Below are 55,838 nucleotides of genomic sequence, written 5' to 3'. Positions count from 1 at the left end.
TCCCGCGATCCGTTCCACGATCATCGTGATGCTGATCCTGGCCATCGGGCAGATGCTCAACACCGGGTTCGAACAGATTTACCTGATGACCAACGCGCTGAACCGTGAGGTGGCGGATGTCTTTGACACGTACGTCTACTTCGTAGGCATCACGCAGGGCGCCTACAGCTACTCCACCGCCGTGGGCCTGTTCAAATCGCTGGTGGGCATCGTGCTGATCTTCGGCACCAACTGGCTGGCCAAGCGATTCAACCAGAGCGGACTGTTCTAGCCATGAAAATCCACAACACCCGCGGCGGCCGGATCTTTGACGCCGCCAACTACGTCTTCCTGTCCCTGATCGGCCTCATTACCCTGTTGCCGTTCGTGTACGTCTTCGCCGGATCGTTTGCCACCGAAGCCGAAATTACGCGCCGGGCATTCTTCGTCTGGCCCGAGCAGTTCACCCTGGGCTCCTACGAATACATCTTCGCCACCCCGGCGTTCGTCCGCGCCCTGGTGACCACCATCCTGGTCACCGCGGTGGGCACCCTGGTCCAGCTGGCCTTCACCGTGACCATGGCCTATCCGCTGGCCAAGAAAACCCTGCGGGGCAGGAACGCCATCCTGTCCCTGGTGGTCTTTGCCATGGTCTTCTCCGGCGGCATGATCCCCACGTTCCTGCTGGTCAAGGACCTGGGCCTGCTCAACTCCTATTGGGCCCTGATCCTGCCGGCGGCCATCAACCCGTTCAGCCTGATCATCATCAAGAACTTCTTCCAGGAACTCCCTGCCGAACTGGAGGAATCGGCCAAGATGGACGGCGCCACCGAGATCGGGATCCTGTGGCGGATCCTGCTGCCGCTGTCCAAGCCGGTCCTGGCCACTTTCGCGCTGTTCTACGCCGTGGGCATCTGGAACGACTTCATGTCGCCCCTGCTCTACCTGAGCGACAACTCCAAGTGGACCCTCCAGATGTACCTGCGCCAGGTTACGGCGGCGTCGGACCTGTTGGGCACGGGCAACGTTGATCCCAACTACATCCCGCCCGAACAGGGCATCAAGTTCGCCGTGATCGTGGTGGCCACGCTGCCCATCCTCATCTTCTACCCGTTCCTGCAAAAGCATTTCGCCAAGGGTATGCTCATCGGCTCCGTCAAAGGCTGACTCTGCCCGCGGGCATCAAAGGAAAGAACCACCATGAAAATCCTGCTGGCCGGAGATTCCACCGTTGCCAACTGTCCCACGCACGAGTTCCCCATGAGCGGCTGGGGAGCGCAGCTGGCACCCTTCACCTGCACGTGGGGCACGGTACACAACTTCGCCAAGGGCGGCGCCGACACCGAATCCTTCCGCACTGAGGGGCTCTGGGCGGAGCTGCTCACCGAAGCAGGCCCGGACGATGCCGTGCTCATCCAGTTCGGCCACAACGACCAGAAGAAGCCGCACCTGGCCGCCCGCACCGGCTACGCGGCCAACCTGCGAACCATGGTGGGGGAGGTGCGCGCCCGGGGCTCGGCAGTGGTGCTGTGCACCTCCGTGGAGCGCCGGCACTTCCTGGACGGCAGGCACCCGGGGGAGGGGCCGTCGTCGGACGTCCTCGCAGAGAGCCTGGAGGACTATCCGGAGGTGGTCCGCGAACTGGGGCAGGAGCTCGGGGTCCCCGTGGTGGACCTCAACGCGTGGACCCGCCACCTGTATCTCCGGCTGGGCCGGGACGGATCCAGGGAGATCTTCTGCCACTTCGCCCCGGGGGAGCATGCCCATTGGCCGGGCGGCCTGGTGGACAATACGCATTTCTCCCGGCACGGTGCCTCGCTGGTGGCCGGGGAGGTGGCACGGCAGCTGCGCCGGCTGGGGTACGGGCCGGCTGGAGAGGCGGAGCCGGCCGACACCAGGGGGATGCGTACGACGGCGGGACGCGCCTAGTGGGGGCGGCAGCGGTTAGGGAGCGGATCCTCTACAGCAACCCGCTGGCGGGGCCCGATGACGTGGCTGGATGGGTAGCGGAAGGGCCGTTGAGCGGCGGCAGCCACGAGGGTGCCCTGGAGCTGTCCGGTGCGCTGGACGACCAGGAATTCGGCGACCACGCGCACTGGACGTTGTGGTGCCCGGAGAACTTCCCGGACGGCATCCGCATCAGCTGGGAATTCCGCCCGCTCGCCGAGCCGGGCCTGGCCATGCTGTTCTTCGCGGCCACCGGACACCGCGGGCAGGACCTCTTCAGCCCGGCCCTCGCGCCCAGGACGGGCTACTACCCCCAGTACCATTCGGGTGATATCGATGCCCTGCACGTCTCCTATTTCCGCCACAAGTTCCCGTCCGAGCGCACGTTCCGCACCTGCAACCTGCGCAAAAGTGCCGGCTTCGAGTTGGTGGCGCAGGGCGCGGACCCGTTGCCGCCCGCGGAGGATGCCACGGACTTCTACCGCCTGGAACTGGTGAAGGACGGGCCCCTGGCGGCGTTTTCCATCAATGGGCTGCTGCTCTTCGAGTGGCAGGATCCGTCGTCGAAGGTGCTCGGCGGCGGCCGGATTGGTTTCCGGCAGATGGCCCCGCTCCGGGCGGCCTACCGCAACCTGGTGGTGGCGAAGATTTAGGCGAACACGACGATGGGCAGTCCCGGGGGACTGCCCATCGTGCTGCCTTGTGGACTGCCGGGAACTAGAGCCCCAGCAGCCGGTTGAGCAGGTTGGCCAGGCCGCTGAGGCCATTGCCGCCGTCAAGGAGCCCGGTGACCGCGCAGAGCAGGTTGCCGACAAGTTTGCCCGCCCCCGACTGCGCAACAATGTCCAGGACCACCTGGTTCAGGTCGACATTGAGCCCCAGGACGTCCAGGTGCAGCGGCCCGAGGACCAGGTTCACGATGTCGCAACCGCCTCCTGTGGCCGTCGCGGCGTTGGTGGTGGGGGCCGCAGCAGCCGTGGTGGTCACGGTCTGGCTCACCGGAGTGGCCACGCCGGCAAGATCGGTGAAGGTACCCTGCACCAAGCCGGTGACGGTCAGCTGGCCGTTCTGGACGCTGAAGTTGGATGGCGTAAACGAGCCCACGAAGGTGCCCACGCCGTCAATGGTCTGGTTGATGGTTCCAGTGACGTTGGCTGTCTGGGATGACTGGGAAGCGGCAGAAGGAGCCGCGGGTGCTGCTGCCGTCGCCGGGCCTGCCATGCCGAAGAGCATGGCGCCGGAGAGGGCAATGGCAGTGACTGAAGCTGAGACCTTTGTTCGCATTTTCGGTAAATCCTTTCAGCGCCGGGTTGCGGCGCTCTGAACCCCCCGAGGCTCCGCCCCCATGGAGAACCCCGGCGGAACTGGTTATTTCAAATGCACTTGTTTCAGATGCAGCCCTGTCGGGCCGCGACACGCAGCTCCGGATGGTGATCCAGGCCACGGGCACGTCGATCAACCTATTAGTAAGCATGCTGAGTAGTCAAGTCGGGGTTGCGGCGCTGTTTGTCGGGCGCCAGGATGCCTGGGCCGGGCGGCCTGGTGCAAGATAGAGGGGTTCAGGAACTGCCCACTGGAGGGAGGCGGGGTATGGAGCCCATAATGGTCGACGGCGGCAAGGGAACCGTGGAACTGAGCGCTGACGGCGTCATCCACCTCATGTGGGAGCCCAAAGTCCGCATAGAAGTCGAGGACGCACAGGCGGCGATGGCTGCGGTGAACCGCATAGCAGGAGACGGCAACTATCCAATGCTGGTGGACATGGCCACCACGGAGAACGTCAGTATCCAGGCCCGCTCGGTGTTCTCCATCCCCTGCGCCGCCAACCGGATTGCCCTGCTTGGATCGAGCCCGGTGGACCGGATCATCGCGAATTTCTTCCTGGGAGTCCATAATCCGCCCTGCCCTACCCGCTTCTTCACGTCCCGGGACGAGTCCATGAAGTGGCTGCAGCAGACGGGAAAGTAGAGCGCCCGGCTGATCAGCCGGCGGCCGGCGCGGCCGTGCTCTGGCGGACCACCAGCTCCGGCGTGAACACTACGGACCGGTGGACGGGATTTTGGGACTCCACCTCTTCGGACAGCAGTTCGATGGCTGTCCGGCCCAGCAGTTCGGTGGGCTGGCGGATGGAGGACAGGGGAACCACCGCGGAGATGGCAAAGTCGATGTCGTCATAGCCAATCAGCGCCACGTCCTCCGGGATCCGGAACGTGTGCGTCATAGTGAGCGACTGCATGACGCCCAGGGCCAGGAGGTCGTTGGCGCAGAAAATCCCCTCGGGCAGTTCAGCCCGCCCGCGCTCCACCAGCATGTCGCCCACGCTGCGCCCAGCCAGGACGGTCTGCCCTTCAGCATCCAACACCTCGAGGCTGGCGTCCGGCTCCTCCTTCACGGCCCGCTGGGCCCCCTGGAGCCGGTCCGCGACCTGCCGGATGGACATGGGGCCGCCAACAAAAGCCAGCCGACGGCGGCCGGTGTCCAGCAGGTGCCGGGCAGCCAGGTAGCCTCCGGCGTCGTCATCCACGGCTACCGAGCTGAACTTGGACTCGTCAGCCAGCCGGTCCACCAGGACCGTTGGCACGCCGCGCTCGCGGAGGAGGTCCAGCCTTTCCGTTACATCGCCCACCGGCGAGATCAGCAGGCCCTGCACGCGCTGCTCCTGGAAGAGGTCAATGTAATTCGCCTCGCGGCCGGCATTGTGGCCGCTGTCGCCCAGCAGGACGGCGCTTCCCTGCAGCGCTGCGGCGTCCTCCGCCGCGCGGACCACGGAGGTGAAGAACGGGTTGCCTACGTCCAGGACGATGAGCCCGATGGTGCGGCTGTGGCCAACACGGAGTTGGCGGGCGGCATCGTTGCGGACAAACCCCAGTTCGTCGATGGAGCGCAGGACCCGTTCCTTGGTCCGGTCGGACACCCTGTCGGGATAGTTGAGGACATTGGACACCGTCCCCACGGCCACGCCCGCGTGGGTGGCCACGTCCTTGATACTGGCTGTGCGGTTCATCGATTCTCCGTGCCGACCTGCCCGCCGCGGGAGCTTCCGCGCGGGAAATCAAAAGTTTCTGCCATTGCTTGACACCTGCTCAACTCCAAGAGTACTTTGAATCGTACCAATGAAACGATTCAAAACTTTGGGAAGTTTGAGGAGGAGTCCGCATGAGGGTGTGTTTCCGTTCCTCGGTCCAGCCGGCGCTGATCGACGAATACCGGCGCAGGCATGCCGCAGTGTGGCCGGAAATGCTGAACGCCCTCAAGGAGGCGGGCTGGCACAACTACTCCCTGTTCCTTGGTGGAGACGGGCTCCTGGTGGGGTACGTGGAGTGCGACGACTTTGACGCCGTCCGTGCCCGCATGGCCCTGACGGATGTGAACGCCCGCTGGCAGGCCGAGATGGCAACCCTGTTCGAGGACTCCGGCCAGGCGCCCGACGAAGGGTTCCAGGTGCTGGAAGAAGTCTTCAATCTCAACAGCCAGCTGGCGGCACAGCCCCCCGCAGGCTGACCGGCAGGACGCGGGACGCAGGACCACCGGCGCACCGGAACAGCAGGCAACTGCCAGCAGGCACGCTCCAGCAGCGGGGCACCAACCAAAAGCATCAGACAGACGCTCAACACCGGAAAGAACCAACATGAACGACGTAGCAACGGCGCTGGGCAGGCTCGGGGAGCTTGCCATCGAGGTCCCTTCGTGGGCCTATGGAAATTCAGGTACGCGGTTCAAGGTGTTCGGCACGCCCGGCACGCCGCGGACGGTCCAGGAGAAGCTGGCGGACGCCGCCAAGGTCCACGAGCTGACCGGCCTGGCCCCCACTGTGGCGCTGCACATCCCGTGGGACAAGGTGGACGACTACTCCGCCCTCCGGGAGTATGCGGCGGGACTGGGCGTGGGCCTGGGCACCATCAACTCCAACACCTTCCAGGATGATGAGTACAAGTGCGGCTCCCTCACCTCCTCCAACCAGGCCGTCCGGCGCCGGGCCATCGACCACCACCTCGAGTGCATCGACATCATGCACGCCACGGGTTCGCAGGACCTGAAGATCTGGCTGGCGGACGGCACCAACTACCCGGGCCAGGATGACATCCGCGGCCGCCAGGACCGGCTGGCCGAGTCCCTGCAGGAGATCTATGCGGCCCTGGGGGATGGGCAGCGCCTGGTGCTGGAGTACAAATTCTTTGAGCCGGCGTTCTATCACACGGACGTGCCGGACTGGGGCACCTCCTACGCCCAGACCCTGGCCTTGGGGGAGAAGGCGTTCGTCTGCCTGGACACCGGCCACCATGCGCCGGGCACCAACATCGAGTTCATCGTGATGCAGCTGCTGCGCCTGGGCAAGCTGGGTTCCTTCGACTTCAACTCCCGCTTCTACGCGGACGATGACCTGATCGTGGGTGCCGCCGACCCGTTCCAGCTGTTCCGCATCATGCACGAAGTGATACGGGGCGGCGGTTACGGCAAGGACTCCGGCGTGGCCCTGATGCTGGACCAGTGCCACAACCTGGAAGAGAAGATCCCCGGCCAGATCCGCTCCGTGCTCAATGTCCAGGAAATGACGCTGCGCGCCCTGCTGGTGGACACCGCCGCCCTGGGCGAAGCGCAGCGTGCCGGCGATGTCCTGGCCGCCAACGGCATCTTCAACGATGCCTTCTACACCGACGTCCGGCCCATCCTGGCCGAGTGGCGTGAATCCCGCGGCCTGCCCGCGGACCCAATGGCCGCCTTCAAGGCGAGCGGTTACCAGAAACAGATCAACGAGGACCGCGTGGGCGGCCAGCAAGCCGGATGGGGCGCCTGATTCAGCTATGACGAACAAAACTGTGGAAGACCTGATCTCCCGTTCCAACCGCCTTGGCGCGGACAAGCGGAACACGAACTACGCCGGCGGCAACACCTCCGCCAAGGGCACCGAAAAGGACCCCGTCACGGGCGACGACGTCCAGCTGCTCTGGGTCAAGGGTTCCGGTGGTGACCTGGGCACCCTGAAGGAGCAGAACCTTGCGGTGCTGCGCCTGGACCGGCTGAATGCTTTGAAGAATGTCTACCCGGGCGTGGAACGGGAAGACGAGATGGTGGCCGCGTTCGATTACTGCCTGCACGGCAAAGGCGGGGCCGCCCCATCGATCGACACTGCCATGCACGGCCTGGTGGACGCCGCGCACGTTGACCACCTGCACCCGGACTCCGGCATCGCCATTGCGACGGCTGTGAACGGGGAGGCGCTGACCACCAAGATCTTCGGTGACAAGGTGGTCTGGGTTCCCTGGCGCCGTCCCGGTTTCCAGCTGGGCCTGGACATCGCCGCGATCAAGGACGCCAACCCGCAGGCCATCGGCACCGTCCTGGGCGGCCACGGCATCACCGCCTGGGGCGCCACCAGCGAAGAAGCAGAGCAGAATTCGCTCTGGATCATCGACCAGGCCGAAAAGTACATCGCAGAGAACGGGAAGGCCGAGCCCTTCGGTGCCAGGCTTCCCGGCTATGCCGCCCTGACCGAAGCCGAACGCCGTGCCAAGGCCGCAGCCCTGGCACCGGTGATCCGCGGCCTGGCCTCCACGGACAGGCCGCAGTTGGGGCACTTCAGTGATGACGCCGTCGTCCTGGACTTCCTCGAGGCAGCCGAACACCCGCGTCTCGGCGCGCTCGGCACCTCCTGCCCGGACCACTTCCTGCGCACCAAGGTCAAGCCGCTCATCCTGGACCTGCCCGCCGACGCCAGCGCGGAGGACTCGATCGCCCGGCTGCACGAACTGCACGCCGACTACCGCGAGGACTACCAGGCCTACTACGACCGCCACAAGGACGCGGACAGCCCGGCCCTGCGCGGCGCGGATCCGGCCATCGTGCTGGTCCCCGGCGTGGGCATGTTCTCCTTTGGGGCGAACAAGCAGACCGCCCGGGTGGCCGGCGAGTTCTATATCAACGCAATCAACGTCATGCGCGGCGCGGAGGCCATCTCCACCTACGCCCCGATCGAGGAATCCGAAAAGTTCCGCATCGAGTACTGGGCGCTGGAGGAAGCCAAACTGGCCCGGATGCCCAAGCCGAAGTCCCACGCCACCCGGGTTGCCCTGGTGACCGGTGCCGCGTCCGGCATCGGCAAGGCCATCGCCACACGGTTGGCGTCCGACGGCGCGTGCGTCGTCATTGCCGACCTCAACCTTGAAAACGCACAAAAGGTCGCCGAGGAGCTGGGCGGTGCCGACGTCGCCATCGGCGTCCAGGCAGATGTCACCGACGAGGCGCAGGTGTCCGCGGCCATCGACGCTGCTGTCCTGGCGTTCGGCGGCGTGGACCTGGTGGTCAACAACGCCGGCCTGTCCATCTCCAAGCCGCTGCTGGAAACCACCGAAAAGGACTGGGACCTCCAGCACAACGTCATGGCAAAAGGCTCGTTCCTGGTGGCCAAGGCCGCGGCGAAGGTCATGATCGCGCAGGGCATGGGCGGGGACATCATCTACATCTCCTCCAAAAACTCCGTGTTCGCCGGCCCCAACAACATCGCCTACTCCGCCACCAAGGCCGACCAGGCCCACCAGGTGCGCCTGCTCGCCGCCGAGCTGGGTGAGCACGGCATCCGCGTGAACGGCATCAACCCCGACGGTGTGGTCCGCGGCTCCGGGATCTTCGCCGGCGGCTGGGGCGCCAAACGTGCCGCGGTCTACGGCGTGGACGAGGAAAAGCTGGGCGAGTACTACGCGCAGCGCACCCTGCTCAAGCGCGAAGTCCTGCCCGAACACGTGGCCAACGCGGCCGCCGTCCTCACCAGCAACGAACTGTCCCACACCACCGGCCTGCACATTCCCGTGGACGCCGGAGTGGCGGCAGCCTTCCTGCGGTGAGTACGGGGGCAGGGGCGGCCGAGGGCGGGGTGTTCGCCGCCGTCGACATCGGCGCCTCATCCGGGCGGGTGATCCTGGGCCGCGTTACCTCCGCCGGGGTGGCGCTGGAAACCGTCCACCGGTTCCCCAACGGCGTGGTGGAGCGCGACGGCGGCCTCCGCTGGGACTTCGATGCACTGTTCGCGGAGGTGCTGGCGGGACTCCGTGCGGCCGCCGCGGCGGCGGCAGCCCGGGGCGAAAAGATCGCCAGCGTTGGCATCGACACCTGGGCCGTGGACTACGGGCTGGTGGACAGCGCGGGGAACCTCGTGGCGCAGCCGTACAGCTACCGCGACGACCGCAGCAGGACCGCCGTCGCGCCCGTCCACGCCAAGCTGGACCCCGCCCGCCTGTACCAAACCACGGGGCTGCAGTTCCTGCAGTTCAACACCATCTACCAGCTGGCCACCGAGAAGGACCTGGACGGGCTGCAGGCCCTCCTGATCCCGGACCTGATTGCGTTCCTGCTCACCGGGGTGCGGCGGACCGAGGCCACCAACGCCTCCACCACCGGCCTGTTTGACGCCGTGGCGGGGGAATGGGCCACCGAATTCTTCGCGGCGCTGGGACTGCGGAAGGACCTGTTCCCGCCGCTGATCCAGCCCGGCGAAACCGTCGGAACACTCCTGCCGGACATCGCCGGGCAAGTGGACCTCCCGCCGGAGACCCCTGTGGTGGCGGTGGGCTCGCACGACACTGCCTCCGCCGTCGCGGCCGTTCCCGCCGTGGCAGACGGTGGCCGCGGGGAGAACTTCGCGTACATCTCCTCCGGCACGTGGTCCCTGGTGGGGCTGGAACTGAAGCATCCGGTCCTCACCGGGGCCAGCCGGGAAGCCAACTTCACAAATGAACGCGGCGTGGACGGCACCATCCGCTACCTGCGGAACGTGGGCGGACTGTGGCTGCTGAGCGAATGCCAGCGCACCTGGGCCGGTGAAGGCTTCCAGCCCGACCTCGCCGCCCTGCTCACCGCCGCTGCGGCCCTCCCCGTCGGCGGGCCGCGGATTAATGCCGACGACCCGTACTTCATCGCCCCGGACAACATGCCAGGGCGCATCCGCGCGGCGGTCCGCCGTACCGGCGAGGTCCTGGCCGATGATCCCGCGGCCATCACCCGCTGCATCATGGACAGCCTCGCGGCCGGCTACGCCAGGACCATCACCACTGCGGAACGCCTCGCCAACCGTGAAGTGGACGTGGTGCATGTGGTGGGCGGCGGCTCCCAGAACACCCTGCTCTGCCAGCTCACCGCCAACGCCACCGGGCGCCCGGTGGTGGCCGGACCCGTCGAAGCCACCGCCCTGGGCAACGTGCTGGTCCAGGCACGGGCCGCCGGAGCCGTCGACGGCGGGCTGGCCGAGCTCCGCCGGATAGTCGCCACCGGGACCAGCCTGGACCGGTACCAGCCACTTGTCGCTGCGCGCCAAGGATGCGTGAATTAGGAATGCCCCTCTTCGACCTTCCCCTGTCCCAGCTCCGCAGCTATACCTCCGAGGTCACACCGCCGGGTGACCTCAAGGCGTTCTGGGATGCCACCCTGGACGAAGCGCGGGCCTTTCCGCTCGACGCAACCTTCGAACCGGTGGACAACTACCTCACGGTGATCGATACGTTCGACGTCTCCTTCTCCGGCTTCGGCGGCGCGCCCGTCAAAGGCTGGCTGCACCTGCCGGCCAACCGGGAGGCAGGCGTCAGGCTGCCGGTGGTGGTGAACTACATTGGCTATTCCGGCGGCCGCGGCCTGGCCAACCAGGACACACGGTGGGCACAGGCCGGGTACGCACACTTGATCATGGACACCCGGGGCCAGGGGTACGGCGGCACGCTGGGGGACACCGCGGATCCCCACCCCTCCGCGGGGGATGTGGCGCACGCGGGCCTCATGACCAGGGGCATCGCCAGCCGGGAGGACTACTACTACCGCCGTGTCTACGTGGACGCCTTCCGCGCGGTGGAGGCTGCCCAGGCCCACCCCGCCGTCGATCCCGCCAAAGTGGTGCTGGCCGGTGTCAGCCAGGGCGGTGGCCTGGTGGTGGCCACGGCGGGGCTCACCGCGGGACGGCTCGACGGCGTCATCGCCGCGCTGCCCGACGTCCCCTTCCTGCAGGACTTTCCCCGTGCCATCGACATCACTCCGCGGGGGCCCTATCCGGAGATCGCCCAGTTCCTGGCGCGGCACCGGGACCGCTACGACGCCGCACTTGGCGTCCTGAACTATTTCGACGGCGTCAACCTGGCCCGCTGGGCCACCGTTCCGGCGCTGTACTCGGCTGCGCAAATGGATGACATCTGCCCGCCGTCCACGGTGTTCGCCAGCTACAACGCCTACGGGACCGGCACCCACGCCTCATCGGCCACCGGTGCCGTGAAGGACATTGAGGTGTACCGGTTTAACAACCATGAGGGCGGCCAGGAACACCACTGGATCCGCCAGCTGCAGTTCCTGCGGAAGCTCCTGGGGTAGGCTGCGGCGCCGGAATGTGACGCAACCGATTTTGCGGCCGCCGTGTGCCGGGTTTATGGTCTCTTCCATGACTAACCGTTGGTATGCGTATTTTTCGTTGGCTCTGGAGGGGCCCGCGTCTAACTGACACGCATCCAACTTCCTTCAGAGCCAACAGGGCAGAGATCATTCTCTGCCCTTCGCCGTTTCTCCGGCGGGTTCTGAAATCCGGGCCCGCTTCCCATCTGGAACAGGACCCCGAACATGAGCACCGCAACAGCAGCCGCCCCCGCCAGCGCCACCAAATCCACGTCCAACCTGCGCGTCAGCGAATTCACTGCGCTGCCCGCCCCGTCGGCGCTTCTCACCAAACTGCCGCTGGGTGACCGGGAGGCCGCCGTCGTCCAACGCGGACGCGACGAAGTGCGCGCCATCATGGACGGCGTGGACGACCGCCTGCTGGTCATCGTGGGCCCCTGCTCCATCCACGACCCCAAGGCCGGGCTGGAGTACGCCCGCCGGCTGGTCAGCCAGGCCGAGAAGCACAAGGAAGACCTGCTGATCGTCATGCGGACCTACTTCGAGAAGCCGCGCACCACCGTGGGTTGGAAGGGCCTGATCAACGATCCCCGGCTGGACGGCAGCCATGACATGGTGACCGGCCTGCGCACCGCCAGGCAGTTCCTGCAGCAGGTCACGGCGCTGGGCCTGCCCACCGCCACCGAATTCCTGGAGCCGATCAGCCCGCAGTACATGGCGGACCTGATCTCCTGGGGAGCCATCGGTGCCCGCACCACCGAGAGCCAGATCCACCGCCAGCTGGCTTCCGGGCTCTCCATGCCCATTGGCTTCAAGAACGGCACCGACGGCGGCCTGCAGGTTGCCATCGATGCCTGCGGTGCCGCCGCGGCGGCCCAGGCCTTCCTGGGGATCGACGGCGAAGGCCGGGCCGCGCTGGTGGCAACGGCAGGAAACCCCGACACGCACGTCATCCTCCGCGGCGGCCGAAAGGGCCCCAACTACTCGGCGGGCGATGTGGAACGCGCCTCCACCGAACTGGCGGGCAAGGGGCTCAACCCCCGCCTGATCGTTGATGCGAGCCACGCCAACAGCGGCAAGAGCCACCACCGGCAGGCTGAGGTGGCGCTGGAGATCGGTGCCCAGCTTGAGGAAGGCGGCGCAGCGGCCCGGGCAGTGGCCGGTGTGATGCTGGAAAGCTTCCTGGTGGGCGGCGCCCAGAACCTTGACGTTGCGGAACACGCCGCGGGACGGGCGGAACTGGTCTACGGCCAGAGCGTTACCGACGCCTGCATGGACTGGGATGTTTCCGCGTCAGTCCTGGAGCAGCTGGCGGCGTCGGCACGGAAGCGCCGGGCCTCGAATTAGGGGGCGAAATAGGGGAAACGCTACTTTCACATCTGCCACATGAACATCTAGAGTATCTGTTTAGGTGGTTGGTGGATGGCTCAGCATCGGAACACCGCATTGGCACGTACCTGGGGTCACTGTTGTCCATCCGTCAGCAAAGGAAAATAGGGAAATGTCGGCAGAACAGAACTTCTCCAACGCGAAGTTCCTGACCGTGGCTGAAGTGGCCGAGGTCATGCGCGTCTCCAAAATGACTGTTTACCGCCTGGTTCACTCCGGCGAAATGCCCGCGGTGCGCTTCGGCCGCTCCTACCGTGTCCCCGAAAACGCCGTCGAACAGTACCTCAAAGGTGCTGTTGTGGACGGCCACACCGAGACCGCCTGAGGCGGCCTGTCCCGAGCCGCCCCCGATAAGCGGTACCCTGTTAAGGAACGTTTTACGTCATTGTAAGAATCTGTCAGTTGTTCAGTTCGTAGCTTTGTCCGCGGACATTCCCCATCAGGCAGGTACTGCATCTAGTTTGTAAGGAACTTTCGTGGGTTCAGTTATCAAGAAGCGTCGCAAGCGTATGGCCAAGAAGAAGCACCGCAAGTTGCTTCGCAAGACCCGTCACCAGCGCCGCAACAAGAAGTAGAGATACTTCGAACAGCGTGGAAATGCCCGTCGCCTTCCAAAGGCGGCGGGCATTTTTTTGTCTTCAGGGTTTAGACTGCAGGCTTTTGGCTGCGGCAGGGTGGTTTATGCCCGGGGACCGCGGATGCGGGCGAAGCCCTTCCAGAGGCCGTAGACAGCGCCGCCGAAGGTTGCTGCCTTAAGGCCCAGCGTGGCAGCGCGGCGGCCCGCGCGGAAGTCATAAACGGGCCAGTTCCGGTCCCGGGCGTGCCGGCGAAGCTTGGCGTCCGGGTTGATGGCCACGGGGTGTCCCACCAGTGACAGCAGCGGCACGTCGTTGTAGGAATCGCTGTACGCCCAGCAGCGTTTGAGGTCCAGGCCCTCCTGGTCCGCAATTCCCTGGACCGCTACGGCTTTGGCCGAGCCGTGCAGGATGTCCCCCACCAGGCGCCCGGTGTACATGCCGTCCGACACCTCACCTACTGTCCCGAGCGCTCCGGTCAGCCCCAGCCGGGTGGAGATGACTGTTGCCACTTCGATGGGGGTGGCCGTCACCAGCCAGACGCGGCGGCCCACCCGCAGGTGCTGTTCCGCCAACGCCTTGGCGCCGGGCCAGATCCGCGATGCGATCATCTCGTCGTAGACTTCTTCGCCGAGGGCCTTGATGTCGTCAACAGTGATGCCGGCGGCCAGCGTCAGGGCCGAATCACGGACCGCATGGACGTCGTCGATATTCTCACCGCGCGCCACGAACTTGAACTGCTTCCACGCGAATCCGGCCGCCTGGGCCAGGGTGAACGCGCCGCGCTGGTGCATCTTCCGCGCCACGTGGAAGAGGCTGGCCCCGCGCATCAAAGTATTGTCCACATCGAAAAACGCCGCTTCACCGGGCTGCGGCGCAGCAACCGGCCGGGTGACGACGGCGACGTATTTCTCCTCGGGCATGGACTTGAGTCTAGTCAATCCACCCGCTGGCCGCCGTCGGCGTCACCCGCACGGCGCGAACGGCGATACCGTTAAGCCATGGCTACCCCCCGCGTCGTCCTGGTCACCAAAGCTGACTGCCACCTTTGCGAGGAGGCGCGCGACGCCGTCGGCCGGGTCACTGCCTCGTTGGGCCTTACCTGGAGCGAAGAGCTGGTGGACAACCAGCCCGAACTGCGGGAGCGTTACGCCGAAGAGATCCCCGTGGTCCTGGTTGACGGGGTGCAGCGCGACTTCTGGAAGATCGACGAAGCCCGGCTGGAACGCGTCCTGCAGCGCGCCATGGCCAATTAGGGGGATGCGAGTGACGTCCCTGGATTCAACGTCCCAGCCCGTCCCGGGCATCCCGGATGCCGCGGGTGCACCGGCAAAACAAATTCCCCCTGCTGCCGTGGCCCGGTTGACCCTGTACCTCCGGGCCCTGAACACGCTGCTGGCCGAGGGTGTTGAGCGCGTCTCCTCTGACTCTTTGGCGGAAGCCTCCGGCGTCAGTTCCTCAACGCTGCGCAAGGACCTGTCCCACGTGGGGTCCTACGGCACCAGGGGAGTGGGGTACGAGGTCCAGTACCTCAGCCGCCACATTGCCGCGGCCCTGGGGCTCACGCATGACTGGAAAGTGGCCATCGTCGGAGCCGGAAACCTGGGCAAGGCGCTGGCACGCTACGGCGGCTTTGAATCGCGTGGCTTCGATGTGGTGGCCATCTTCGACGCGGACCAGATGGTGGTGGGCAACGAGGTGGGATGGCTGCGGGTCAGCGACGTGGCGGACCTTGAGACCGTCCTCCACCGCACCGGGGCCAACATGGTGGTGCTGGCGCTTCCTGCGGCGGTGGCACAGGGCATCTGCGACCGGGTAGTGGCGGCGGGCGTGCACAGCGTGCTCAGCTTCGCACCGGTGATGCTCCAGGTTCCGGAAGGGGTCAACCTCCGCAAGGTGGACATGGCCACGGAGCTGCAGATCCTGGCCTACCACGCCCAGCGGGCGCAGGCGCCGGGGCAGACAGCGTAGCGGCCACGGTTTAAAGGCGGCGGCCCGGGATGCTGGACATCCCGGGCCGCCGCTGCGTTCTGTGGTTGGTGGTCAGCGCCCGTAAGGGTTGCCGAAGCCACCGGAATACGGGTTGGCGAAGGGCTGCTGCTTCCGGAAGTAGGGGGCAGCGGCAGGGAGGTAGAGCAGGACGATGGCGGCGATCCCCAGGACGGTCCCGATCGTTGCAAAGGAGGGGATTCCGAACAGGCCGAAGACCGACAGTGCAGCAAAGACGGTTCCCAGGATGCGTGCCCAGTTCTTGCCCTTGCGGATGAAGAAGGCCACCAGCAGGTAGAGGGCGGCGCCGATGATGCCGAAGACCACCAGGGAACCGGCGATGAAGGGCTTGATGTCGTCGTAGGTGATGTCCGCCCCGCTGGCCCGGACCTGCTGTTCAAATTCCTGCCGGAACTGCGGGGCATCCAGCTGGGTGAGGTTGACGAGGATGGAGATGACATAGATCGCGGTGGCCGCGATCAGCAGCCAGAACGCGATGTTCACCAGCTGGGGGACGCCGTTGCTGCCGGCCGGCTGCGGCTGCTCCGAGGGGTACTGGCCGTAAGGGGACTGGCCACACGGCGACTGCCCGTACTGGGGTGCATTCTGGCCGTAGCCCGGGGCCTGCGGAGCGTTCTGCCCGTACGGGGAACCGTACTGCGGCGCGTTTTGCCCGTACTGCGGCGCTGCGGGCGGTTGGGAACCGTACTGGGGCTGGTTCTGCCCGTACTGGGGAGCGTTCTGGCCATACTGCGGCGCGTTCTGGCCGTAGCGGGGCTGCTGTGGTCCGGGCTGCTGGCTGCCGGACTGGCCGTTCCCTGGCTGGCCATTGCCGGAGTGGGGGTCTTGGGGCGCGGGAGGCGGGACGGGAGGAGTACTCATGGCGTTCCTTCTGCAGGTCGGGATCCAGGTAGGCTGCCGGGAATCGGTCCTCAGCCTTCCCCCCAGCGTGGCTTAAGTCCACCGTACCCCCGGCGGGTGGCGTTGTGGGTGATTCAGGCGGGATCCACGCCCGCGGCCGGCAGGTGAACCCGGGGGAAAGGCCCTTGGTTAAACACGGCACCCCGGTACCGGGCCGGGATGGCCTGGTACCGGGGTGCCGTGAACGGGGAAACTTATGCTGCGGGGGCGATGAAGGCCAGTTCCAGGTTGATGGCAACCTTGTCGCTGACCAGCACGCCGCCGGCCTCGAGGACGGCGTTCCAGGTCAGGCCGAAGTCCTTGCGGCTGATGGTGGTTTCGGCGGTGAGGCCGGCGCGGGTGTTGCCGAACGGATCGACGGCCACACCGTGGAGCTCGGTCTCGAGGGCCACGGGACGGGTGACGCCCTTGATGGTGAGGTCGCCCTGGAGTTCGTAGGCATCGCCCTTGGGGACGATCGAGTTGGAAACGAAGGAGATTTCCGGGAACTTCTCGACGTCGAAGAAGTCTTCGCCGCGGACGTGGCCGTCGCGGTTGACGTCGCCGGAGTCGAAGCTGGCGGTCTTGATGGTGGCGTTGACCTTGGAGTCGGCCACGTTCTCGGCGAGGTCCAGGGTGGCCTCGGCTTCCTTGAACTGGCCGCGGACCTTGCTGATGCCCGCGTGGCGGACGGTGAAGCCGATCTCGCTGTGGGAGTTGTCCAGGGTCCAGGTGCCGGTGGTGACGTCTGCGGGAAGTGCCATGATGTTGCTCCTTGGTGTGAATGCTGCTGGGGTCGTGCGGTTGAACCTTCATCGGTTGAAGTCTCAACTAACTTGCTGCATCCAGTATAAACATGCGTTTGCATCTTTTGTTCCCGGTTTCGGAACATTTCTTCAGAAACTTGAGTTCTACTCTTTGTAGAAAGCACGTGCGGAAGATTTCGGATCGCACGCCATCTTTGAGAAACTGGTAAACATGCCCCAAGCCACTGTCCATCTGCTCCGCCACGGCGAGGTCCACAATCCCGACGGCGTTCTCTACGGACGGCTCCCGGAATTCCACCTCTCCGAACTGGGGCAGGAGATGGCCCGGATGCTTGCCGAACACTTCCGCGAGCGTGCCGCGGGCGGCGCCCGGATCACCTACCTGGCCGCCTCGCCGCTGGACCGTGCGCAGGAAACCGCGCGGCCGACGTCGGAGGCGCTGCACCTGCAGATCCACACCGACGGGCGCATCATCGAAGCGGAAAACTACTTCGAGGGCATGAAGGTCACCAAAGCCGAACTCCGCCGGCCGAGGCACTGGCCGCGCCTGGTCAACCCGCTGCGCCCGTCATGGGGCGAGCCGTACAAGCAGCAGGCCGCGAGGGTGGCGGCTGCCGTCCAGGACGCCCGGCTGAAGGCCATCGAACTGGCAGCCGGCGACTTCGGCGCCGCCGGCCCCGAGGCCATCCTGGTCAGCCACCAGCTGCCCATCTGGGCGGCACGGCTGAGCGCGGAGGGCCGGCCGCTGTGGCATGACCCGCGCAAGCGCGAGTGCACCCTGACATCCGTCACGTCCCTGGTGTTCGACGACGACGGCTCGCTGGTGCGGGTCGAGTACAGCGAACCCGCGGCGTCCCTTCTTCCCGGTGCCGCCAGCACCCCTGGAGCCTAGCAGTGAGCAACAACAACCTTCCCTCGCGCCGCAGCATGCTTGCAGCAGGCGGCATGGCCCTGACCGCGCTGACCCTTGGCCTCTCCGGCTGTGCCCAGGAGGATGCGCTGGCCAAGCAGGCCAAGGCGGGAGACAACAAGAATTACGTTGCCGGCGACGGTTCCGTGACCGAGTTCGCCGCCGGGGACCGCAAGGAAGCCGTGCAGATCCAGGGCGCGCTCTTCAGTGGCGCCGCGGTCACCCCGGCCGACTTCCAGGGCAAGGTCAGCGTCCTGAACTTCTGGTTTGCCGCCTGCGCCCCCTGCCGCGTGGAAGCGCCGCTCCTTGAGGAACTGCACCAGGAGTTCAAGGACCAGGGCGTGCAGTTCTTCGGCGTCAACCTCCGGGACGAGAAGCCCACGGCAGAGGCTTTCGAAAAGACCTTCAACCTGACCTACCCCAGCTTCGACGACAAGGACGGCGGCGTCCTGCTGTCCGTGTCCGGCCTGGTGCCGCCCGGGGCCGTGCCCACCACCCTGGTGCTGGACAAGCAGGGACGGGTGGCCTCCCGCGTCCTCGGCGAAATCGAGAAGGGCACCCTGAAAGCCCTCATCACCGCCGCCGTGGCGGAATAGGGACAGGCCGGGACCGTGAACAGCCCCTTCGCCGAAGCTATCCTCAGTGGCTCCCTCCTGCTGGCCATTCCGGTGGCCCTGCTCGCCGGACTTGTGTCTTTCCTTTCCCCCTGTGTCCTTCCCCTGGTGCCCGGTTACCTGGGATATGTCACCGGACTGAGCGGAGTGGACCTGCAAAAGCAGAAACGCGGCCGGATGCTGGCAGGCATCGGACTGTTCGTCCTGGGCTTCTCGGTGATCTTCGTCCTGCTGGGCGGCGCGTTCGGCCAGCTGGGTACCCTGATCACGGGCAGCCAGAACGCCTGGATCACCCAGCTCCTGGGGATCCTGGTCATCATCATGGGCATCGTCTTCATGGGCGGCTTCAGCTGGCTGCAGCGCGACGCGAAGATCCACGCCAAGCCGCCCGCCGGGCTCTGGGGAGCGCCCCTGCTGGGCCTGACCTTCGGCCTGGGCTGGGCCCCGTGCATCGGCCCCACGTACTCCGCCGTGCAGCTGTTGAGTCTTTCCGGCGGATCCTCCGCCGCCAAGGGCGCCTTCCTTGCCTTTGTGTACAGCCTGGGACTGGGCATCCCGTTCCTGCTGATCGCGCTGGCCCTGCGCCGGGGGATGGGCGTCATGGCGTTCTTCCGCAAGCACCGCCTGGCCATCCAGCGGACCGGCGGCGGGATCCTGGTGGTCCTCGGGCTGCTGATGGCCACCGGCGTGTGGGGTGCCTGGGTGACCGGGCTGCAGTACTGGTTCCAAACCGACGTGAAGTTGCCGATCTGATGAGCGAGCGTGTGAACGTAAAGAAGAAGCAATCCGCCCCTGTCGCAGAGGCGAAGGCCCAGGCTGCCCTCCCGGCCCTGGGACCCAAGGGCATGCTCCGGTGGGCCTGGACCCAGCTGACCAGCATGCGCACCGCGCTGTTCCTGCTGCTGCTCCTCGCAGTCGCCGCCGTCCCCGGATCACTGTTCCCGCAGCGGCCGGCAAACCCGGCCGTGGTGACCCAATACATCAAGGACCACCCGGACTACGGCAAGCTGCTCGATTCCCTGCAGCTCTACGATGTCTACTCCTCGGCGTGGTTCTCCGCGATCTACCTCCTGCTGTTCATCTCCCTGATCGGCTGCGTGGTGCCGCGGGCCATCGCCCACTACAAGGCCATGCGCTCACAGCCGCCGCGGACCCCCCAGCGACTCTCCAGGCTGCCGGAATACGGCACCCTGGTGATCCCCGCCAGTGCCGCCGTCCCGGCGTCGGACGCCATCAACGGTGCGGCCGGCCTGCTGCGCAAGCGCGGCTACCGGGTGGAGGTCAGGGATGCCGACGGCGCCCTTCCGTCCCTGGGTGCCGAACGCGGCTTCATGAAGGAAGTGGGCAACCTGGTCTTCCACACCTCGCTCATCGGCGTGCTGGTGTCCGTGGCCGCCGGCGGCCTGTTCGGATACAGCGGCCAGCGCATCCTGGTGGAAGGCGACACCTTCGTGAACACCCTGGTGGGCTATGACCAGTTCAACCCGGGCACCAACTTCCAGTCCAGCCAGCTCCAGCCGTACTCGCTCCAGCTGGACAAGTTCAACATCACCTTCGACCGCGAGTCCCGGGGCAAGTTCGGCCAGCCCATCGATTTCGCCGCCACCGTGACCACCAAGGAAAACCCGGACGCTCCGCCCAAGCAGGAGATCCTGAAGGTCAACGACCCCGTGAGCCTGGGCGGCACCAGCATCTACCTCACGGGCAACGGCTACGCGCCGGTGGTGACCATCCGGGACGGGGCGGGCAACGTGGCCATGCAGGGCCCGGTGGTGGCCAAGCTGCAGGGCGAGAACTACTACTCCTCCGTGGTGATCAAGGTCCCCGACGCCCAGCCGGACCAGCTGGGCTTCGTGGGCTTCTTCCTCCCCACCGCGTTCGTGACGGACAAGAACGTCTCCTTCAGCGCCGACCCTGAGCTCTTCAACCCGCAGCTGACCCTGAACTCCTACTACGGCGACCTGGGCCTGAACAAGGGTGCTCCGCAGAACGTCTTCGAACTGGACGTCAAGAACCTGACCCCGCTCAACGCCAGGAACCTGGCCGCGGGCGGCATCACGCTGGCGCCCGGCTCCACCTACACCCTCCCGGACGGCAAGGGCAGCATCAGCTTTGACGGCGTGAAGCGGTACATCGGCGTGGACATCCACCACAACCCCGGGCAGCTGTACGCCCTGATCTTCGCCTTGCTGGCTGTGGCCGGCCTGATCCTTTCGCTCTACGTCAACCGCCGCCGCGTCTGGGTGCGCACCGGCACCGCTGACGACGGCCGCACCATGGTGGAATACGGGCTGCTGGCCCGCGGCGAGGACCACCGGCTGGCGGGCGAGGCGGCCGCGCTGCGGAAACTGTTCGCCACCGAGTGGCAGCTGGCCGACGAGGCCGCGCCTGACGCTGCTGCCCCCGAAAATACTGCCCCGTCCCAGCAAACTCCCAGCCGGACAGGCGATAATGTCGCAGGCTCCGCCGAAAAGGCCGAAGGCTCCGTCACCACCCCAGCAGGCCCCACCGGGCCCGAAAAGGACCAGTAATGCCATTTGGAATCAACGAAACCATGGGCCAGTACAGCGAACTCTTCATGCTGCTGGCGGCGGGCACCTACACAGTGGCCTTCATTGCCTTCGCCTGGGACCTGGCCAAGAGCAGCAAGGCCCTGCGCGCAGTTGACCTGAAGGCCGCCCAGGCCGGGGCTGCCACCAAGGTTCCCGTGGCCGCCGGTGTTGGCGCCGGCTCTGCCGGGGCGCGCCTGGACGGGCCCGCCGACCGGGCCGAGCGTCCGTCGTCGTCCGCTGCCAAGGCCGGCGGTGCGGGGGCCGGCGGTGTCGTAACGGCCGACGGCGACATGAAGTACGCCACGGAGCGCCGGGTTCCGGCGCGGGTCGCCGTGGCCCTGACCACCCTCGCCGTCCTCATCCACGGCGCCGGCGTGGTCACCAGGGCCCTGGGCGCGGGGCGGGTGCCGTGGGGCAACATGTACGAGTTCCTCACCACCGGCGCGTTCCTGGTGGCGGCCGTCTTCCTGCTTTCGCTGATCCGGCGCGACCTGCGCTTCCTGGGCACCTTCGTGGTGGGCCTGGTGATCATCATGCTGGTGGCTGCCTCGGTGGCCTTCTGGACCCCCGTGGGCCACCTGGTCCCCGCCCTCCAGAGCTACTGGCTGGTCATCCACGTGTCCATTGCCGTGCTTTCCTCGGCACTGTTCACCCTGACGTTCGCGATGTCCGCGCTGCAGCTGGTGCAGTCCCACCGGCAGAAGACCGTTGCAGCCGGCGGCGCCGACAAGCTCGGTTTCATGCGCCTGGTGCCCTCCGCGCTGAGCCTGGAAAACCTCTCCTACCGGATCAACGCCATCGCCTTCATCGGCTGGACCTTCACCCTCATGTTCGGTGCCATCTGGGCGGAAAAGGCGTGGGGCCGGTTCTGGGGCTGGGACACCAAAGAGGTCTGGACGTTCGTGATCTGGGTTGTCTACGCAGGCTACCTGCACGCCCGCGCCACCCGCGGCTGGACCGGGACACGCGCCGCGTGGCTGTCGATCGTGGGCTACCTGTGCGTGATCTTCAACTTCACCATCGTGAACCAGTTCTTCAACGGGCTCCACTCCTACTCCGGCCTCTAGAAACGGGCCCTTTCCGGGCCTTGGGCGGGGAATCCACCCGCATCGCGGCAACTGGGCGCTAAATAACCATTCGATGTAGCAACAGGGCTGTCCGAGGGTCCGTCGGAAATGCTACGTTGGTGACGTTCACTGTGATGAAGCTTGCATGTGGACCGCCAGCCTTCCGAGGTAACCATGAGCTACGCTCTCGCCGTAGACGTCGGGACCAGTTTCACGGCAGCCGCCGTTGTTCGTTTTCACCAAGGTCCCTCCGCTGTGCCTGAGTGCCTGCCTTTGGGCGCGCGTGGAGCGTCGGTTCCCTCCGTGGTGTACTTCCCGGAGGAAGGCACTGTCCTGGTGGGCGAGGTCGCGGAACGCCGCGGTCTGGACTCGCCGGAACGCGTGGTGCGGGAATTCAAACGCCGCATCGGCGACGACGTTCCCATCATCCTTGGCACCCTGGCGCTGCAGCCGGAGGACGTCTTCGCCACCATGGCCCGCTGGGTGGCAGACCGCGCGGCCGAACGCGAGGGGGGCCCGCCGTCGGCCGTCTACCTCACCCACCCCGCTGCCTGGGGCATCCACCGCCTGTCCGCCATCCGCGCCGCCCTTGCCGCCCACGGCCTGGAAAACGTCACCCTCCTTCCCGAACCCGAGGCCGCGGCGCTGCACTACGCCTCGCAGGTGCGGGTGGAGGAGGGCAGCACCATCGCGGTGTACGACCTCGGCGGCGGCACCTTCGATACCGCGGTCCTGCGGAAGTCCGGCAGCAGCCGCTTCGAACTGCTGGGCCGTCCGGAGGGCATCGAAGGCCTGGGCGGGGCCGACTTCGACGCCGCGGTGTTCAGCTATGTTGCCGGGCACACCGGCACCGCCCTGGCACACCTCGACCCCGCCGACCCCGCGGTCCTCGGGGCATTGGCCCGCCTCCGGCGCGAATGCGTGGAGGCCAAGGAAGCCCTGTCCTCCGACAGCGAGGCAAGCATTCCCGTGCTCCTGCCCGGCGTCCAGCAGCAAATCCGCCTGGTCCGTTCCGAGTTCGAGGCCCTGATTGAAGAGCCCGTACGGGAAACGGTGGACGCGCTGGAGCGCTCCCTGACCCAGCTGCACCTGGAACCGGCAGACCTGTCCGCGGTGCTGCTGATTGGCGGCTCGTCCCGGATCCCCCTGGTAGCCCAGGTGGTGTCGGAGGAACTGGACCGGCCCATCGCCGTTGACGCGGATCCCAAGTCCTCCATTTGCCTCGGCGCGGCCGTGGCCGCGCTTCTCGCGCACGCCGCAGCCCGCGCAGAAACGGCAGCGCCCCAAACTGACGCGGCAGGAATTGAAACGTCCGCCGCTCAGGCGCCGCCCGCCGTCGTGCCTTCCGCAGTGCCACCGGCACCCTCCGGACCCGGGCTGCCCAGCTGGTCACGCAAATATGCGACGACGGCTGAAGCCGGCGCGGGGCACGGCGCCGTCCGGACTGCGCGGCGGGGGGAAAGAGGGGCACACGCCCCGAAACCCACGGTCCGGGTCACGGCTGTTGCCGCTGCCGCAGCCCTCCTGACGGTCCTCACCGCCACTGCGGCGCAGAGCCCCGACGGCTTCGGAAGCCTCACCGCCATGTTCGTACCGCAGGCCGGAGCGAGCACCGACGGCGGATCCGCAGGCACCGGCGGGGCGGAAGCACCAGGTGGAGGGGGAGGAGGAGCAGCAGCCGTTGGCGCCCCCCAGCCGCTCGCGGGCGTGGAGGCCAGCGCCAAAAAGCCAATCGTGCAGCAGCCCGGGCTCGACGTGTCCGCCTCACCCACCAGCAGCCAGGCCGCGGCCGGCGGCGCCACGGCGGGTGGGCCTGCGGCCGCCGGCGCAGCCCCTGCAGCGAATCCGCCGTCAGCAGCCGGGGGCAGCACTCCGGGGACAGTCATCGTTCCCGATTCAGCCACCATAGGCCCCGCAACGCCAACGGCCACCACGCAACCCGTCCCTACCGCGCCTGCCCCCACTGCCACCCCGGCCCCAACAACCGCCCCGCCCACGTCCACTGCCACGCCAACACCGACGACGCCGCCGCCGGGCACATCCTCGCCCGGCACGACCGTCGACCCCACGCTTGGCTCCGGAACCGCTCCCGCCGACCCGGGGACGTCTTCCCCCACCACCGGGGGAGCGACCCCCACCATCCTGCCCACCACCATGGCGGCTCCGGCCCCCACAGGTGACCCGCTCGTGTCCCCCACGGCCGACCTAACGCCCACCCCGACCGTTGCACCTTCACCCACGCCGGAGGAGTCCACCGTGACTCCGACGGACACTGCCGTCGCAACGGCCACGACCACTTCTCCGGGGGCCTGACATGGACGGACACATCCAGCGGGCGGAACGGCCCGTACCCCTGCTCACCGCACCTGACCACCAGGGCCATCCGCCTCACGCCGCGGAGCTGATGGCCAAGCAGTTGAAGGGCGCAAACGCTGCCGTCCGGGAGCTGCTGCTGGCACTTTCGGTGGGCTTCGCCCTGCCGGGACCGCTTCCGGCGGACCTCCAGCACAAGTTCATCAGCGGAACGGTGGAGGACCTTGATGCCCTGGTGGACCGCGCCGAAGCCGCAGGCCTGCTGCGGCCGGACGGCACGGTGGTGGGGACGGCCCAACACGCCCTTCTGACCGCCACCCCCACGGCCAAGGTGCACGCGCTCCAGCGGGAGCTCGTAACCGTCTTCACATCCGCAGGACAGCCGCTGGGGAACCTCGCCCGCGAGCTGGCCAGGGGAGGCCTTGCCGATCCACGGGTGGCCGCGGAACTGGAGCAGGCTGGGAACGCCGTGCTGGAGAATGACCCCAGGCTGGCGTCCCAACTCTACGAGGAAGCACTCCTGGCCGGCGCCGACCCGCTGGCCACCGCAGCCAGGCGCGCCCAGGCCGCAGCCGGCGACGGGGAACTCGACGCCGCGGCCCGCATCATCGACGCGCTCCTGGTCAGCCCGGACCCGCCGGACGTGCGCCGCGGAGCCGATGTCGCTGCCTCCGTCTGGGCGCAGCGGGGAATGCTGGCCCGCGGAGCCGACGTATACAGCTGGCTTGGTCCCGGACGGGTGGGCCCCTCCGCACCGCTTGCCGCCGTCGCCATGATCGGCGCCGGTGACCGGGCGGCTGCGGAGGCCTTCTTCCGGCCCGATGCTCCGGCGGCCTCGCCGACGCTGCTTGCGGCCGCCCTGGTCCAGACCGGACAGGGAATCCTGGCCTCCCTGGGGGACAAGCCGCAACAGGGCATCTCCATCCTGATCCATGCCTCGGACATGCTGAACTCGGCGGGCACGGCCCTTCCGCTGCCGGAAACACCGGCGGCCCTGGCAGCCCTGCTGGCCCTGCAGAGCGGTGAGCCGCACCTGGCGGAGACGGTCTGCAAGGCGGCAGCCGCAGCCGGACAGGGCGGCAACGCCGCCCAGCCAAGGCTCCTGCTGCTCCAGGCCTGGGCGGCGATGATGCAGGACAAACTCGAGGACGCCCGCCTGGCAGCCACGGAAGCGGCCAAAGCCAATCATTGGCCGCTGGTCCCGCGCGACGAGTTCATGTGCGCCGCCCTGGAGGTGGGGCTTGCGCGCCGGAACGGCGACGTGCCGGAGCTGCTCAGGGCATGGGAACGGGCACGCGAAGCCATGCTCCACACCTCGGTGGACCTCTACAACCTGTTGCCGTGGGGCGAACTGCTGATCGCCGCGGCCCGGCTGCGCGAGACACGCCGGGTGGCGCAGTACCTGGAGGACGCCTGGAAACTGCTGGGCCGCCTGGGTGGTCCTGCCCTGTGGTCCGTTCCCCTGCACTGGTCCGCCGTCCAGGCTGCGCTGCTGAATGAAAGCCCCGCCGATCTTGCTCCCCACGCAACGGCACTGGCGCGGGCCTCTGCCCACAGTCAGCTTGCCGCGGTGCTCGCCACGGCCGGCAAAGCCTGGGTCTCGGTGCTCGCCGGCCGGTTCCGGACCGCCGATGTGGAGGGTGCTGCCCGGCTGCTCGGTGCGGTGGGGATGCCCTGGGAGGGTGCACGGCTGGCCGGGCACGCTGCCGCCCGGGCCGACGAGCGTCGGGACATGATGCGCCTGCTCTCCTGTGCCCGGGACCTTCACCCCCAAGGCAGCCCTGCTGCCGGAGCATCAGGGGCGGCGGAGGTGCAGGCAGGAACCGGTACCGACGCCGGCAAAGCGGGGCAGCCCGACGCCTCCGGTTTGAGCGAGCGCGAAAAGGAAGTGGCCAGGCTGGTGCTTGAGGGCAAGACCTACCGGGAGATCGGCGAGGCAATCTACATATCGCCCAGGACCGCGGAGCACCACATTGCCAGGATCCGGCGCCGGCTGGGAGCGGAAAACCGTTCCGACCTGCTGGCCCGTCTGCGCCTGGCCCTTGGCGTGGAACATTCCCAGCCGCTGAATCCGCAGCAGGAATAACCCCTAACCCCCCTAGACACGGGGGTGCCAGTGCCCCGGAACAGCGCCCGGGGGTAGGGGGAAAGCGCCCGATGCACCGTCCCCGGCGGCGAATCTAGGTTTGAAGCAACCGGATACGTACACCGGATGATCCACAACTCCACGAAGATGTGAGGACCACGCATATGCCAACACTCGCAAATGACCTTGTTCAGTTCCTGATGCAGCTCTTCGGCGACCGGGAGGCGATCCAGGAGTTCCTGGATGACCCGGAGAGGGCACTGCAGGAACACGGCCTGGCCAACGTGTGCTCGGCTGACGTTGACGCCGCCATGCCGGTGGTCCTCGACTACGCTCCCATCACCGTCAATGCCACCTCCTTCGCCCGGGAGCACACCACCGGCGGCAACGGTGTGTGGGCCGGGCAGACGGGGACGCTGGGCGGCCACGGCGCAGGCACCTCCGCCCTCCACGGCGGAGGGGCTGCGGGGCAGGGGGGCGCCGGCTACGACCAGGACGACCACGCCCACGCGGTCCAGCAGCTCCACCACGTGGTGAACCACTTCTCCTACACCACCAACACCACCATGCTGGATGACCGCGTCACCATTACCGACCAGTCCGTCAACCAAAACATCTGGGCGCACGGTGACGTGGAGCAGTGGTTCGACAACGATGCCGTGGTGGCCTCCGGCGACCAGGCCGTGGCCGCCGGTGATGACGCCGCCGTGCGGGACTCCAACAACGTGCGGGACTCCTACAACGTCAGGGACTCCTACAACACCGACCACTCGACCGATAACTCCACGGACAACTCCATCCATGCCGGCAGTGACGTCAGCATCGGCAACGAGCAGACGGACATCTCCGACTCCTTCAACACCGATCTCGGCCTGGACGTGGACGATTCCTTCAACGACAACTCCGACAATTCCCGCCACACGGATTACTCGGACCATTCCACCAGCACCGACGTGGACGTGGACGTCCGGGACTCGTTCAACGACAATTCCGACAACTCCACCCACAACTCCGTGGCGGTGGACGACTCCTACAACCAGGACACCTCCACCCTGGTTGAGGATTCCTTCAACCAGGACAGCTCCACCACTACCGCGGTGGAGCTCCACGTGGACGACTCGTTCCAGGACGACCCCGCCACCAGCATCGTTGAAGACAACCTGGTGGTGGCGGACAACCAGCTCGATTTCACGGAGGACAACTCCACGCACACGGATGTTGACCTGGACAACCACGCCACCATCGACGATTCGGTGGTTGACGACTCCACCGTGCTGTAACACGCTATTCCCGTGGGGCGAACCGCCCAGATCCGCCTCACGGGAACAGATCTTTTGGCGCTGGGGCAGGGGGGAGAGGCTGTGGCAGATGCAGAACCGGCACGGCCGGCGGCGCCCATGACGGCCGGACAGCTGGCCAAGCTCGTGGAGCAGGGCCTGCAGCTGGTGGGTGCCGGGGACCGCGAGGACCTGCGCAGGAGGCTCGGCCAGGCCATGGTCCGGCTGCAGGACCCCAGCATCAGGGTCATTGTGGTGGGGGAGTTCAAGCAGGGAAAGAGCAAGCTCATCAACGCCCTGGTGAACGCCCCGGTGTGCCCGGTGGATGACGATATTGCCACCTCGCTGCCCACCATCGTCCGCTACGGCGAGCCGGCCTCGGCCGCCGTCCTGGTCCCCACGGCGGACAACCAGGCCGGCAACCAGGCGGCCAACCCTGCGGCCAACCCTGCGGGCGACGGCGGGGACGGCAGCATCGAGCGCCGGCCCATTGAGCTGTCAGAGCTGCCGGCACTCGTCTCCGAGCAGGGCAACCCGGGAAACAGCCGGAAGCTCGCGGCCGCGGAAGTTTGCCTGCCCCGCCGCGTCCTTACCGGGGGACTGACCATCATCGACTCCCCGGGCGTGGGCGGCATGGGCTCCACCCACACGCTGACCACCCTCACCGCCCTTCCCACCGCGGATGCCATGCTGCTGGTCTCGGACGCCTCCCAGGAATACACGGAACCGGAACTGCGGTTCCTGCGCCAGGCCATGCGGATCACCCCCAGCGTTGCCGCCGTCCTCTCCAAAACGGACCTGTACCCGGACTGGCGCCGGGTTGAAGAGCTGGACAGGAACCACCTGGACCAGGTGGCACCGGACATCCCCTTGTTCCCGTTGTCCGCAGACCTCCGCCTCGAGGCCTCACGCCTCCAGGACGCCGAGCTCAACGCCGAATCAGGCTTCCCAGCCCTGGTGTCCCACCTGCGCAACGACATCGTGGGCAAGGCGCAGCGCCTCCAGCGGCGCTCCGTCAGCCAGGACCTGCTCTCCGTCACCGAAAACCTCCGCCTGTCCCTGCAGTCCGAACTGGACGCATTGGAGAACCCCGACGGCACGCCGCAGATGCTCGCAGCCCTGGAGCAGGCCAAAACGGAGGCGGACGAGCTGCGGAAGCGGTCCGCGCGCTGGCAGCTGACGCTCAGTGACGGCATCAACGATCTCATCGCCGACATGGAATACGACCTCCGCGACCGCCTGCGCAGGATCCAACGGGAAGCCGAGAATGCCATCGACCAGGGCGATCCCGGTCCTGTCTGGACGCAGTTTTCCGCGTGGCTCGAAGAGTGCGTTGCCGCGGCGGTCTCGGACACCTTTGTCTGGACCAGCGAGCGGTCGCAATGGCTGGCCGCGCAGGTGGCTGAGCACTTCGCCGCAGACGAGGTGTCACTGCCCGTCCTGCACGTGTCCGACTCCGGGGACGCCCTGGACCCGGTGGACCAGATGCCCGGGCTGGATCCCGGCCGCGTGAACCCGATCCAGAAAGTCCTCATCGGCATGCGGGGATCCTATGGCGGCGTCCTGATGTTTGGCCTCCTGACCGGGATTTTCGGGATGGCCCTGATCAATCCGCTGTCCGTGGGTGCCGGGCTGCTGCTGGGACGCAAGGCCTACCGGGAGGACAAGGAAACGCGGCTGAAGCGCCGCCAAGGCGAAGCGAAGGCGCTGGTCAGGCGCCAACTGGACGATGTCACCTTCCAGGTGGGCAAGCAGCTGAAGGACAGGCTGCGCCTGGTCCAGCGGACCATCAGGGACCACTTCACCGAGATCGCCGATGAATACCACCGGTCGCTGTCGGACTCGGTGGCAGCAGCCCAAAAGGCAGCCAACTCGTATGCCCAGGAGAAGGAAGGCCGCATCCGGGACATCAGGGCCGAGCTCAAGCGGGTGGACGCGCTGCACCGCGCGGCGGAAGCGGTGGCAGCGGAAGTTGCCGCCGCCGGAACCCGTACCGCGGCAGGGGTGGGATGACGGCGTCCACCACAGCCGGAGCGGCGGCACTGATCCGCGAAGCGCTGGAGGCCTATGCGGATGACCCGGACGCCGTCCAGGCACTGAAAGGCTACGCGCAGCGGTTGGCCGAGCCCCTGCGGATTGCCGTTGCCGGCATGGTGAAAGCAGGGAAATCAACCCTCCTGAACGCCATCATCGGCGAGGAGATAGCGCCCACTGACACCGGCGAATGCACCCGGATTGTCACCTGGTACCGGCACGGACGCACCCCCCGCATCACCCTGCACCCCACGGACGGCCTGCCCCGGAACCTCCCGTTGAAGCGCGTGGACGGGCGCCTGGTCTTCGTCCTGGACGGCGTGCGTGCGGAGGAGGTGGAGCGCCTCGACGTCGAATGGCCGTCGCCGGCGCTGAAGGCCATGACGCTGATCGACACCCCCGGCATCGCTTCCCTCTCCCAGGATGTGTCGGCACGGTCCATTCGGTTCCTGACCCCGGAGGATACGCCGTCGGAGGCTGATGCCGTGATCTACCTGATGCGGCACCTGCACGAGTCCGATATCCGGTTCCTGGAATCCTTCCGAGACATCGGGGCGGGACGCTCGGGCACCGTCAACGCCATCGCGGTGCTGTCCCGGGCCGATGAGGTGGGAGCCGGCCGCATCGACTCCCTGCTGTCCGCCGGCACCATCGCGGAACGGTACAGCCGGGACCCCAACCTACGGAAGCTGGCCCTGGGCGTTGTCCCGGTGGCAGGGCTCCTGGCGCAAAGCGCCCGCACCCTGCGCCAGGCGGACTTCGAGGCCCTCCAGCTGCTTGCCACCCTGGACCGCGCCGCGCGCGAACGGATGCTGCTTTCCGCCGACAGGTTCCGCCGCTCCGCTGAACCGGACGGACTGACGGAAGAGGCCCGGACATCACTGCTGGAGCGCTACGGGCTCTTCGGCATCCGGCTCGCCATGGTCCTGGTCCGCAACGGATTCGGGGAGCCAACAGCCCTGGCCCATGAACTCGCCCGGCGCAGCGGCCTGGACCCGCTGCTGGAGCTGCTGGACGGCCAGTTCCAGGCGAGGGCGGGGGCGCTGAAGGCCAGGACCGCGCTGGCAGCGGTGGAAGACCTCCTGGCCAGCCGGCCGCGGCAGGGAACGGAGCAGCTGGCGGCATCCCTCGAGCGGCTGCAGGCCGGCGCGCACGAATTCCGCGAGCTCCGGCTGCTGGCGGCGTTGCGGACCACAGGGGTGGAACTTGCTCCGGAACTGGCGGCGGAAGCTGAACGGCTCATCGGAGGCCAGGGCGCCGCGGCGTCACAGCGGCTGGGCGTGCCCTCCGATTCGCCTCCGGAGGTCCTGGCGGCGCAGGCCCGCCAGGTGCTGGGCCGCTGGCGCGCGGTCGCTGAAAGCCCCGTGTCTGCACGGTCCGCCGTGGAGGCCTGCCGGGTGGTGATCCGCAGCTGCGAAGGTGTGCTGGCCGATTGCACCGGCAGGACGCGGCAGCCGCAATCGGCATAGTGCGGCCGGCAAGGCAAGGACGGCGGCTCAGCCCCGCGGACGCTGACGCTTCAGCCAGGCTCCCGCGGGCGGCAGGAACAGGAGCACCAGCCCGGCGAAGGCCAGGAGAAGTTCGGCGCCCCACAGCATCACCACGTAACTGCCCGCAGCGCCGCTGGGGACCAGGAACGCGGACGCAAGGACCATGACGGGCAGATGGCCGGCCAGCAGCAGCACCAGGGCCCAGCGGCCCCAGGTCCGGCGGCCCATTACTGCGGCCAGTACAGCGGCCTCCAGCACGGTCACCAGGAGCAGGGCGCCGATGCTGCCCCAGAACACGATGTTCGCTGCGGTTCCCACCGATCCGGCGTCGCTTCCCGAGGCCATGTCCGCCACCACTCCGCGAAGCCGCTGCAGGTTGGAGTCACGGGCCACGAAGGAGCCCAGCAGGACTGCCAGCCCGGCGGCGAAGCTGAAGAGCCACAGCGACCGGGCGGTGCGGACAGTCCGCGGCACAGGGGGAGTGACCGGGATGGGCGGTGGCGCTGAGTAGGACAGGCCGGGCCTCGGTGGGGGAGCGGACAGCCGCCGCTCTTCTCCTCCGGACGGGGACGCCATGGGCGTTATTTCAGTCCGTCGGTATCGTGTTCGTCCGTGCCGCGCGGGTGCTTCCCGCCGTCCTCCTTGGCCTTGGACTCCAGCTCGTCACGCAGCTTCTTCAGCCGCTCGGCCTCGGCCTGGTTGCGGCGGCGTGCCTCCAGGTTGCGCAGGAAGTCCGGGTCGTCATCCGGGGCGGTGGGGTGCGGGTAGCTGGGCCGCGGCTGCGCAGTGCCGCGCGGCCGGCCGATCAGCAGCCACAGGACGGCGCCGAGGACGGGGAGGACGATCTGCACGATGATCCACGCGGGTTTCGAAATGCCCCGGGTCAGGCGGCCTTCAGTGCGGATCACGTCCACCAGGCCATACACAAAGATGACGAGGACTGCGACGGCCAAAGCCACACGGAAGAGCATGCCATTAAGTCTATCGTCACGACGCGCAGGGGCTGCTGGCCGGGGCGGCTAAACTTGAATAGTGGCCTTTTTGAAATACTCCCTGATCCGCCTGGCAATCTTCGTGCCCCTGTTTGTCCTGTTCGCGCTCCTGCAGGTCGGGGCGCTGATGGCGGTTATCTGCGCCGCACTCATTGCCTTTGCCATCAGCTACCTGTTCTTCCAGAAGCAGCGCGACGCCGCCTCGGCAGCCCTGCAGCACCGCTTCTCCGGGAAGGCCAAGCCGATGCGTTCCGCCGGCGAGGTCCAGGACGCCAACGCCGAGGACGCCCTGCTGGACGCCAACCCGGACATCACCATCAACAACGCCAAAGGCAGCGGCAAGAAGCGCTAGAACCCGTGGCTGAGGACCAGCCCCAGTGAGAACAGCACGCTGTAGCCGAGGTTGATCAGGCCGGTCTGCTTCAGGACCGGGATCAGGCTCTTGCGCTTGCGGCCGTTGATCATCAGCCAGGCCGGCATCAGGCAGGCCGGAATGAGCAGCAGCACGATCAGGATCCACGGCCGTCCCGGCGCCAAGATCACCACCAGCAGGATGGCTACGGCAAGCATCAGGACGTAGCTTTCGCGCGCGTGCTTGTCCCCAAGCCGCACGGCCAGGGTTTTCTTGCCGGCCTGCATGTCGGTGGGAATGTCCCGGACGTTGTTGGCCATGAGCAGTGCGGTGGCGATCAGCCCGGTGCCGATTGCGCCGATGACCGCGGACAGGCTGATGTGCCCTGCCTGGGTGAAGGTGGTGCCCAGGGTGGCCACCAGGCCGAAGAAGACGAACACGAACAGGTCGCCCAGGCCCATGTAGCCATAGGGGTTCTTGCCGCCGGTGTAGCCCCACGCGGCCATGACGCAGCCCAGGCCCACCAGGATCAGCCACCACGCCTGGGTGAGGACCACCAGGACCAGGCCGAACACCATGGCCAGGGCGAAGGCGCCGAACGCCGCCCATTTGACGTGTTCGGGCTTGGCGGCACCGGAGCCCACCAGCCGCAGCGGACCCACCCGGTCATCGTCCGTCCCGCGGATGCCGTCCGAGTAGTCGTTGGCGAAGTTCACGCCCACCTGGAGCAGGAGCGCCACCAGCGCCGCGAGGATCGCATTCGGCAGGAGGAACGAGTCCATTTCGTAGGCGGCGGCGGTGCCGATCAGCACCGGTGCGATCGCTGCCGGCAGCGTCCGGAGTCGGGCGCCTTGGATCCATTGGGCGGCTGTTGCCACGGTTAGTACCTCGTGTTGTTTCGGTAAGACGGCTGGATGGAACGTGTGCACCGGCCGCGGTGGTGCAGGTCCACTCTACTTTCCCCCGTGCCGGGAGCTGAGTTCGGCGGCCATGGCGAGCCGGTCCGGTTTTCCGTTGGGCAGCATCCGGAGGGCAGGCGCGGTGAGGACCGTTTTGGGCGCCAGCACCCCCAGCTGCCGCTGCCAGTGCTGTTGAAGCACGACGCCGGGATCCCCGGCCTCGTGCCCGGGTCCGGCTTCACCGCCGGTACCGATCCCGGCGGCACCTTGGGGTGCCAGCGCCACGTAGGCCGCCACCGCCTGGCCCCATTCCGCGGAAGGGACGCCGGCCACGAAAGCCGCTGCGACGGCGTCGGACTTTTCCAGCTGCTCCTGCACGTGGCCGGCCGAGACCTTGACGCCGCCGGTGATGATGACGTCGTCCGCCCGGCCCAGCACGGTGAGCCGGCCGTCGTCGTCAATCGTGCCGAGGTCGCTGGTGCGGTACCAGCGAACCCCGTCCTCCTCGAAGAATGTTCCGGTTTCCTCGTCCGGGGCCTCGATGTACCCGGCAGCCACGGTGTCCCCGCCCAGCAGAATCCGGCCGTCGTCCGCCACCCGGACCGAGACGCCTTCCAGGGGGTAGCCGTCGTACACGCACCCACCCGAGGTTTCCGCGGAACCGTACGTGGTGACCACCCGGACTCCGGCGTCGCGGGCGGCGTCCAGCAGGGCCGGGGATGCAGGGGCCCCGCCCAGCAGGATGGCGTTGAAACGGCGGAGCACGGCAAGCGTGTCCGGCGAAGGATCGTCCAGGAGCCGCTGGAGCTGCGTGGGAACCAGGGAAGTGAAGCGGATCTTGTCCGTGAGTTCCAGCGCGGCCGCCGTGAAGGCCTCCGGGGTGAAGCCGCCGGACATGTCCATCACCCATGGCCGGGTCCCGGCAAAGAGGGACCGCACCAGCACCTGGATGCCGGCCACGAACTGCACGGGCAGGGCCAGCAGCCACTGGCCCTCGCCCTTGAGCCGCAGCGCGGTGGCCATCGAGGATGCCGCCAGGGACTCCACGGTCAGCAGGGTTGCCTTGGGCGTGCCGGTGGAACCGGAGGTGCGGACCACGGCCACGGCGTCGTCGCAACCGGGGGTCTCCACGTGGCCCACCACCAGTTCGCCGTCCGGGCCAACGGACAGTTCGACGGCGGGGCCCTCGCCGTGGAGGGCGGCCGCGAGGGCTTTCAGGGCCGGTTCGATGTTGAGCGGGCCGCCGTGGGCGGTGCTGGGTGAGGCTTCGCTGTTCATTGCCGTCCTGCCTTAGAAGTAGTGCGGGAAGCGTGACCAGTCGGGGTCGCGTTTTTGCAGGAAGGCCTCCTTGCCCTCCACAGCCTCGTCCGTCATGTAGGCCAGCCGGGTGGCTTCACCGGCGAACACCTGCTGGCCGGCCAGGCCGTCGTCGGCAAGGTTGAACGCGAACTTCAGCATGCGGATGGCCTGCGGGGACTGCCGGGCGATGTCAGCTGCGTACTCAAGCGCCACCTCCTCCAGGCGTTCGTGGTCCACGGCCTCGTTGACCGCGCCCATGCGGACCATGTCTTCTGCGGAATATTCGCGGGCCAGGAAGAAGATCTCGCGGGCGGTCTTTTGGCCCACCTGCCTGGCCAGGAGCGCCGAGCCGTAGCCGGCGTCGAAGCTTCCCACCGTGGCGTCCGTCTGCTTGAACTTTCCGTGCTGCCGGGACGCGATGGTCAGGTCTGACACGACATGCAGCGAGTGGCCACCACCGGCTGCCCAGCCGTTGACGACGGCGATGACCACCTTGGGCATGGTGCGCATCAGGCGCTGGACTTCCAGGATGTGCAGCCTGCCGGCCCGGGCGGGGTCGATGGTTTCCTGGGTCTCGCCGTCGGCGTACCGGTAGCCGTCCCGGCCCCGGATCCGCTGGTCGCCGCCGGAGCAGAAGGAGTGGCCGCCGTCCTTGGGGGAGGGGCCGTTGCCGGTCAGCAGGACGGTGGCGACGTCCGGCGTCATCCGGGCGTGGTCCATGGCGCGGTAGAGCTCGTCCACGGTGCCGGGCCGGAACGCGTTGCGGACCTCCGGGCGGTTGAACGCGATCCGGACCGTGGGCAGGTCACGCACCCAGCCGCCCCCGGAATCCCGCTCCACCTGCCGGTGGTAGGTCATGTCCTGGAAGTCCTCGAAGCCGGAAACCACCCGCCAGCGCGTGGGATCGAAGACATCGGACACCGGGGCGGGGATCTGGTTGCTCACCGTCCAAGTCTAGTAATCGTGCTTAGCTGATGCAGAACTCGTTGCCCTCGGGGTCCGCCATGGTGTGCCAGGAATGCGGTCCCTGCCGAGCAGACCAAAGGAAGGAAGCCCCGCGTGCCTCGAGTTCGCGCCGCACCTCATCCTTGTCCCTGCCGTCCAGCCGGACGTCCCAGTGCACCCGGTTTTTCACCGTTTTTCCCTCGGGTGCGGTCTGGAACAGGATGCGCCGCTGCGGATCCTTGGCCTCGATCTCCTCCGGTGGCCGGATGGCGGCGCCGTCCTTCCACACCAGGTTTCCGCGGTGCGTCGTGGTCTGGTTTTCGGTGGCGTAGCCCTGCTCAATCATGGAGCGGATAAAGCCTGCGTCCTGCGGTTCCACCGCCCACTGCAGGGTTTCGGCCCACCAGTCGGCGAGCTCATGCGGGCTGGCGCAATCGACAACGATCTGGATGTTTAGTCCCATCCGTCCACGGTAAGGGCGGCCGGGGCGTTGCGGAAGGTCCTGTGCGCGCGCCTAGGCCTGGACGTTCTGCATCTGGTTGAACAGTTCCGGCGGGATGGCGTAAACCAGGATCACGGCCAGCAGGTTCTTGGCGGCGTGCACGAAGTAGGAAAACATGAGGTTCTTCCCGGTCCACATGTAGACGGACACCAGGGTGGCACCCATGGCCAGGTAGGGGAGCAGGGCAGTCAGGGTCAGCGCCTCCTGCCCCACGATGTGCAGCGCGGCGAACAGCACCACGGACAGGGCGCAGCAGATCCAGACGTTCACGCGCCTGGACATCTTGCCGATGAGCAGGTGGCGGAAGATGTACTCCTCCACGAACGGACCCACCACCACCAGCAAAGGCACCATGAGCCATGCGGGGACCTGCTGCATCAGCGCCTGCAGCCCGGCCTGGTTGGCGGAGGTTTGAACCTGCCCGTTCGCGGCCACCACGACGGCGGTCAGGATCATCATCGCGATCACGGCTGCCGGCACCATCAGCAGGGTGAACCAGGGCCGGGTCCGCAGCACTCTAAGGTCCCGCGCCACCACCCGGCGGGCGGCCAGGAGCGCGAGTATTCCCACGGAGGCATAGAAGAGCAGGTTCACGGCATAGGAGGCGGCTGCCGGGGACGGGGCCACCAGCCGGAGCAGGGGGGCCAACACATTGCCGGCCACCGCGAAGAACCCGGCAATGGCAACGTAGAGGCACAGCGTGGCCAGGTCCAGGGGCGAAAACCGGTACAGCTGGGGTTGCGGGGCGGGCGGTAAGCGGTGGGCTGTTGCCATGCCCCCAGCCTATCGCCGGGCGCCGGGGTGTAGTGCGCGTCACGTACCACCCCGGACCGTCTTGTAAGATGGTCAGGTCGCGTGAAGCTTCGGCAGTTCGGCCGATCCACCCTCACATCTGATGGTCCCAAGGCCTAAAGGCCGAATTTTGTGAGCTTGATCATACGAAGACCGGATGCGGCCAACCCCCAACCCACAAGGAACAGTTGTGCCTCAAAGTACCCCCACAGACCTCAAGAACAGCACGGCGCCATCCTCCGCCGTCGACCCGTCCCTCAGCGCCGAGGGCTACAGCAAGACCCTGGGGCGCCGCCACGTCACCATGATTGCCATGGGCGGCGCCATCGGCGTGGGCCTCTTCATGGGAGCCGGCGGACGCCTGGCCTCCACCGGCCCGGCCTTGATTTTCTCCTACGCCATTGCCGGCGTCATTGCCTACCTGCTCATGCGGGCCCTGGGCGAACTCATCATGTACCGCCAGACCTCCGGCTCCCTGGTGAGCTATTCGGGGGAGATGTTCGGCAAAAAGGGCGCCTACCTGTCCGGCTGGATGTACTTCATCAACTGGGGCATGACGGGCATTGCGGAGCTCATCGCCATCGGGCTGTACTTCCAGTTCTTCTTCCCCAACGTCCCCGTGGAAGCCTCGGCCATCGCGGCCCTGGCTCTGCTCGTGGCGGTCAACCTGCTGAGCGTTAAGGCGTTTGGCGAATTCGAGTTCTGGGCGTCCTGCCTCAAGGTCGGCGCCATCGTCATCTTCCTGGCCGTGGGCACCTTCATGGTGGTCACCAATGCCCAGGTGGGCACCGGGCATGCCTCGGTGGCCAACCTCTTCGCAGCCGACGGCGGCATGTTCCCCAAGGGTGCGCTGGTGATGGTCCTGGTCCTTAACGCCGTGATCTTCGCCTACAACGGCATCGAGCTGGTCGGAGTCACTGCCGGCGAGATGCAAAAGCCGGAGCGCGAAGTGCCCAAGGCGATCCGAGCCGTCGTCCTGCGCATCGTGGTGTTCTATGTCGGTTCCGTGCTGCTGCTGGCCATGCTGCTGCCGTCCGACCAGTACAAGGCCGGCACGTCGCCGTTCGTGACCGTTTTCGGCCAGATGGGCCTGGGCTGGGTGGGCGATGTGATGAACATGATCGTCATCACCGCCGCGCTGTCCTCGTGCAACTCCGGCCTGTACTCCATTGGCCGGGTCTTCCGCACCATGGCCAACAACGGCCACGCCCCGCAGTGGCTTACCAAAATGTCCAAGCGGCACGTCCCGTATGCCGCCATCCTGGCCATCGCGGCGTTCTACCTGGTGGGCATCCTGCTGAATATCTGGCTGGGCGGTTCGCACGCCTTCGACCTGGCGCTCAACAGCGCCTCGATCGGCGTGATCTTCTGCTGGGGTGCCATCTTCGCCAGCCAGATCGTGCTGCGCCGCCGCAAGGGCATCACCTCCACCCTGCCGATGCCCGGCTCGCCGTGGACCAGCTGGGCCGGACTGCTGGGCCTGCTCGCCATCACCATCCTCATCGGCTTCGACACCATGACGGACAAGGCCACCGGCGAGGTGTTCTACCTGGGCCTCTGGACCCTGGGCACGATCCCGTTCTTCGCCGTGCTCCTGTGGCTCGGCTGGCAGAAGGTCAAGAACAACGAGCCTAAGAGCGAGCTCTTCAGCTAACGCTTTCCGGACAATGTTCGACGGCGGGCCGCCCCTTCAGTGGGTGGCCCGCCGTCGGCGTTTCCACGGAGTGCCGGACAGGTCCAGCCCCTCTGCTGCTGCTTAGTCCTTCAGGTACCTGGCGAAGTGGTCCTCGATGCGCTGCCAGGCCTCCGGGGCTGACTCGGGGTCCGGCCCCACGCCCATGACCCGCATCAGCGGCCTGAGGAGAACCGGCCCGATTTCTTCGTCGTTGAGGAAGGCGTGCCCGGCGCCGGGAAACTCCTTCACGCTGTGCTCGATGCCCAACTGGTCCAGCGCAGTTTCGAGGCGCGCCGCAGCCCCCTTCAGGGACCTGTCCGCGCCGCCGTAGTTGGCCACGATAGGGCAGGAACCGCGCAGTGCGTCTTCCAGTTCCTGCTGCTGCTTGCCCGGGAGCCGGCCGTAGTTGACGGAAGCGGCGTCGAACCCGTCACGCGCCACCAGCAGGGCGAACCCGCCGCCCATGCAGAAGCCGATCACCCCGGTTTTGCCGTTGCACAGTTCAGACTCCGCGAGCCAGGTACGGGCCGTGGCGATGTCGGTGAAGGGACGCCCCGTACGGGCCGCCATGGCGCGCATGGTTCCCACCAGGCAACGCCGCGGACCGCCGTCGCTGTACAGGTCCACCGCCAGGGTGAGGTACCCGGCCCGGGCCAGCCGGTCCGCGTGCCGCCGGGTCTGGTCGTCCAGGCCGAACGCTTCATGGATCATCACGACGCCGGGAAACGGCCCCTGTCCAACAGGCACGGCGAGGTAGCCGTGCAGGGAGGGGGAGCCGCCGGCAGCCGCGCCCGCAGCGCTGAGGTCTACGTTCGTCATGGGCCAAGGCTAGCCCCCTGGAGTCCGGCCGGGCAGACTGGGGCTTGTGAGCGAACAGTGGGTGCTGCATGTGGACCTGGACCAGTTCATCGCCGCCGTCGAGGTACTGCGCCGTCCCGAGCTTGCGGGCAGGCCGGTAATCGTCGGCGGCCGGGGCGACCCCACGGAGCGGGCAGTGGTGTCCACGGCGTCCTACGAAGCACGGGCCTACGGCGTGGGGTCCGGAATGCCGCTGCGCATCGCCGCGCGGAAAGTGCCCGATGCGGTCATCCTGCCGGTGGACCACGAAGCCTACCTGGAAGCATCCGAAAAGGTGATGGCGGTCCTGCGTGCCCAGCCGGGAACCACCGTCCAGGTGCTCGGCTGGGACGAGGCGTTCGTCGGGCTTGAGACGGCCGATCCCGAAGCCTTTGCCCGCCGGCTGCAGGAGGCAGTCCTGGCGGAAACCCAGCTGCACTGCAGCGTCGGCATCGGGGACACCCTGGTCCGTGCCAAGGTCGCGACGACGTTCGGCAAGCCCGCGGGCGTTTTCCGCCTCACGCAAGGGAATTGGCTTGAGGTCATGGGGGAGCGGCCCACCATCGACCTCTGGGGTGTGGGAAAGGCGGTGTCCCGCCGGCTCGCCACCCTGGGGATCACGACCGTTGCCGAACTGGCAGCGGCGAACCCCGATGACTTGGTTCCCGAATTCGGTCCAAAAATGGGGCCCTGGTACGCGCAACTGGGACGGGGCGACGGTTCCCGGACCGTCGATGACACCCCGTGGGTGGCGCGCGGGCACAGCCGCGAAACCACTTTCCAGCGGGACCTGACCGACGGGGCGCAGATTGAGGACGCCGTCCGGGAGCTGGCTGCGCACGTCCTGGAGGATGTTGCCGCCGAAGGCAGGCCGGTGGTCGGCCTGACGTTGAAGGTCCGCTACGTTCCCTTCACCACCAGGACTTACGCGCGGAAGATCCCCGAGACATCCGATCCCGCGGTGGTGCTGGCAGAGGTGCTTGGCCTGGTCTCAAAGATCGAACCCGGCAACGCTGTCCGGCTGTTGGGTGTCCGGGCCGAGATGGCCATGCCCGAAGATTCCCGGAAGGGGCACACCCCAACCCGCAGCGGCTGGTGAACGCCATCGATTGCTGAGTAACTGCCGTTTTGAGGCCTCAAAACGGCACCTACTCAGCAATCGATGGTGGGTGGACAGCGAAATGGCGGCAGATCCATTGGATCCGCCGCCGTTTCGGGCTGTTGCAGCACGCCGTTCGCTGCGGCTGCAGCAGCAAGGACTAGTTGCGCTTGAACTCGTCCTTCACGCTTTCGCCCACCTTCTTGGCGTCTGCCTTGACCTGGTCGGCCTGGCCTTCTGCCTTCAGGTGCTCGTTGTCGGTCGCGTTGCCTGCAGCTTCCTTGGCCTTGCCGCCAAGGTCCTCTGCCGCGTTACTGATCTTGTCTCCGAGGCCCATGGTTCCGGCCTCCTTTCGTTTCCGTCGATCAACCGTGCCCTTTCACCATAAACAAAGCTTGCTTACTATTTCAAGTACCCTGTTGCAGTTGCGGCCTGCTGGCTGCACCGGCGTTAGGCTCGGCCTATGGATAAAGGACGTGGCACGGCGGCGGCCAAGGTGGCCCCGCCCCGGCCTTCCGCCGTGGAACTGCAGGATCTCGAAGAACTGCAGGATCCGGTATTCCGCCGCGGGGACCGGTACGAAAACCTGCGGTTCAACCGCGCCGCCCTGGATGGCCTTGACCTGGGTGAGGCCGTATTTGCCGAGTGCCGGTTCGATGCTGCCTCTTTCAACGACGCGCAGCTCCGCGGCACCTCGTTCCGCGACTGCATCCTGGCGGAGGCGTACGCGCCGGTCTTCCAGGGTGCCCGCAGTACCTGGCGGGACGTGGAGCTTCGCAACCCGCGCCTGGGCTCGGCCGAATTGTATGAAAGCGGCTGGCAGTCCGTCCGGATCGAAGGCGGCAAGCTGGACTACCTCAACCTCCGCGGCGCCAAGCTCGCGGACGTGCTCATCAGTGGGTGCATCATCAACGAACTGGACCTGGGGGGTGCCGGCGCCACCCGCGTGCGGTTGGAAGACTGCACCCTTGGATCACTTGACCTGACGGGTGCCAGGCTGAAGGACTTCGACATCAGGGGCACGGAGTTCCGCCGGGTCAGCGGCCTTGGCAGCCTGTCCGGGCTCGTGATCGATGAGTATCAGTTGGGGCTCCTGGCGCCGCTGATCGCTGCGCATCTTGGGGTGAGGGTCCTGTAACCGGATACGCGGCCGGGGCTGCCCGTGTACCATTTACAGAACGAACGGTCGGTAAGTGGGAAATTTCGCTGCGCCGGCCGCCGATGACAGTGCTGTTTATCGCGTGAAGGGTGTTTCCATGGCTGCAACCGCAGGTCCGCAGGCTTTCCTTGTTGGTGGGGTCCGAACGCCCGTAGGCAGGTATGGGGGCGCCTTGTCCTCCGTCCGGCCGGATGATCTTGCGGCCCTTGTGGTCCGGGAAGCCGTGGAACGCGCCGGCCTGGATCCTGAGAGCATCGACGAAGTCATCCTGGGCAACGCGAACGGCGCGGGGGAGGAAAACCGGAACGTGGCCCGCATGGCCACCCTGCTGGCCGGGCTGCCCCTGCATATTCCGGGAATCACGGTCAACCGGCTCTGCGCTTCCGGCCTCAGTGCCATCATCCAGGCCAGCCACATGATCAAGGCCGGAGCCGCTGACATCGTCATCGCCGGCGGCGTGGAGTCCATGAGCCGCGCCCCTTGGGTCCAGGAGAAGCCTACTGCTGCGTTCGCCAAGCCGGGCCAGATCTTCGACACCTCCATCGGCTGGCGGTTCACCAATCCCCACTTCCTGCACGGCGGCCTGTCCCGGGACGGCAAGATGACCTACTCCATGCCGGAAACGGCGGAGGAAGTAGCCCGGGTGGACGGCATCTCCCGTGAGGACGCTGACGCATTCGCCGTCCGGTCCCACCAGCTTGCCCTGGACGCCATCGAGGCCGGCCGGTTCAAGGACGAAATCGTGCCCGTCACGGTCAAGACCCGCAAATCAGAGACCGTGGTGGACACCGACGAGGGCCCGCGCGCCGGTACCAGCATGGACGTGCTCGCCAAGCTCAAGCCCGTGGCGCACGGCGGTTCCGTGGTGACGGCCGGGAACTCCTCGTCCCTGAATGATGGCGCCTCCGCCATCATCATCGCCTCGGAAGCAGCCATCGAGCGGCTGGGCCTTACCCCCCGTGCCCGCATCATCGACGGCGCCTCTGCCGGCTGCGAGCCCGAGATCATGGGCATCGGCCCGGTCCCCGCCACCCAGAAGGTGCTCAAGCGGAGCGGCCTGAGCGTCGGCGACCTGTCCGCCGTCGAACTCAATGAAGCCTTTGCCACGCAGTCCCTGGCCTGCATCCGCCGGCTTGGGCTGGAACCGGAGATCGTGAACCGCGACGGCGGCGCGATCGCCCTGGGTCACCCGTTGGGTTCCAGCGGGTCACGGATCGCCATCACCCTGCTGGGACGGATGGAACGCGAAGACGCGAAAATCGGCCTGGCCACCATGTGCATTGGCGTAGGCCAGGGCACGGCGATGCTGCTGGAAAAAATCTGATGGCGGCGGCGGTGGACCTGGCAGCAGAAAACTTCTCCGCGCTCCTGGTGGAGGAGCGCGAGGACCGGGTGGTGGTGCTGCTCAACCGTCCCCAGGTGAAGAACGCGATCGACCAGCAGATGGTGGACGAACTCCACACTGTCTGCGCGGCCCTGGAACAGAACCCCAAGGTACTGATCATCGCCGGCGTGGACGGGGTCTTCGCTTCCGGCGCCGATATTGCCCAGCTGCGCGAACGGCGCCGCGACGATGCACTGGAGGGCATCAACTCCACCATCTTCGTCCGGATCGCCAAGCTGCCCATGCCGGTCATCGCGGCCCTGGACGGCTACTGCCTGGGCGGCGGCGCGGAACTCGCCTACGCCGCGGACTTCCGAATCGGCACCCCCAACGTGCGGATCGGCAACCCGGAAACAGGGCTCGGAATCCTTGCGGCGGCCGGTGCCAGCTGGCGGCTGAGGGAACTCGTCGGCGAGCCGCTGGCCAAGCAGATCCTGCTGGCCGGACTGGTCCTTGGCGCCGAGGAAGCCAAAGCGGCCAACCTCATCACGGAAATCCACGATCCGGCAGAACTCCTGGAGGCTGCCCACAGCCTGGCCAGCAGGATCGGGCGGCAGGACCCGTTGGCCGTCCGCATCACCAAGTCCGTATTCCACGCCCCCGCAGAAGCGCACCCGCTGATCGACCAGCTGGCCCAGGGCATCCTCTTCGAGTCGCAGGCCAAATTCGACCGGATGCAGGCGTTTTTGGACCGCAATGCAGCGAAGAAGGCAGCCGCCTCCGCCAACCCCGCCGATGGAAAGTAGACCATGAGTAATTCATCAGTAGCCCCCGGCCTTCCCTCGTACGTGGGCGTGCTGGGCGGCGGCCGCATGGGCGCCGGCATCGCGCACGCCTTCCTCATCAAGGGCGCCAACGTGCTGGTGGTGGAACGCGACGACGTCTCCGCCGAAGCTGCCCAGGAACGGGTGGAGTCCGCAGCCTTGAAAAGCATTGAACGCGGGGCGGTGGATGCCAACTTCGAAGAACTGGTGACCCGGCTGACCGTCAGCACCGACTACGACGCGTTCAGGGACCGCCAGTTGGTGGTGGAAGCAGTGCCCGAAGACTGGGACCTGAAAGTCACCGCGTTGCGCGGCATCGAGGAACGGCTGGCAGAGGATGCCTTCATGGCGTCCAACACGTCATCGCTGTCCGTCAACGGCCTGGCCCGTGAACTGAAGCGGCCGGAGAACTTCCTGGGCCTGCACTTCTTCAACCCCGTGCCGGCATCCACCCTTATCGAGGTGGTGCTGGGGGAGCGCACGTCTCCCGAACTTGCTGATGCGGCGAAAACCTGGGTGGAGGCACTCGGCAAGACCGCCGTCGTGGTCAATGACGCCCCCGGCTTTGCCTCCTCACGCCTGGGCGTGGCCATCGCACTGGAGGCGATGCGGATGGTTGAGGAAGGAGTGGCCTCCGCTGAGGACATCGACAATGCCATGGTCCTGGGCTACAAACACCCCACCGGCCCGCTCAAAACCACGGATATTGTGGGCCTGGACGTACGCCTGGGAATCGCCGAATACCTCCACTCCACCCTTGGCGAGAGGTTTGCACCCCCGCAGATCCTCAAGGACAAAGTGGCCCGCGGTGAACTTGGCCGCAAAACCGGCAAGGGATTCTTCGACTGGCCCAGTTAGGCTGACCGCCTGGCGGAACACGGCCTAGTCGAAGAAGCCCACGATGTAGCCGATGAAGTACAGCAGGCACAGCAGGACTACGACGCCGATGATGCCGATCCACAGGAACTGGGTGCCCTTCCCGGTGCCGCGCTCCTCGTGGCCCTGAGGGCCGGCGGTGGAGGCTTCCCCCGGCGGGGTTTCGCCCGGCGGAACCCCGCCGCCAGGCTCCAGGCCGGTGATCTTGTCGTCCTCGGGATCCGGGTTGGTTCCTGACACAATAACTCCCTCGCTCGACGTCGTGGTGCTTGCCCCAGCGTAACCCGCGCGGCCGGCGGGCCTAGGCTGGTGCAGTGACTTTCCTTGAACCCCTTACCCTGACCGGCCGCCACGTAATCCTGCAGCCGCTCGCGGAGGAACACCACGACGGCCTGCTGGCCGCAGCCAGCGACGGCGAACTCTGGAAGCTCTGGTACACGTCGGTGCCCGCGCCGGACGCCATGGCGGCGGAGATCAGGCGCCGCCTCACCCTGCAGGAACAGGGATCCATGCTGCCTTTCACCACCCGGCTGATTGATCCGGGCACAGGTGGCCCGGGCCGCATCATCGGCATGACCACGTACATGAACATCGACGCCGCCACGCCCCGCGTTGAAATCGGCTCCACGTGGAATGCGGCCTCGGTGCAGGGGACAGGGACCAACCCCGACTCCAAGCTCCTGCTGCTCCGGCATGCCTTCGAGGCGCTGGGCTGCCCCGCCGTGGAGTTCCGCACGCACTGGCTGAACCATCAGTCGCGGGAAGCCATTGCCCGGTTGGGCGCCAAGCAGGACGGTGTGCTCCGCAGCCATTCACGGACCAGCGATGGAACCCTCCGGGACACGGTGGTGTTCTCCATCCTGGAGCACGAATGGCCGGCCGTCCGCGCCGGGCTGGAATACCGGCTGGCCCGCCGCGCCCAGGGTGCGGAGCGCACCCCGGGCGCTGACCGTGCTCAGGGAGCGGAGTAGACGCCCGAACTGCTCAGCGCAGTGAAGTAGGCCTGGTAGCCCGCGGCGTTGGGATGGAAGTTGTCCGGGCTTGCGGGGTTGGCAAGGTCCAGGTTGATCCAGGGATCTGCGGAGTTGACGCCGTGCCCGGCAAACGCGGCCCTGACATCGACGTATTGCGCCCCGGTGGCAGCGGCGGCCGCTGCGATGGAGGCGTCCAGGCCGTCCGCCAGAAGGGTGGCCTGGTTGATGAACAGGGACAGTGGATCCGCGGGGTTCGGGGCCACCGGATCGTAGAGGTACGGGTATCCCGTGACAACGATCCTGGCATTGGGGGCTGCGGCCTTGACACTCTGGATCATCGAGATGACGTCGCGGGTGAGCTGCCCGCTCCCGATCATTGCCGCCGCGGCGGACGTAGCCGCGTCGCAGGCAGGGGCTGCCGCGGGATCAGAAAGAGCAGCACCGCAGGAGGTAATGATCTGGCCGAAGCCCAGGTTGTTGCCTCCCGCCGTAATGGTCACCAGTTCCGTGCTCTTGTTCAGCTGGCGAAGCTGGGTGTTCACCACATCCCAGGTGGTCTTCCCACTGCACGCAGCATTGACCACCAGCTGCACGGTTTTGTCCACGTCTGCCAGCTCGGAATAGGCGTTGTCGCTGCGATAGCAGCTGTCCAGGTAGGGACCGGCCCCTTGTCCGGCGGCATAGGAATCCCCCAGGGCAATGTATTTCTCTTTGTCCACGGCCTGGGCCGGGGCCGCTGCCATGCCGGCGGTGATTGCCAGGGCTGCGAGGGCGGCTGCGAAAGCCGGACGGCGCCGCTGTACTGCTGGACTTGCCATGAATTTCCCCTTTGAACAGTTACCTCTTTGAACAATGACCTCATTGGACACCGCGGGCAGGTACCTAGGTGCCACAGTATTGCCACCCTGCGCGGCGGTCAGCAGGCCTTTGTGCCCTGGTGAAATGTCCGCTGCTGTGCAGTGCGCCGTTCAGGGGCGTGTGGTTAGCTGTGCGGATGAGCAAGAAGGGCACGTCCGTGGACTGGGATGGAGCTGTAAACGCATGGCGCATTTCGGGCGGCATTTACCGGATGGGACGCCGCGAGTGGCTCACCGCAGCGGGGTGGAAAGAGGCGTTCGACGACGGCGTCCGCACCGTCGTCGATCTCCGCAACGCAGTTGAGGCGCGGCGCCGGAGCAATGACCCCGAGGTGCCGGCCGCGGCCTGGGCGGGCATCGACGTGGTGCAGGCACCCACGGAGGAACCGGAGGATCCGCGGTTTACCGCCGTCACCGGTCCCTACCTGAACGACCCCGCGCACTACGCCGAGAATGCGCGCCTTTTCCCGGAAAAACTGGTGGGCGTCTTCCGGGCAATTGCCCTCGCCGCGCCCAAAGGGGATGTGGTGCTGCACTGCGCCGCCGGCCGTGACCGGAGCGGTTTGATCGCGGCCATGGTCCAGGACCTGGCTGGTGACTCGGACGAGGCTATTGCCGAGGGCTACCGGCGGGCGGCCCGCGGGATCAACGAGCGCTACCGCACCCATGGTCCGCCGCACGGCCGGGAGCGGTACCTGACCGGGCCGGAGCTTGAGCCCCTGCTGGAACGGCGCGGGCTCGCGGTGGTGTCATTTGTCCGTGACCTCGGAACCCGTGGCTATCTCCTGGCGCACGGGTTGCGGGAAGCGGAGCTGGATTCCGTTTCCGCCTTGGCATGCCGAAAGATACCCTTGTGACTTAAGTTACTGATGTGGCTGTTGATATTTGATGTCGGCGGCCGCGGTCGCAGGGCGCCCGCACGCAGGCGCGGATGAGTGGAACGGCGAACCCCCATGAAGAGAATCTCCGCCACAGGAGCCATAGCCGCCGTAGTGCTGTCGTCCGGGTTGGCTGCCGGCCCCGCAGTGGCCGTTCCGGCGCCGGCCACCACTGGCAGCCCCATGGCGGCGCCTGCGCCCCAGGGCCCCGGCGCCCCCGGCACGGCTACGGGCGACGAGGCGGTTTCCGGCGCCCCGACTGCTCCTGTCAACGCGGCTGGGCCCTCCGAGGCAGGCCTTGCTGAAGCGCTTCGCCGGGATCTTGGCATCAGCGTGGCCGAATTCAATGCTGCCGGTGAACTCGGCCGGCGGGCCGCCGGCGCCGCGCCCACCCTTCGGGCCTTGCCTGGCTTCGTTGGCATCAGCCTGAAAGGCGGCACCATCAGGGTGGAAGGCGACGGTCCGGAGCTTCAGGCCGCGGTGGATGAACTGAACCGCTCCGGCCCGGCCGCCTTTGTACTGGTTCCCCCGACGGTCACCCTCCCGGCCACGCCGGCTGTCCCCACCGCCTCCCCGGCGGCCCAGGACACGCCTCCGCCGGCGAACGGGCTGGTCGCAGCCGACCTCGACCAGCTGTACAAGGCCTATGTCCGCGACGTTGGCACCCAGGGCCTCCAGGCGGTTGCCTACACCGACGGTCATTTCGTCATCCGGACCGGGTCCGTCAACATCGCAGAGTCCGGGACCCCGGGCAACCAGCCGGACCCGGTTCCTTCCGCCGGCCAGCCGTCCGGAACCGGCAAAATGACGCCGGCACAGTTCGTCGCGCGGTACGCCAACGTGAAACTGGAGAAGGGTGCTTCCCTCAAGACCGAGGGGGACCTCCTCGGCGGCCAGGGATACTACGTGGACAGCACCGCCATCTGTTCAGCCGGTTTCAGCGCGTTCAGTCCGGCCGGGCTGCCGCTCGTCCTGACCGCCGGACACTGTGCCAGGGATGGATTGGCGCGGCAGGCGTCAGTGGAACCTCCCGGGTGGGCGCCCGCGAGCGGGCCCGGCGCCCTGACGCCTCAGCCGTTGCCTCCGCTGTCACCCCTGGGCAGCTTCGGGTTCAGCCAGTTCGGCGGCCCCGGAAACTCGGCAGCGGCAGACGGATCCGTGGCAGGGACCGACATCGCCGTCATCCAGGACATCGCGCCTTCCGTGAACCCCGAGCCCTCCACCACTACCTGGGGCAACTCCAGGACGCCCGATCCTGTCAGGATCGTGGGAACCACAGCGCCCTTCCAGGGCCAGGACGTCTGCAGGTCCGGACGGACGTCCGGCTGGAAGTGCGGCACGGTCGATGCGGTGGGCATCTGGATGATGCCGGGCCAAAAGAGTGTTCCGCCCAACTACGACAACGACCTCCGGCCGGTCCGTGCCTTCGATTCATCGACGGTCACGTCGGCGGGCGGCGACTCCGGCGGCCCGTGGATCAGCGGCAACTTTGCCGTTGGTACCCACACCGGTGCCGAAAGCCAGAACGGCGTCCAGACGCGGGCCATTGCAGCCACCCTGGAGGATGCCCTTGCCGTGCTGCCCGGCTACCAGCTGGAAGTATTCCTCAACAAGCCTGCCGTCACGGCCCCCGCACCCGGGAAGGCCTACCAGCCGGGCCAGGTGATCAGCGGCCAGGTTCCCGCTGCTCCGGCATCTGCGGTCGCCGCCGGATCCACGGTCCGGGTCACGTTCCAAGGAAAGGATCCGTTTGAGGTGCCCGTGCATAATGACGGGACATGGAGTTTCACGGCTCCGCAGGGTACGGACCCGCTGCGCTTCACGGCAGAAACCGTGAACGGGTACAGCCGGTCGGGCACCAACAGCTTTGAGTTTGCGTCCGCTGCAGCGGCACCGCCCGCCCCGCCGGCAAGTCCGGCACCGACTGAGCCACCGGCAAGCCCCGCACCAGGCAACACTGCCCCGGCCACTCCTGCCCCGGCCACTCCCGCCCCGATCACCCCGGCCGCGACCGACCCGGCCCCAGCAGACCCGTCGCCTGCCCCGCCGTCGGCGAGCCCCGTCGTCGTACTTCCGCCGGCAACCAGCCCCGCTCCCAGCGCTCCTGCGGGCCTTGCCAACACGGGCGGAAACGGTGATCGCGCCGGCGGCGGCCTGGCCTACACGGGATCAGCCGGGCTCATCCCCGCAGCGGCTGCTGCCGCGGGCGTCCTCACCGTCGGGATCCTGCTGACGGTACTTGTGCGCCGGCGGAACCGGCGGCCTTCGCGGTAGCCGCTACGGGCCGGCCTACAAGGACCGGCCCGTAGCGATGCCGAGGGAATGGCGCTTCGCGCCTCCCGGTTGCGGTAGCCTCAGTGGCGCCCGACGCACCTCTCTTTGCCGTCAACCACCTGGACAGCCACGTCCAGCGTGCCGTCCGCCAGGCTTCCCCAGGCGTAGACGATGGTGTTCTTCCCAGCTTCGACGGTGATGTCAGCAGGGCCGATCACGGGGTCGGTGGTCCCTGCCGCTGCCACCGAGGCTGAAACCGTGCCGGCCTTCAGCTTCAGGGTTGCCTCATCCGGGTTGCTGAGGCCTTCAATTACGGCGGTTCCGCCGGCCAGTACGTCCACCGCGGGCGCTGCGGCGACGTGCCGGACCGTCAGCTTGCCCTTCGTGTCATTGCCGGGGGCCTTGGTGTCGTTGGTGAAGAGGGTCGCCGTGGGGGCTCCGCCGGCGTCAAGGTGCGCCACTGCCGTGTAATTGCGGCCCTCGTCGAGCTGCACATCCACCGGGCCGATCACCGGATTGTCGGCGCTGGTGGCGTCCGAAGCGGTGATGGCGATCTGGTAATCGCCGGCGGCCAGTTCCAGCGGTCCGGCCAGGGTGCCGGGCGTGAAGTCATCAAGGGTGAGCTCGCCGTTCACCCAGACATCCACAGTCAGGCCGGGTACCCCGTGCAGGACGGACAGCTGGGCGGGGTCGTCATCGTGGTGCCAGTTGCCGGCCTGGGCGGGAGCGGCGAAGGCCAGTGAAGCAGCTAGGGAAAGTGCTCCGGCGGCGTAGGTTATTTTGCGCATGTCGAACTCCTTGGGGGATGCCCGGTATCCGGGCTGGTGATGCTGACACGCTTATTACCTCTGGAACGCCGCCCATGGATGCACAACCGGGGATTTTTTTCAGTTTTTTCGCTTCATCAGCAGGTTGGTGATGCGCAGCGTGCACAGCCGCTGGCCGGCCTCGTTGGTGATGAGCACCTCGTGCGTGGTCAGCGTCCCGCCCAGGTGGATGGGCGTGGCGGTAATGGTCACCTGGCCCTCGCGTGCGGAACGGTGGTGCGTGGCGGAAACGTCAACGCCCACCGCCGTCTTGCCCATGGTGCTCGCGTGGATGACGGCCGCCCAGGACCCCACCGCCTCGCCCACGGCCAGCGAGGCGCCGCCGTGCAGCAGCCCAAACGACTGCCGGTTGCCCTCCACGGGCATGGTGGCCACCACGCGCTCCACCGACTCCTCCAGGATTTTTACGCCCATCTTCTCGTCCAGCTCCCCGAGGGTGATTTTCCAGAGCTCATGCTGGTTATCGGAAGCATCCTGGGGCGACGGGGCGTTCATGCGTTCTCCTTTGGGTGGCCAATTCGGTCCTGGCCTTCTAGTGTGCAGCACGGCACTTCATGTATGGTGAATATATTACCGAACGGACGGTCAGTAATGGCCGCCCTGTTTGCCTGCCCCCTTGTTGGAAGGACCGTCAACGATGACCACCACAGCCACAGCTCCCCAGGCCACGGTCGACACCGTGGAGACAGTGCCCAGCTTCGTCATGGACGCATGGTGGACGCCCGACGCCGGCTCCTCGGCTTCCGCGGTCCCCGTCCGGGATGCGAGCACGGGGGAGGTCCTGGCCAAGGTGAGCACGGAAGGCCTGGACCTCGCCGCCGTCGTGGAGTACGGCCGCACCACCGGCCAGACTGAACTCGGCAAGCTGACCTTCCACCAGCGCGCCCTCAAGCTCAAGGAGCTGGCGCAGTACCTCAACGCCCGCCGTGAGCACTTCTACAACTTCTCATTCCAGACCGGCGCCACCAAGATCGACTCCATGGTGGACATCGACGGCGGCATCGGCGTCCTCTTCACCTTCGGCTCCAAGGGCCGGCGCGAGCTGCCCAACTCCCAGGTGGTGGTGGACGGCCCCATGGAGGTGCTGTCCAAGGACGGTTGCTTCGCCGGCGAACACATTTACACCCGCATCCCCGGCGTCGCGGTTCAGATCAACGCCTTCAACTTTCCGGTCTGGGGCATGCTGGAGAAGTTTGCCCCCGCCTTCCTGGCAGGCGTCCCCACCATCGTCAAGCCGGCCACCCCCACTGGCTATGTTGCCGCCGCCGTGGTCAAGGCCATCGTTGAGTCCAACATCCTGCCCAAGGGTTCGCTGCAGCTCATCTCCGGTTCCGTCCGCGGGCTCCTGGATGTACTGGATTACCGCGACCTGGTGGCGTTCACCGGGTCCGCCTCCACGGCCAAGTCCCTCAAGTCCCACCCGAACGTGGTGGAGGGCGGCGTCCGGTTCACGTCCGAGACCGACTCCCTGAACGCCGCCATCCTGGGCCCCGACGCCGTGGAGGGGACCCCGGAATTCGACGCCTTCGTCAAGTCCGTGGTCACCGAGATGACCGTCAAGGCAGGCCAGAAATGCACCGCCATCCGGCGCGCCATCGTGCCGCAGGAACTGGTACCCGCCGTGTCCGCGGCCATCGGCAAGCGCATCGCCGAGCGCGTGGTCCTGGGCGACCCCCGCGGAGAAGGCGTCACCATGGGCGCCCTCGCGTCCGTGGAACAGCTGGAGGACGTCCGCGCCGCCGTGCAGTCAATGCTCGACGCCGGCGGTGAGCTGGCGTACGGAACGCTCGATTCGCCGTCGGTCACCTCCGCTGACGGAACCACCGGGGTAGTGGACGGTGGGGCCTTCATGGCTCCCGTGGTCCTGAACTGGGACAACCCCGAAGCTGAAGCCATCCACTCGCTTGAGGCATTCGGGCCGGTGTCCTCCGTCATCGGCTACAAGGACCTGGCGGACGCCGTACGCCTCGCCGCCCGCGGTGGCGGCTCACTGGTGGCCTCGGTGTGCACCAACGATCCCGAGGCGGCCCGCGAGCTGGTCACCGGCATCGCGGCCCACCACGGCCGCGTCCTGATGCTGAACCGCGAGGACGCCCGGTCCTCCACCGGCCACGGCTCACCCGTTCCCCACCTGGTCCATGGCGGCCCCGGACGCGCGGGCGGCGGCGAGGAACTGGGCGGCATCCGGTCCGTGCTGCACCACATGCAGCGGACCGCCATCCAGGGCTCCCCGAACATGCTCACCGCGGTCACCGGTGTGTGGCACACCGGGGCCGACCGCAACTTCACCGTGGAGACCGAGGGCGCGCATCCGTTCCGGAAGCACCTGTCCACCCTGCGGATCGGCGACGCCGTCCGTTCCGACCTGCGGCAGGTCACCCTGGAGGACATCAGCGCGTTCGCCAACTCCACCGGCGACACGTTCTACGCCCACACCAACCAGGAAGCAGCGGAAGCCAACCCGTTCTTCCCGGGCATCGTGGCGCACGGCTACCTGCTGCTGAGCTGGGCCGCCGGACTCTTCGTGGAGCCTGCGCCGGGCCCGGTCCTGGCCAACTACGGCCTGGAGAACGCACGCTTCCTCACCCCGGTTGCCGCCGGCGACTCCATCCGGGTGACCCTCACCGCCAAGAAGATCACCCCGCGCGAAACCGACGAATACGGCGAGGTGGCCTGGGACGCCGTCCTCACCAACCAGAACGACGAGATCGTGGCCACCTACGACGTCCTCACCCTCGTCGAAAAGTAACCCGACGCCCCATCACTTACCGCCGGTTTTTCCCAAACGCCCCATCACTTCTTTGAGGAAAGTGATGGGGCATTTGGGTTTGGTGGGCGGGAAGTGATGGGGCATTTGGGTTTGGTGGGCGGGAAGTGATGGGGCGTTTGGGTTTGGTGGGCGGGAAGTGATGGGGCGTTTGAGGGCGGTTCTTTTTGGGCCTGCCGGGCGTAAGATTCTGCCCGTAGGAGGTGGCCCAATGACCCTGAGAATGAACACAGCCACAACCATCCTGCCGGTTGATGACCCAGCCCGCGCCCGCAGTTTCTACACGGAAAAGCTGGGACTCCCGCACCGTGGAAAAACGGAGGACGGAAGCGAATTGCTGGGCGCCGACGGCGGTCCACTGCTGCAGCTGATGCCGGTCTCGGACGGCAGGCACTCGGACCACACCGCGCTGAGCTTTGAGGTCGCGGATATCGAGGCAACCGTCCGCGACATGGAGGCACGGGGCGTCATCTTCCAGGACTACGACCTGCCTACCCTCAAGACGGAGAACCACATTTGCACCACCAACTCGGAAAAGTGCGCGTGGTTCATGGACACCGAACACAACATCCTGTGCGTCCACCAAAACCTGGGCGGCAAGCTCGAGTACGAGGTCTAGGCACGGCAGCTGCATACCTCAACGAAAGCAGCAGGGGCACCCCGGACGGGGTGCCCCTGCTGCTTCAGTGTTCGTGCCGGCGTCAGCTTTCTGCGCCGCCGTGCAGGCCGTCGTCGCTGCTGTCATCCTCGCGTCCGGTGCCGCGGCCTTCTTCGCTGCGGTCCGAGAGGTCCATGTTGCCGCGGGCCTCGTCCATGGTGGGGCCGCCTGCCGGAACGCTGTAGGTGTCGGGGCGGATGCCGTGCGACTGTTCCTCGATCAGGGCCTGCTCCTCGCTGAAGCGGATCGCGTTGGCCTCGTCGCCGGCGTCGCCGGGAATGTCCTCACGGAGCTTGGACGGGTCTGGGACGATGTATCCTGCGTCCGGTTCTTCCTTGGGGTGGCTCATGTTTCTTCCTTCCTATCGGGTGGTTGTAGTGGCAGGCCGGTCGGTGAGGTCAACCTTGATATCCAGGTTTTGGTCGCCCCGCTTGACCTTGAAGCCTACGGTGTCGCCGGGGTTACGCTTGCGCAGTTCCGCCAGGAGCTTTTCGGGCGTGGTGAGCTCAACGCCCTCCATGGACTGCAGGACGTCCCCGGGGCGGATTCCTGCCTTGCCTGCCGGGCCGTCCGTGTCCGCGGCGAGGACCACCACTCCGGATCCTCCCTGGATGCCCAGCTGGGCGGCGATCTGGGCCGTCAGTTCGCCCGGGGTGAGGCCCAGGTAGGCGTGCTTGGCGGTGCCGTTGGCCAGCAGTTCCTCCGCCACGTCTACTGCGGTGGCGGCCGGGATGGCGAAGCCAAGGGAGACCGCCCCGGCTGACGGCGGGATGTACGCCTCGCTGATGCCGATCACCTCGCCGCGCATGTTGATCACGGCACCGCCGGAGTTGCCGGGGCTGATGGGTGCGTCCGTCTGGATGAGGTCCACCAGGGAGAGGCTGTTGGATGCGGAGCCTGGAATGGAACGGTGCAGCCCGGAAATGATGCCTGCGGTGGCCGTGTTCTCGAATCCGAGCGGGGAACCCAGGACCAGTGCGCCTTCGCCTACCTTGGGCAGGGTGCTTTGGTACGTGGGTTTCGGCAGGCCGGTGCGCTTGGCCTGCACCAGGGCCAGATCCGTCACGGCGTCGCTTGCTTTGACTGTCCCTTCCACGCGCTGCCCGTCGGCAAATCCGACCTCCACGGTGGTTGCGCCCCGGACCACGTGCTCGTTGGTGAGGATCAGTCCGTCGGCGGAGTAGACCACGCCGCTGCCCAGGCCGCCCTGGGTGAAGATGGTGACCACTGATGGGGAGAGGTTTTCCACGAGCTGGGGCAGGTTGCCGGCTGCGGTTCCGGAGTCCGGGCCTGCGCCGGCGGTTGGCGCTGCCGAAGCGGAAGTCCCGGAGGCCGGGGCCGACGGCGATGGCTGGCCTGGGGAGGAGGTGCCAGGGGTTGGGGGAGCAGGCGAGCCGGTGCAGCCGCTAAGTGCCAGGGCTGCGGTCAGGAGTCCGCCCGCGAGTACTGTCCGGGGCCGGCATGAACGCCGTGGATCATTGGCCTGGCTCATTCAGGACCTCCCTGCGGACGATGGCTTTCTACCACCGTAGCCGGGGAGCCCGCCAAATACCAAGCACGCTTATTAGTTGCCCGCGGACACGTGGATGCGCGCCCTACACGTCCGCATGGAGGCCGTCGAACGCCATGGTGATGACGTCGTCCGCAAGCCGCTGCGGGGAGAGGGAGCCGCCCGGTTTGTACCACTCCACGATCGAGTTGATCATGCCGAACAGGAGACGGGTGACGGTCCGGGGATCGATGTCCTGGCGGAGCGAGCCCTCATCGCGCGCGGCGGAA

58 protein-coding genes (2 of these 58 running past the window's edge) are annotated in these 55,838 nt (G+C 67.0%); 37 read left to right on the top strand and 21 right to left on the bottom strand.

Features of this window, described 5'->3' with window-relative positions:
• The 4 genes in view from PUN51_RS03755 to PUN51_RS03740 are tightly spaced (at most 33 nt apart) and all read left to right on the top strand, a layout consistent with a single transcriptional unit that may run on beyond the window.
• Positions 1-271 carry the final stretch of an ABC transporter permease gene (locus PUN51_RS03755; RefSeq protein ID WP_275179941.1) on the top strand. It extends 704 nt beyond the left edge of the window, so only the last 271 of its 975 coding nucleotides appear in the window; the start codon falls outside the window, past its left edge; its stop codon occupies positions 269-271.
• Between the two features lie 2 nt (positions 272-273).
• Positions 274-1,146, top strand: a complete 873-nt coding sequence (locus PUN51_RS03750; RefSeq protein WP_224026988.1) for a carbohydrate ABC transporter permease — start codon at positions 274-276, stop codon at positions 1,144-1,146.
• Positions 1,147-1,179: 33 nt separating this feature from the next.
• Complete coding sequence (locus tag PUN51_RS03745) at positions 1,180-1,908, top strand: rhamnogalacturonan acetylesterase (RefSeq protein ID WP_275179940.1); 729 nt, start codon at positions 1,180-1,182, stop codon at positions 1,906-1,908.
• Positions 1,908-2,579 (top strand): DUF1961 family protein, encoded by a 672-nt coding sequence (locus PUN51_RS03740; protein WP_275179939.1) that lies wholly within the window; start codon positions 1,908-1,910, stop codon positions 2,577-2,579. The genes PUN51_RS03745 and PUN51_RS03740 overlap by 1 nt, the downstream gene beginning before the upstream one ends.
• A 64-nt stretch (positions 2,580-2,643) precedes the next feature.
• Here the strand turns inward: PUN51_RS03740 and PUN51_RS03735 are convergent, their stop codons facing one another.
• Entirely contained in the window at positions 2,644-3,210 is a 567-nt protein-coding gene (locus tag PUN51_RS03735; RefSeq protein WP_224026985.1) for an ABC transporter substrate-binding protein, read from the bottom strand.
• Positions 3,211-3,516: 306 nt separating this feature from the next.
• On the opposite strand from PUN51_RS03735, the gene PUN51_RS03730 reads away from it, so the two are divergent.
• Positions 3,517-3,894 carry a DUF7793 family protein gene (locus tag PUN51_RS03730; RefSeq protein ID WP_224026984.1) on the top strand — a complete coding sequence of 126 codons (378 nt, stop codon included), beginning with the start codon at positions 3,517-3,519 and terminating at the stop codon, positions 3,892-3,894.
• A 13-nt stretch (positions 3,895-3,907) separates the two neighbouring features.
• On the opposite strand, the gene PUN51_RS03725 is transcribed toward PUN51_RS03730, so the two are convergent.
• The gene (locus PUN51_RS03725) at positions 3,908-4,930 is read right to left on the bottom strand and encodes a LacI family DNA-binding transcriptional regulator (RefSeq protein ID WP_159630812.1); all 1,023 of its coding nucleotides are present in this window, start codon (positions 4,928-4,930) and stop codon (positions 3,908-3,910) included.
• Between the two features lie 152 nt (positions 4,931-5,082).
• Here PUN51_RS03725 and PUN51_RS03720 point away from each other — a divergent pair, with 152 nt between their 5' ends.
• From PUN51_RS03720 to PUN51_RS03685, 8 genes are all read left to right on the top strand, one after another.
• Positions 5,083-5,427 carry an L-rhamnose mutarotase gene (locus tag PUN51_RS03720; RefSeq protein ID WP_224026983.1) on the top strand — a complete coding sequence of 115 codons (345 nt, stop codon included), beginning with the start codon at positions 5,083-5,085 and terminating at the stop codon, positions 5,425-5,427.
• Positions 5,428-5,554: 127 nt separating this feature from the next.
• On the top strand, positions 5,555-6,721 hold the full coding sequence (gene rhaI, locus PUN51_RS03715) for an L-rhamnose isomerase (protein ID WP_224026982.1): 1,167 nt from the start codon (positions 5,555-5,557) through the stop codon (positions 6,719-6,721).
• A gap of 7 nt (positions 6,722-6,728) precedes the next feature.
• Positions 6,729-8,765, top strand: a complete 2,037-nt coding sequence (locus PUN51_RS03710) for a bifunctional aldolase/short-chain dehydrogenase (protein WP_275179938.1) — start codon at positions 6,729-6,731, stop codon at positions 8,763-8,765.
• The gene (locus PUN51_RS03705) at positions 8,762-10,246 is read left to right on the top strand and encodes a rhamnulokinase (protein WP_224026980.1); all 1,485 of its coding nucleotides are present in this window, start codon (positions 8,762-8,764) and stop codon (positions 10,244-10,246) included. The genes PUN51_RS03710 and PUN51_RS03705 overlap by 4 nt, the downstream gene beginning before the upstream one ends.
• A 2-nt stretch (positions 10,247-10,248) precedes the next feature.
• Entirely contained in the window at positions 10,249-11,268 is a 1,020-nt protein-coding gene (locus tag PUN51_RS03700; protein ID WP_275179937.1) for an acetylxylan esterase, read from the top strand.
• 243 nt (positions 11,269-11,511) lie between these two features.
• Positions 11,512-12,633 (top strand): 3-deoxy-7-phosphoheptulonate synthase, encoded by a 1,122-nt coding sequence (locus PUN51_RS03695; protein ID WP_275179936.1) that lies wholly within the window; start codon positions 11,512-11,514, stop codon positions 12,631-12,633.
• A gap of 154 nt (positions 12,634-12,787) precedes the next feature.
• Positions 12,788-13,000: a helix-turn-helix domain-containing protein gene (locus tag PUN51_RS03690; RefSeq protein ID WP_043452394.1), complete on the top strand. Its 213-nt coding sequence runs from the start codon at positions 12,788-12,790 to the stop codon at positions 12,998-13,000.
• 151 nt (positions 13,001-13,151) lie between these two features.
• A complete protein-coding gene (locus PUN51_RS03685) occupies positions 13,152-13,250 on the top strand; it encodes a 30S ribosomal protein bS22 (protein WP_003792170.1) in 99 nt (32 codons plus the stop codon).
• 104 nt (positions 13,251-13,354) lie between these two features.
• Here the strand turns inward: PUN51_RS03685 and PUN51_RS03680 are convergent, their stop codons facing one another.
• Positions 13,355-14,173, bottom strand: a complete 819-nt coding sequence (locus PUN51_RS03680) for an HAD family hydrolase (protein ID WP_159630826.1) — start codon at positions 14,171-14,173, stop codon at positions 13,355-13,357.
• Positions 14,174-14,251: 78 nt separating this feature from the next.
• On the opposite strand from PUN51_RS03680, the gene PUN51_RS03675 reads away from it, so the two are divergent.
• Complete coding sequence (locus PUN51_RS03675; RefSeq protein ID WP_159630828.1) at positions 14,252-14,506, top strand: glutaredoxin family protein; 255 nt, start codon at positions 14,252-14,254, stop codon at positions 14,504-14,506.
• A gap of 10 nt (positions 14,507-14,516) precedes the next feature.
• Positions 14,517-15,221, top strand: a complete 705-nt coding sequence (locus tag PUN51_RS03670) for a redox-sensing transcriptional repressor Rex (protein WP_159630830.1) — start codon at positions 14,517-14,519, stop codon at positions 15,219-15,221.
• A 72-nt stretch (positions 15,222-15,293) separates the two neighbouring features.
• Here PUN51_RS03670 and PUN51_RS03665 read toward each other — a convergent pair whose 3' ends face one another.
• Positions 15,294-16,121, bottom strand: coding sequence for a hypothetical protein (locus tag PUN51_RS03665; protein WP_275179935.1), 828 nt, complete (start codon positions 16,119-16,121; stop codon positions 15,294-15,296).
• A gap of 233 nt (positions 16,122-16,354) precedes the next feature.
• On the bottom strand, positions 16,355-16,903 hold the full coding sequence (locus PUN51_RS03660; RefSeq protein ID WP_159630834.1) for a YceI family protein: 549 nt from the start codon (positions 16,901-16,903) through the stop codon (positions 16,355-16,357).
• A gap of 214 nt (positions 16,904-17,117) precedes the next feature.
• On the opposite strand from PUN51_RS03660, the gene PUN51_RS03655 reads away from it, so the two are divergent.
• From PUN51_RS03655 to PUN51_RS03610, 10 genes are all read left to right on the top strand, one after another.
• Entirely contained in the window at positions 17,118-17,798 is a 681-nt protein-coding gene (locus tag PUN51_RS03655; RefSeq protein WP_159630836.1) for a histidine phosphatase family protein, read from the top strand.
• A 35-nt stretch (positions 17,799-17,833) separates the two neighbouring features.
• Positions 17,834-18,412: a TlpA family protein disulfide reductase gene (locus PUN51_RS03650; RefSeq protein ID WP_159635196.1), complete on the top strand. Its 579-nt coding sequence runs from the start codon at positions 17,834-17,836 to the stop codon at positions 18,410-18,412.
• Positions 18,413-18,427: 15 nt separating this feature from the next.
• On the top strand, positions 18,428-19,183 hold the full coding sequence (locus tag PUN51_RS03645) for a cytochrome c biogenesis CcdA family protein (protein WP_159630838.1): 756 nt from the start codon (positions 18,428-18,430) through the stop codon (positions 19,181-19,183).
• The gene (resB, locus tag PUN51_RS03640) at positions 19,183-20,961 is read left to right on the top strand and encodes a cytochrome c biogenesis protein ResB (protein WP_159630840.1); all 1,779 of its coding nucleotides are present in this window, start codon (positions 19,183-19,185) and stop codon (positions 20,959-20,961) included. The genes PUN51_RS03645 and resB overlap by 1 nt, the downstream gene beginning before the upstream one ends.
• Entirely contained in the window at positions 20,961-22,049 is a 1,089-nt protein-coding gene (gene ccsB, locus PUN51_RS03635; RefSeq protein WP_159630842.1) for a c-type cytochrome biogenesis protein CcsB, read from the top strand. The genes resB and ccsB overlap by 1 nt, the downstream gene beginning before the upstream one ends.
• Positions 22,050-22,223: 174 nt before the next feature.
• Positions 22,224-24,362, top strand: a complete 2,139-nt coding sequence (locus PUN51_RS03630; RefSeq protein WP_275179934.1) for an Hsp70 family protein — start codon at positions 22,224-22,226, stop codon at positions 24,360-24,362.
• 1 nt (position 24,363) lies between these two features.
• Entirely contained in the window at positions 24,364-26,448 is a 2,085-nt protein-coding gene (locus tag PUN51_RS03625) for a LuxR C-terminal-related transcriptional regulator (RefSeq protein ID WP_224026977.1), read from the top strand.
• A gap of 164 nt (positions 26,449-26,612) precedes the next feature.
• Complete coding sequence (locus tag PUN51_RS03620) at positions 26,613-27,728, top strand: IniB N-terminal domain-containing protein (RefSeq protein WP_275179933.1); 1,116 nt, start codon at positions 26,613-26,615, stop codon at positions 27,726-27,728.
• A 117-nt stretch (positions 27,729-27,845) separates the two neighbouring features.
• Positions 27,846-29,738: a dynamin family protein gene (locus tag PUN51_RS03615; protein ID WP_275179978.1), complete on the top strand. Its 1,893-nt coding sequence runs from the start codon at positions 27,846-27,848 to the stop codon at positions 29,736-29,738.
• Complete coding sequence (locus PUN51_RS03610; protein ID WP_275179932.1) at positions 29,735-31,228, top strand: dynamin family protein; 1,494 nt, start codon at positions 29,735-29,737, stop codon at positions 31,226-31,228. The genes PUN51_RS03615 and PUN51_RS03610 overlap by 4 nt, the downstream gene beginning before the upstream one ends.
• A 27-nt stretch (positions 31,229-31,255) precedes the next feature.
• Here PUN51_RS03610 and PUN51_RS03605 read toward each other — a convergent pair whose 3' ends face one another.
• Entirely contained in the window at positions 31,256-31,825 is a 570-nt protein-coding gene (locus PUN51_RS03605) for a hypothetical protein (protein WP_275179931.1), read from the bottom strand.
• A 5-nt stretch (positions 31,826-31,830) separates the two neighbouring features.
• Positions 31,831-32,220 carry a PLD nuclease N-terminal domain-containing protein gene (locus tag PUN51_RS03600; RefSeq protein ID WP_224026973.1) on the bottom strand — a complete coding sequence of 130 codons (390 nt, stop codon included), beginning with the start codon at positions 32,218-32,220 and terminating at the stop codon, positions 31,831-31,833.
• A 61-nt stretch (positions 32,221-32,281) separates the two neighbouring features.
• Between PUN51_RS03600 and PUN51_RS03595 the strand changes: the two genes are divergently transcribed.
• A complete protein-coding gene (locus PUN51_RS03595) occupies positions 32,282-32,593 on the top strand; it encodes a DUF4229 domain-containing protein (protein WP_201302388.1) in 312 nt (103 codons plus the stop codon).
• On the opposite strand, the gene PUN51_RS03590 is transcribed toward PUN51_RS03595, so the two are convergent.
• The 5 genes from PUN51_RS03590 to PUN51_RS03570 form a co-directional block, all read right to left on the bottom strand.
• The gene (locus PUN51_RS03590) at positions 32,590-33,471 is read right to left on the bottom strand and encodes a 1,4-dihydroxy-2-naphthoate polyprenyltransferase (protein ID WP_159630854.1); all 882 of its coding nucleotides are present in this window, start codon (positions 33,469-33,471) and stop codon (positions 32,590-32,592) included. The two genes, PUN51_RS03595 and PUN51_RS03590, sit on opposite strands and share 4 nt — an antisense overlap.
• A gap of 75 nt (positions 33,472-33,546) precedes the next feature.
• Positions 33,547-34,770: an AMP-binding protein gene (locus PUN51_RS03585; RefSeq protein ID WP_275179930.1), complete on the bottom strand. Its 1,224-nt coding sequence runs from the start codon at positions 34,768-34,770 to the stop codon at positions 33,547-33,549.
• Between the two features lie 12 nt (positions 34,771-34,782).
• Entirely contained in the window at positions 34,783-35,736 is a 954-nt protein-coding gene (locus PUN51_RS03580) for a 1,4-dihydroxy-2-naphthoyl-CoA synthase (RefSeq protein ID WP_224026970.1), read from the bottom strand.
• Positions 35,737-35,758: 22 nt separating this feature from the next.
• Positions 35,759-36,199, bottom strand: a complete 441-nt coding sequence (locus PUN51_RS03575; RefSeq protein WP_159630860.1) for a VOC family protein — start codon at positions 36,197-36,199, stop codon at positions 35,759-35,761.
• A gap of 51 nt (positions 36,200-36,250) precedes the next feature.
• Positions 36,251-37,012, bottom strand: a complete 762-nt coding sequence (locus PUN51_RS03570) for a CPBP family intramembrane glutamic endopeptidase (RefSeq protein WP_275179929.1) — start codon at positions 37,010-37,012, stop codon at positions 36,251-36,253.
• Positions 37,013-37,220: 208 nt separating this feature from the next.
• Here PUN51_RS03570 and PUN51_RS03565 point away from each other — a divergent pair, with 208 nt between their 5' ends.
• Positions 37,221-38,684, top strand: coding sequence for an amino acid permease (locus PUN51_RS03565; RefSeq protein WP_275179928.1), 1,464 nt, complete (start codon positions 37,221-37,223; stop codon positions 38,682-38,684).
• A 102-nt stretch (positions 38,685-38,786) separates the two neighbouring features.
• Here PUN51_RS03565 and PUN51_RS03560 read toward each other — a convergent pair whose 3' ends face one another.
• On the bottom strand, positions 38,787-39,524 hold the full coding sequence (locus tag PUN51_RS03560) for a dienelactone hydrolase family protein (RefSeq protein WP_275179927.1): 738 nt from the start codon (positions 39,522-39,524) through the stop codon (positions 38,787-38,789).
• A gap of 46 nt (positions 39,525-39,570) precedes the next feature.
• On the opposite strand from PUN51_RS03560, the gene PUN51_RS03555 reads away from it, so the two are divergent.
• Positions 39,571-40,641 carry a DNA polymerase IV gene (locus tag PUN51_RS03555; RefSeq protein ID WP_441296768.1) on the top strand — a complete coding sequence of 357 codons (1,071 nt, stop codon included), beginning with the start codon at positions 39,571-39,573 and terminating at the stop codon, positions 40,639-40,641.
• 160 nt (positions 40,642-40,801) lie between these two features.
• Here PUN51_RS03555 and PUN51_RS03550 read toward each other — a convergent pair whose 3' ends face one another.
• On the bottom strand, positions 40,802-40,978 hold the full coding sequence (locus tag PUN51_RS03550) for a CsbD family protein (RefSeq protein ID WP_275179926.1): 177 nt from the start codon (positions 40,976-40,978) through the stop codon (positions 40,802-40,804).
• 126 nt (positions 40,979-41,104) lie between these two features.
• Here PUN51_RS03550 and PUN51_RS03545 point away from each other — a divergent pair, with 126 nt between their 5' ends.
• The 4 genes from PUN51_RS03545 to PUN51_RS03530 all read left to right on the top strand — a co-directional run bounded on the left by PUN51_RS03545 (position 41,105) and on the right by PUN51_RS03530 (position 44,806).
• Positions 41,105-41,779, top strand: a complete 675-nt coding sequence (locus PUN51_RS03545; RefSeq protein ID WP_275179925.1) for a pentapeptide repeat-containing protein — start codon at positions 41,105-41,107, stop codon at positions 41,777-41,779.
• A gap of 118 nt (positions 41,780-41,897) precedes the next feature.
• Complete coding sequence (locus PUN51_RS03540; protein WP_159630870.1) at positions 41,898-43,124, top strand: thiolase family protein; 1,227 nt, start codon at positions 41,898-41,900, stop codon at positions 43,122-43,124.
• On the top strand, positions 43,124-43,930 hold the full coding sequence (locus PUN51_RS03535) for an enoyl-CoA hydratase/isomerase family protein (RefSeq protein ID WP_224026966.1): 807 nt from the start codon (positions 43,124-43,126) through the stop codon (positions 43,928-43,930). Before PUN51_RS03540 ends, PUN51_RS03535 begins: the two co-directional genes overlap by 1 nt.
• 3 nt (positions 43,931-43,933) lie before the next feature.
• On the top strand, positions 43,934-44,806 hold the full coding sequence (locus PUN51_RS03530; protein ID WP_224026965.1) for a 3-hydroxyacyl-CoA dehydrogenase family protein: 873 nt from the start codon (positions 43,934-43,936) through the stop codon (positions 44,804-44,806).
• Positions 44,807-44,830: 24 nt separating this feature from the next.
• Here PUN51_RS03530 and PUN51_RS03525 read toward each other — a convergent pair whose 3' ends face one another.
• Positions 44,831-45,064 carry a DUF6480 family protein gene (locus tag PUN51_RS03525; protein WP_159630874.1) on the bottom strand — a complete coding sequence of 78 codons (234 nt, stop codon included), beginning with the start codon at positions 45,062-45,064 and terminating at the stop codon, positions 44,831-44,833.
• Positions 45,065-45,138: 74 nt separating this feature from the next.
• On the opposite strand from PUN51_RS03525, the gene PUN51_RS03520 reads away from it, so the two are divergent.
• Entirely contained in the window at positions 45,139-45,795 is a 657-nt protein-coding gene (locus PUN51_RS03520; protein WP_224026964.1) for a GNAT family N-acetyltransferase, read from the top strand.
• Here PUN51_RS03520 and PUN51_RS03515 read toward each other — a convergent pair.
• The gene (locus PUN51_RS03515; RefSeq protein ID WP_224026963.1) at positions 45,780-46,616 is read right to left on the bottom strand and encodes an SGNH/GDSL hydrolase family protein; all 837 of its coding nucleotides are present in this window, start codon (positions 46,614-46,616) and stop codon (positions 45,780-45,782) included. The genes PUN51_RS03520 and PUN51_RS03515 overlap by 16 nt on opposite strands.
• A gap of 176 nt (positions 46,617-46,792) precedes the next feature.
• Here PUN51_RS03515 and PUN51_RS03510 point away from each other — a divergent pair, with 176 nt between their 5' ends.
• Positions 46,793-47,512 carry a tyrosine-protein phosphatase gene (locus PUN51_RS03510; RefSeq protein ID WP_159630880.1) on the top strand — a complete coding sequence of 240 codons (720 nt, stop codon included), beginning with the start codon at positions 46,793-46,795 and terminating at the stop codon, positions 47,510-47,512.
• Between the two features lie 96 nt (positions 47,513-47,608).
• Entirely contained in the window at positions 47,609-49,807 is a 2,199-nt protein-coding gene (locus PUN51_RS03505; protein WP_224026962.1) for a S1 family peptidase, read from the top strand.
• Positions 49,808-49,887: 80 nt separating this feature from the next.
• On the opposite strand, the gene PUN51_RS03500 is transcribed toward PUN51_RS03505, so the two are convergent.
• Together PUN51_RS03500 and PUN51_RS03495 are read right to left on the bottom strand one after the other, a co-directional pair.
• Positions 49,888-50,595: a DUF4397 domain-containing protein gene (locus PUN51_RS03500; RefSeq protein ID WP_224026961.1), complete on the bottom strand. Its 708-nt coding sequence runs from the start codon at positions 50,593-50,595 to the stop codon at positions 49,888-49,890.
• Between the two features lie 99 nt (positions 50,596-50,694).
• Positions 50,695-51,129, bottom strand: a complete 435-nt coding sequence (locus PUN51_RS03495) for a PaaI family thioesterase (protein ID WP_159630886.1) — start codon at positions 51,127-51,129, stop codon at positions 50,695-50,697.
• Positions 51,130-51,271: 142 nt separating this feature from the next.
• On the opposite strand from PUN51_RS03495, the gene paaZ reads away from it, so the two are divergent.
• Positions 51,272-53,383 carry a phenylacetic acid degradation bifunctional protein PaaZ gene (gene paaZ / locus PUN51_RS03490; protein WP_275179924.1) on the top strand — a complete coding sequence of 704 codons (2,112 nt, stop codon included), beginning with the start codon at positions 51,272-51,274 and terminating at the stop codon, positions 53,381-53,383.
• A 241-nt stretch (positions 53,384-53,624) separates the two neighbouring features.
• Positions 53,625-54,020 carry a VOC family protein gene (locus PUN51_RS03485; protein ID WP_224026959.1) on the top strand — a complete coding sequence of 132 codons (396 nt, stop codon included), beginning with the start codon at positions 53,625-53,627 and terminating at the stop codon, positions 54,018-54,020.
• 82 nt (positions 54,021-54,102) lie between these two features.
• On the opposite strand, the gene PUN51_RS03480 is transcribed toward PUN51_RS03485, so the two are convergent.
• The 3 genes from PUN51_RS03480 to PUN51_RS03470 all read right to left on the bottom strand — a co-directional run.
• Complete coding sequence (locus PUN51_RS03480) at positions 54,103-54,408, bottom strand: hypothetical protein (RefSeq protein WP_159630892.1); 306 nt, start codon at positions 54,406-54,408, stop codon at positions 54,103-54,105.
• A 12-nt stretch (positions 54,409-54,420) separates the two neighbouring features.
• Positions 54,421-55,551 carry a S1C family serine protease gene (locus tag PUN51_RS03475; RefSeq protein ID WP_224026958.1) on the bottom strand — a complete coding sequence of 377 codons (1,131 nt, stop codon included), beginning with the start codon at positions 55,549-55,551 and terminating at the stop codon, positions 54,421-54,423.
• 103 nt (positions 55,552-55,654) lie between these two features.
• Positions 55,655-55,838 carry the 3' end of a TetR/AcrR family transcriptional regulator gene (locus PUN51_RS03470; RefSeq protein WP_224026957.1) on the bottom strand. It continues 449 nt past the right edge of the window, so only the last 184 of its 633 coding nucleotides appear in the window; its start codon lies off the right edge, out of view — the gene reads right to left on this strand; the stop codon is at positions 55,655-55,657.

The organism is Arthrobacter sp. NQ4 (genome assembly GCF_029077345.1).
GTDB lineage: Bacteria > Actinomycetota > Actinomycetes > Actinomycetales > Micrococcaceae > Arthrobacter.
This window is presented reverse-complemented; position numbering and strand designations above follow the sequence as displayed.

Coding starts and splice junctions, on each gene's coding strand:
- PUN51_RS03750 (WP_224026988.1), top strand. CDS start 274: ATGAAAATCCACAACACCCGCGGCGGCCGGATCTTTGACGCCGCCAAC.
- PUN51_RS03745 (WP_275179940.1), top strand. CDS start 1,180: ATGAAAATCCTGCTGGCCGGAGATTCCACCGTTGCCAACTGTCCCACG.
- PUN51_RS03735 (WP_224026985.1), bottom strand. CDS start 3,210: ATGCGAACAAAGGTCTCAGCTTCAGTCACTGCCATTGCCCTCTCCGGC.
- PUN51_RS03730 (WP_224026984.1), top strand. CDS start 3,517: ATGGAGCCCATAATGGTCGACGGCGGCAAGGGAACCGTGGAACTGAGC.
- PUN51_RS03725 (WP_159630812.1), bottom strand. CDS start 4,930: ATGAACCGCACAGCCAGTATCAAGGACGTGGCCACCCACGCGGGCGTG.
- PUN51_RS03720 (WP_224026983.1), top strand. CDS start 5,083: ATGAGGGTGTGTTTCCGTTCCTCGGTCCAGCCGGCGCTGATCGACGAA.
- rhaI (WP_224026982.1), top strand. CDS start 5,555: ATGAACGACGTAGCAACGGCGCTGGGCAGGCTCGGGGAGCTTGCCATC.
- PUN51_RS03710 (WP_275179938.1), top strand. CDS start 6,729: ATGACGAACAAAACTGTGGAAGACCTGATCTCCCGTTCCAACCGCCTT.
- PUN51_RS03700 (WP_275179937.1), top strand. CDS start 10,249: ATGCCCCTCTTCGACCTTCCCCTGTCCCAGCTCCGCAGCTATACCTCC.
- PUN51_RS03695 (WP_275179936.1), top strand. CDS start 11,512: ATGAGCACCGCAACAGCAGCCGCCCCCGCCAGCGCCACCAAATCCACG.
- PUN51_RS03690 (WP_043452394.1), top strand. CDS start 12,788: ATGTCGGCAGAACAGAACTTCTCCAACGCGAAGTTCCTGACCGTGGCT.
- PUN51_RS03680 (WP_159630826.1), bottom strand. CDS start 14,173: ATGCCCGAGGAGAAATACGTCGCCGTCGTCACCCGGCCGGTTGCTGCG.
- PUN51_RS03675 (WP_159630828.1), top strand. CDS start 14,252: ATGGCTACCCCCCGCGTCGTCCTGGTCACCAAAGCTGACTGCCACCTT.
- PUN51_RS03665 (WP_275179935.1), bottom strand. CDS start 16,121: ATGAGTACTCCTCCCGTCCCGCCTCCCGCGCCCCAAGACCCCCACTCC.
- PUN51_RS03660 (WP_159630834.1), bottom strand. CDS start 16,903: ATGGCACTTCCCGCAGACGTCACCACCGGCACCTGGACCCTGGACAAC.
- PUN51_RS03655 (WP_159630836.1), top strand. CDS start 17,118: ATGCCCCAAGCCACTGTCCATCTGCTCCGCCACGGCGAGGTCCACAAT.
- PUN51_RS03650 (WP_159635196.1), top strand. CDS start 17,834: ATGCTTGCAGCAGGCGGCATGGCCCTGACCGCGCTGACCCTTGGCCTC.
- resB (WP_159630840.1), top strand. CDS start 19,183: ATGAGCGAGCGTGTGAACGTAAAGAAGAAGCAATCCGCCCCTGTCGCA.
- ccsB (WP_159630842.1), top strand. CDS start 20,961: ATGCCATTTGGAATCAACGAAACCATGGGCCAGTACAGCGAACTCTTC.
- PUN51_RS03630 (WP_275179934.1), top strand. CDS start 22,224: ATGAGCTACGCTCTCGCCGTAGACGTCGGGACCAGTTTCACGGCAGCC.
- PUN51_RS03625 (WP_224026977.1), top strand. CDS start 24,364: ATGGACGGACACATCCAGCGGGCGGAACGGCCCGTACCCCTGCTCACC.
- PUN51_RS03620 (WP_275179933.1), top strand. CDS start 26,613: ATGCCAACACTCGCAAATGACCTTGTTCAGTTCCTGATGCAGCTCTTC.
- PUN51_RS03615 (WP_275179978.1), top strand. CDS start 27,846: ATGACGGCCGGACAGCTGGCCAAGCTCGTGGAGCAGGGCCTGCAGCTG.
- PUN51_RS03610 (WP_275179932.1), top strand. CDS start 29,735: ATGACGGCGTCCACCACAGCCGGAGCGGCGGCACTGATCCGCGAAGCG.
- PUN51_RS03605 (WP_275179931.1), bottom strand. CDS start 31,825: ATGGCGTCCCCGTCCGGAGGAGAAGAGCGGCGGCTGTCCGCTCCCCCA.
- PUN51_RS03600 (WP_224026973.1), bottom strand. CDS start 32,220: ATGCTCTTCCGTGTGGCTTTGGCCGTCGCAGTCCTCGTCATCTTTGTG.
- PUN51_RS03585 (WP_275179930.1), bottom strand. CDS start 34,770: ATGAACAGCGAAGCCTCACCCAGCACCGCCCACGGCGGCCCGCTCAAC.
- PUN51_RS03575 (WP_159630860.1), bottom strand. CDS start 36,199: ATGGGACTAAACATCCAGATCGTTGTCGATTGCGCCAGCCCGCATGAG.
- PUN51_RS03570 (WP_275179929.1), bottom strand. CDS start 37,012: ATGGCAACAGCCCACCGCTTACCGCCCGCCCCGCAACCCCAGCTGTAC.
- PUN51_RS03560 (WP_275179927.1), bottom strand. CDS start 39,524: ATGACGAACGTAGACCTCAGCGCTGCGGGCGCGGCTGCCGGCGGCTCC.
- PUN51_RS03550 (WP_275179926.1), bottom strand. CDS start 40,978: ATGGGCCTCGGAGACAAGATCAGTAACGCGGCAGAGGACCTTGGCGGC.
- PUN51_RS03545 (WP_275179925.1), top strand. CDS start 41,105: ATGGATAAAGGACGTGGCACGGCGGCGGCCAAGGTGGCCCCGCCCCGG.
- PUN51_RS03540 (WP_159630870.1), top strand. CDS start 41,898: ATGGCTGCAACCGCAGGTCCGCAGGCTTTCCTTGTTGGTGGGGTCCGA.
- PUN51_RS03535 (WP_224026966.1), top strand. CDS start 43,124: ATGGCGGCGGCGGTGGACCTGGCAGCAGAAAACTTCTCCGCGCTCCTG.
- PUN51_RS03530 (WP_224026965.1), top strand. CDS start 43,934: ATGAGTAATTCATCAGTAGCCCCCGGCCTTCCCTCGTACGTGGGCGTG.
- PUN51_RS03515 (WP_224026963.1), bottom strand. CDS start 46,616: ATGGCAAGTCCAGCAGTACAGCGGCGCCGTCCGGCTTTCGCAGCCGCC.
- PUN51_RS03510 (WP_159630880.1), top strand. CDS start 46,793: ATGAGCAAGAAGGGCACGTCCGTGGACTGGGATGGAGCTGTAAACGCA.
- PUN51_RS03505 (WP_224026962.1), top strand. CDS start 47,609: ATGAAGAGAATCTCCGCCACAGGAGCCATAGCCGCCGTAGTGCTGTCG.
- PUN51_RS03500 (WP_224026961.1), bottom strand. CDS start 50,595: ATGCGCAAAATAACCTACGCCGCCGGAGCACTTTCCCTAGCTGCTTCA.
- PUN51_RS03495 (WP_159630886.1), bottom strand. CDS start 51,129: ATGAACGCCCCGTCGCCCCAGGATGCTTCCGATAACCAGCATGAGCTC.
- paaZ (WP_275179924.1), top strand. CDS start 51,272: ATGACCACCACAGCCACAGCTCCCCAGGCCACGGTCGACACCGTGGAG.
- PUN51_RS03485 (WP_224026959.1), top strand. CDS start 53,625: ATGAACACAGCCACAACCATCCTGCCGGTTGATGACCCAGCCCGCGCC.
- PUN51_RS03480 (WP_159630892.1), bottom strand. CDS start 54,408: ATGAGCCACCCCAAGGAAGAACCGGACGCAGGATACATCGTCCCAGAC.
- PUN51_RS03475 (WP_224026958.1), bottom strand. CDS start 55,551: ATGAGCCAGGCCAATGATCCACGGCGTTCATGCCGGCCCCGGACAGTA.